The organism is Hymenobacter armeniacus (assembly GCF_014699055.1).
GTDB lineage: Bacteria > Bacteroidota > Bacteroidia > Cytophagales > Hymenobacteraceae > Hymenobacter > Hymenobacter armeniacus.
On the sequence record NZ_JACXAC010000009.1, the window covers coordinates 1 to 57671 of the forward strand.

Annotated in this window: 37 protein-coding genes (1 of these 37 running past the window's edge); 26 read left to right on the forward strand and 11 right to left on the reverse strand. The window is 64.2% G+C overall.

Annotation, left to right across the window (positions count from 1 at the left end; genetic code table 11):
• A partial coding sequence (locus IC234_RS21145; RefSeq protein ID WP_190928667.1) for a TonB-dependent receptor domain-containing protein occupies positions 1-2652 on the reverse strand: 2652 nt, incomplete at its 3' end.
• Between the two features lie 306 nt (positions 2653-2958).
• Here IC234_RS21145 and dxs point away from each other — a divergent pair.
• From dxs to IC234_RS21215, 14 genes are all read left to right on the forward strand, one after another.
• On the forward strand, positions 2959-4902 hold the full coding sequence (gene dxs / locus IC234_RS21150; protein WP_190928669.1) for a 1-deoxy-D-xylulose-5-phosphate synthase: 1944 nt from the start codon (positions 2959-2961) through the stop codon (positions 4900-4902).
• 90 nt (positions 4903-4992) lie between these two features.
• Entirely contained in the window at positions 4993-5430 is a 438-nt protein-coding gene (locus tag IC234_RS21155) for a hypothetical protein (protein WP_190928671.1), read from the forward strand.
• Between the two features lie 210 nt (positions 5431-5640).
• A complete protein-coding gene (locus tag IC234_RS21160; protein WP_190928673.1) occupies positions 5641-6507 on the forward strand; it encodes an aldo/keto reductase in 867 nt (288 codons plus the stop codon).
• A gap of 393 nt (positions 6508-6900) precedes the next feature.
• Positions 6901-9135: a T9SS type A sorting domain-containing protein gene (locus tag IC234_RS21165; RefSeq protein ID WP_190928675.1), complete on the forward strand. Its 2235-nt coding sequence runs from the start codon at positions 6901-6903 to the stop codon at positions 9133-9135.
• 433 nt (positions 9136-9568) lie between these two features.
• Positions 9569-12739, forward strand: coding sequence for a SusC/RagA family TonB-linked outer membrane protein (locus tag IC234_RS21170; protein WP_190928677.1), 3171 nt, complete (start codon positions 9569-9571; stop codon positions 12737-12739).
• Positions 12740-12804: 65 nt separating this feature from the next.
• Positions 12805-14340, forward strand: coding sequence for a RagB/SusD family nutrient uptake outer membrane protein (locus IC234_RS21175; RefSeq protein ID WP_190928679.1), 1536 nt, complete (start codon positions 12805-12807; stop codon positions 14338-14340).
• Positions 14341-14416: 76 nt separating this feature from the next.
• A complete protein-coding gene (locus IC234_RS21180; protein ID WP_223827834.1) occupies positions 14417-15493 on the forward strand; it encodes a glycoside hydrolase family 43 protein in 1077 nt (358 codons plus the stop codon).
• Between the two features lie 47 nt (positions 15494-15540).
• A complete protein-coding gene (locus IC234_RS21185) occupies positions 15541-17280 on the forward strand; it encodes a family 43 glycosylhydrolase (protein ID WP_190928681.1) in 1740 nt (579 codons plus the stop codon).
• A gap of 65 nt (positions 17281-17345) precedes the next feature.
• Positions 17346-18545 carry an aldose epimerase family protein gene (locus tag IC234_RS21190; RefSeq protein WP_190928683.1) on the forward strand — a complete coding sequence of 400 codons (1200 nt, stop codon included), beginning with the start codon at positions 17346-17348 and terminating at the stop codon, positions 18543-18545.
• A 113-nt stretch (positions 18546-18658) separates the two neighbouring features.
• A complete protein-coding gene (locus tag IC234_RS21195) occupies positions 18659-20383 on the forward strand; it encodes a ribulokinase (RefSeq protein WP_190928685.1) in 1725 nt (574 codons plus the stop codon).
• Positions 20380-21081, forward strand: a complete 702-nt coding sequence (locus IC234_RS21200) for an L-ribulose-5-phosphate 4-epimerase (protein WP_190928687.1) — start codon at positions 20380-20382, stop codon at positions 21079-21081. The genes IC234_RS21195 and IC234_RS21200 overlap by 4 nt, the downstream gene beginning before the upstream one ends.
• Positions 21082-21224: 143 nt before the next feature.
• Entirely contained in the window at positions 21225-22715 is a 1491-nt protein-coding gene (araA, locus tag IC234_RS21205; protein WP_190928689.1) for an L-arabinose isomerase, read from the forward strand.
• Positions 22716-22903: 188 nt separating this feature from the next.
• Positions 22904-24985, forward strand: a complete 2082-nt coding sequence (locus IC234_RS21210) for an alpha-L-arabinofuranosidase C-terminal domain-containing protein (protein ID WP_190928691.1) — start codon at positions 22904-22906, stop codon at positions 24983-24985.
• Positions 24986-25034: 49 nt separating this feature from the next.
• Entirely contained in the window at positions 25035-27074 is a 2040-nt protein-coding gene (locus IC234_RS21215) for a glycoside hydrolase family 127 protein (RefSeq protein ID WP_223827835.1), read from the forward strand.
• 4 nt (positions 27075-27078) lie between these two features.
• Here IC234_RS21215 and IC234_RS21220 read toward each other — a convergent pair whose 3' ends face one another.
• The 4 genes from IC234_RS21220 to IC234_RS21235 form a co-directional block, all read right to left on the reverse strand.
• The gene (locus IC234_RS21220) at positions 27079-28176 is read right to left on the reverse strand and encodes a cellulase family glycosylhydrolase (RefSeq protein ID WP_190928695.1); all 1098 of its coding nucleotides are present in this window, start codon (positions 28174-28176) and stop codon (positions 27079-27081) included.
• Between the two features lie 89 nt (positions 28177-28265).
• Complete coding sequence (locus tag IC234_RS21225; protein WP_223827836.1) at positions 28266-29261, reverse strand: glycoside hydrolase family 43 protein; 996 nt, start codon at positions 29259-29261, stop codon at positions 28266-28268.
• Positions 29262-29451: 190 nt separating this feature from the next.
• Positions 29452-32271, reverse strand: coding sequence for a bifunctional transaldolase/phosoglucose isomerase (locus IC234_RS21230; RefSeq protein WP_190928697.1), 2820 nt, complete (start codon positions 32269-32271; stop codon positions 29452-29454).
• 143 nt (positions 32272-32414) lie between these two features.
• Positions 32415-33446, reverse strand: a complete 1032-nt coding sequence (locus tag IC234_RS21235; RefSeq protein ID WP_190928699.1) for an arabinan endo-1,5-alpha-L-arabinosidase — start codon at positions 33444-33446, stop codon at positions 32415-32417.
• Positions 33447-33704: 258 nt separating this feature from the next.
• Here IC234_RS21235 and IC234_RS21240 point away from each other — a divergent pair, with 258 nt between their 5' ends.
• Positions 33705-34835: a LacI family DNA-binding transcriptional regulator gene (locus IC234_RS21240; RefSeq protein WP_190928701.1), complete on the forward strand. Its 1131-nt coding sequence runs from the start codon at positions 33705-33707 to the stop codon at positions 34833-34835.
• A gap of 105 nt (positions 34836-34940) precedes the next feature.
• Positions 34941-35702, forward strand: a complete 762-nt coding sequence (locus IC234_RS21245) for an alpha/beta fold hydrolase (RefSeq protein ID WP_190928703.1) — start codon at positions 34941-34943, stop codon at positions 35700-35702.
• 1 nt (position 35703) lies between these two features.
• Here the strand turns inward: IC234_RS21245 and IC234_RS21250 are convergent, their stop codons facing one another.
• From IC234_RS21250 to IC234_RS21270, 5 genes are all read right to left on the reverse strand, one after another.
• A complete protein-coding gene (locus IC234_RS21250) occupies positions 35704-36489 on the reverse strand; it encodes an energy transducer TonB (RefSeq protein ID WP_190928705.1) in 786 nt (261 codons plus the stop codon).
• Between the two features lie 57 nt (positions 36490-36546).
• Positions 36547-37764: a DUF1501 domain-containing protein gene (locus IC234_RS21255; RefSeq protein ID WP_190928707.1), complete on the reverse strand. Its 1218-nt coding sequence runs from the start codon at positions 37762-37764 to the stop codon at positions 36547-36549.
• 35 nt (positions 37765-37799) lie between these two features.
• Complete coding sequence (locus IC234_RS21260) at positions 37800-39371, reverse strand: DUF1800 domain-containing protein (RefSeq protein ID WP_190928710.1); 1572 nt, start codon at positions 39369-39371, stop codon at positions 37800-37802.
• Between the two features lie 69 nt (positions 39372-39440).
• Positions 39441-42047, reverse strand: coding sequence for a lamin tail domain-containing protein (locus tag IC234_RS21265; protein ID WP_190928712.1), 2607 nt, complete (start codon positions 42045-42047; stop codon positions 39441-39443).
• A gap of 228 nt (positions 42048-42275) precedes the next feature.
• Positions 42276-44117 (reverse strand): right-handed parallel beta-helix repeat-containing protein, encoded by a 1842-nt coding sequence (locus IC234_RS21270; RefSeq protein ID WP_190928714.1) that lies wholly within the window; start codon positions 44115-44117, stop codon positions 42276-42278.
• Positions 44118-44591: 474 nt separating this feature from the next.
• Between IC234_RS21270 and IC234_RS21275 the strand changes: the two genes are divergently transcribed.
• The 3 genes from IC234_RS21275 (at position 44592) to IC234_RS21285 (ending at position 48201) form a co-directional block, all read left to right on the forward strand.
• Complete coding sequence (locus IC234_RS21275; protein ID WP_190928716.1) at positions 44592-45593, forward strand: aspartate-semialdehyde dehydrogenase; 1002 nt, start codon at positions 44592-44594, stop codon at positions 45591-45593.
• An 80-nt stretch (positions 45594-45673) separates the two neighbouring features.
• Positions 45674-47584 carry a carboxypeptidase-like regulatory domain-containing protein gene (locus tag IC234_RS21280; RefSeq protein WP_190928718.1) on the forward strand — a complete coding sequence of 637 codons (1911 nt, stop codon included), beginning with the start codon at positions 45674-45676 and terminating at the stop codon, positions 47582-47584.
• Between the two features lie 5 nt (positions 47585-47589).
• Entirely contained in the window at positions 47590-48201 is a 612-nt protein-coding gene (locus IC234_RS21285) for a DNA-3-methyladenine glycosylase (protein WP_190928720.1), read from the forward strand.
• 26 nt (positions 48202-48227) lie between these two features.
• On the opposite strand, the gene IC234_RS21290 is transcribed toward IC234_RS21285, so the two are convergent.
• Positions 48228-50318, reverse strand: a complete 2091-nt coding sequence (locus IC234_RS21290) for a right-handed parallel beta-helix repeat-containing protein (RefSeq protein ID WP_190928722.1) — start codon at positions 50316-50318, stop codon at positions 48228-48230.
• Positions 50319-50685: 367 nt separating this feature from the next.
• On the opposite strand from IC234_RS21290, the gene IC234_RS21295 reads away from it, so the two are divergent.
• The 7 genes from IC234_RS21295 to IC234_RS21325 all read left to right on the forward strand — a co-directional run.
• The gene (locus IC234_RS21295) at positions 50686-51948 is read left to right on the forward strand and encodes an ABC transporter ATP-binding protein (protein ID WP_190928724.1); all 1263 of its coding nucleotides are present in this window, start codon (positions 50686-50688) and stop codon (positions 51946-51948) included.
• Positions 51949-51985: 37 nt separating this feature from the next.
• Positions 51986-52876 carry an FkbM family methyltransferase gene (locus IC234_RS21300; protein ID WP_190928726.1) on the forward strand — a complete coding sequence of 297 codons (891 nt, stop codon included), beginning with the start codon at positions 51986-51988 and terminating at the stop codon, positions 52874-52876.
• 10 nt (positions 52877-52886) lie between these two features.
• Complete coding sequence (locus IC234_RS21305; RefSeq protein WP_190928729.1) at positions 52887-53942, forward strand: glycosyltransferase family 2 protein; 1056 nt, start codon at positions 52887-52889, stop codon at positions 53940-53942.
• Positions 53939-54904, forward strand: coding sequence for a glycosyltransferase family 2 protein (locus IC234_RS21310; protein ID WP_190928731.1), 966 nt, complete (start codon positions 53939-53941; stop codon positions 54902-54904). Before IC234_RS21305 ends, IC234_RS21310 begins: the two co-directional genes overlap by 4 nt.
• A 252-nt stretch (positions 54905-55156) precedes the next feature.
• Positions 55157-56125: a glycosyltransferase family 2 protein gene (locus IC234_RS21315; protein ID WP_190928733.1), complete on the forward strand. Its 969-nt coding sequence runs from the start codon at positions 55157-55159 to the stop codon at positions 56123-56125.
• Between the two features lie 77 nt (positions 56126-56202).
• The gene (locus IC234_RS21320; protein WP_190928735.1) at positions 56203-57183 is read left to right on the forward strand and encodes a glycosyl transferase; all 981 of its coding nucleotides are present in this window, start codon (positions 56203-56205) and stop codon (positions 57181-57183) included.
• Between the two features lie 123 nt (positions 57184-57306).
• Positions 57307-57671, forward strand: the 5' portion of a protein-coding gene (locus IC234_RS21325) for a glycosyltransferase (RefSeq protein WP_190928737.1). It continues 706 nt past the right edge of the window; the window shows 365 of its 1071 coding nt (coding positions 1-365); it begins with the start codon at positions 57307-57309; its stop codon lies beyond the right edge, outside the window.

Below are 57671 nucleotides of genomic sequence, written 5' to 3' on the forward strand. Positions count from 1 at the left end.
CCCGGGAGCACCCGTCGCGCCGGGCGCTGCGCCGGCACCACCGGGGCGCTGGCCACCGGCCGGGCGGCCGCCGCCACCGCCGGGAGCACCGCCGCCAGCCCCACCGGCGCCGCCGGCATCAATGCCACCGCCACCGCCGCCTTCGCCTTCGCTCTTCAGGTCGTCGTTGTTGATGCTCTTCGAGCGGCGCGGGGGCGTGGCCGTGAGCTTGCCGATGCGGTAGCTGAAGTTGACGCGGAAGCCCAGAATATGCGAGGTGTTGGCGCTGGCCTGGTCGATGAGCGGCGACACCACCGTGTTGCGCACCGTGATGGTAGGGGTGAAAACGTTGTCAACGCCAAAGCCGATGCTGCCGCGCTTCTCGGCAAAGTCGCGCTTCACCCCCACGGTGTAGAAGCCCTGGCCCGACTGGTTGCCCTGCAGCTGCACCTGCCGGCCGCGGAAGCCGCCAAACGCCTGCACGCCCCAGACCGGGGTGATGTTGTAGGAGCCGCCCACCCGGCCGCCGATTACAAAGCCCTCGTTGGAGGAGGCGAAGTTGCGGTCGGGCACGTTGTTGGTGAGGGTGGTGTAGTAGAAGTCGGCGCCGCCGTTCAGGGTAAGCTTGCCGTTGTTGATGTTGGCGAAGATGCTGCCGCCGTAGGCATTCTGCTGGCCGATGTTGGCGTAGCTGGTCGACACCGTATCAATGCCGCGCACCGTGCGCAGGGCCTCAATGGAGCCGGTGGTGTTGCGCACAAACGTGCTGAAGTTCAGGTTCAGGCGCTTGTAGAAGGTGCTGTAGCCCAACTCGTAGTTGTTGGTGTATTCGGGCGAGAGGTAGGGGTTGCCCTGGCTCACGTTTTTGGGGTTCTGCGCGTTCACGTTGGGGTTCAGGAACTGCAGCGAGGGGCGCTGAATGCGGCGGTTGTACGCCAGCTTTAGCACGTTGCCGTTCGAGAGCTTGCGCGAGAGGTTCACGCTGGGCACCAGCACGCCGTAGTCGGGAATGTTGGCCGCTTCGGAGCGGGCAAAATTGGCCTGAATGGTGGTGTATTCGTAGCGCACACCGGGCTTCAGGGTGAAGCCTTTGGGCAGGCCCAGGGTGTAGGCCGCGTAGCCGGCCGTCACGTTCTGGCGGTAAGTAAACACGTTGCTGGCCGAGGTGAGGCCCACCGTCGGCAGCACTTCGCCCCCGGCGCCGTAGGACGTGGTGGCATAGTCCGAATTCACCCGCCGCAGAATGTTCTTGGCGCCCACTTCCAAAATCTGGGTCTTGCTGATGGGGTTCTGGTAATCAAACTGAACCGTGTATTCTTCGTTGTAGCTGGGGTTCTCGTTTTCGATGCGCGCCGGGCCGGGCTGCGTCGAGCCCAGAATGGTGTTCGTGAAGTTGTTGGTGCGGTCGTTGCGGCTGAACAGCGTCAGAATGCTGAACTCGTGCTGCGGCTTCTCGAAGCTGTGCGTATAGGTCAGGCTGGCGTCCACCGTGCCCGAGTTGTCTTTCGAGTAGGTGTCGCGCAGGTCGCTGCTGAGCGGCGTGCCGCCGGCCAGCGTGCCAGCGTAGGTGTTGCGCAGCAGCCCGTCCTGATAGTTGCTGCCGCTACGCGTGCCATACGAAATAGAGGCCTGCAGCGAGTTGAACTTGTTGATGTCGTAGTCCCAGCCCAGCTGGTAGCGGCCAAAAATGCCCTGGTTGCGGGTATCGGCACTTTGCACGGTGGTGGTGGCCGCGCCGGTGGCCAGGCTGCGCGTCACCTGCGTGTTGGTGAACTCGCCCGGGGTGTTGTATTGCGAGCGGCCGAAACCGCCCAGCGAAAAGCCCATTTTGCCGGTGCGCAGGCTGCCTTGCAGGCCCAGGTTGGTGCTGCGCAGGCCCGCGCTCAGGTTCACGCCGAGGGTGGCGCCGCGCAGGTCGTTGGTCTTGGTGACGATGTTGATGATGCCGCCGGAGCCTTCGGCGTCGTACTTGGCCGAAGGCGAGGTGATGACCTCCACGGTTTTAATCTGCTCGGCCGGAATCTGTTTCAGGGCGTCGGCAATGCTGCTGGCCGCAATGGTGGAGGGCTTGTTATTAATAAGCACCCGAATGCTGGAGCTGCCGCGCAGGCTCACGTTGCCGTCGAGGTCCACGCTCAGCATGGGTACGCGCTTGAGCACGTCGGTGGCGTCGCCGCCGCGGGTGGTCTGGTCGTTTTCGGCGTTGTACACCGTGCGGTCCACGCGCTCCTCAATTAGGGCTTTTTGGCCCGTCACCACCACTTCGCCCAGCTTTTGGGCCGACACGGCCAGCTTCACCGTGCCCAACTCGGTGGCATTGCCGGCCGTTACCACCACGCCCGGCCGCTCCTCGTTTTTGTAGCCCACAAAGCTCACCTGCACCGTGTAGGTGCCGGCCGGAATGCCGGGCAGCACAAACCGGCCGTCGTCGCCGCACACGCCCCCGTTCACCGGGTTGCCCGCGGCATCCAGCACCGCCACCGAGGCGTAGGAAACCGGTTTGCCGGTGGCGGCATCGGTCACGGTGCCGGACACGCGGCCCGCCGCCGCGCGGGGAGCGGCGGCAGCAGGAGCGGGGCGGGCCCCGCCAGGAGTTTGTTGGCCCGAGGCCAAGTGAGCGGTGCCCAGCAGGGCGGAAAGCAGAACGGCGGTGGCCGGTATAGTTCGTTTCATACAGTGCATAACGGCCAAAGTGCCGTCGCGGGGGCCGGAGGTTGCATCCAGCGTCTTTATTTTAGGGTTTATGGCAGCGTAACAGCGAAGCGGCCCAATCGGCTTGCCGATACGCAAAGGTCCGCTCGAAAGCCAGCCGGGCCGGCAAAAACTAGATTATCAACGCCCAAACCCCGACCAAGGCCCCGATTCTGCCGCTCCCGAACAACCGCTCTTCGTCCGCCGTCGTACCTTTGTGCCGGCCCCATAATCTTTTAGCGGGTCAGGCGGTTAACCCTCCGTCACCATCCCACCACGCCTGCCCCGATGATAGTTGAACCCGGCCCGCTGCTAGCGGCGATTGATTCGCCCGACGACCTCAAAAAGCTTGCTCCCGAACAGTTAGTCCAGCTCAGTACCGAGCTGCGCGAGTTCATCATCGACTCGGTGAGCATCTACGGCGGGCATTTCGGCGCCTCGCTGGGCGTGGTTGAGCTGAGCGTGGCCCTGCACTATGTCTTCAACACGCCCTACGACCAGCTGGTGTGGGACGTGGGCCACCAGGCTTACGGCCACAAAATCCTCACCGGCCGCCGCGACCGGTTCCCGACCAACCGCCGCTACCACGGCATGTCGGGCTTCCCCAAGCGCAGCGAAAGTGAGTACGACGCCTTTGGCGTGGGCCACAGCAGCACCAGCATCGGGGCGGCACTGGGCATGGCCGTGGCGTCGGACTACAAGGGCGAGAAGGACCGGCAGCACATCGCCGTAATCGGCGACGGCGCCATGACGGCCGGCATGGCCTTCGAGGCCCTCAACCACGCCGGCGTGGCCAATTCCAACCTGCTGGTTATCCTGAACGACAACTGCATGAGCATCGACCCCAACGTGGGCGCGCTCAAGGAATACCTCACCGACATCACCACCTCCCGCACCTACAACAAGGTGCGCGACGAACTCTGGAACGTACTGGGCAAGCTCTCGAAGTTTGGCCCCAACCCCCAGCAGATTGCCCGCAAAGTAGAGGCCGCCATGAAGGCTACTCTGCTCAAGCAGAGCAACCTGTTCGAGGCGCTGAAATTCCGCTACTTCGGCCCCGTGGATGGGCACGACGTGCAGCACCTCGTCACCATTCTCAACGACCTGAAAAGCATTCCCGGCCCCAAGCTGCTGCACTGCGTGACGGTGAAAGGCAAGGGCTACGCGCTGGCCGAAAAGGACCAGACGCTGTGGCACGCCCCGGGCTTGTTCGACAAAATCACGGGCGAGATTTACAAGAAAACACCCGAGAAGCCGCAGCCGCCTAAGTACCAAGACGTGTTCGGCCACACCATGGTGGAGTTGGCCGAGGCCAACGATAAGGTGATGGGCGTCACGCCGGCCATGCCGTCGGGCTCGTCGTTGAACATCATGATGGAAGCCATGCCCGACCGCGCCTTCGACGTGGGCATTGCCGAGCAGCACGCCGTCACGTTCTCGGCCGGCCTGGCCACGCAGGGCCTGATTCCGTTTTGCAACATCTACTCCTCGTTTATGCAGCGGGGCTATGACCAGGTGGTGCACGACGTGGCCCTGCAAAACCTGCACGTGGTGTTTTGCCTCGACCGCGCCGGTTTTGCCGGGGCCGACGGCCCCACCCACCACGGCTGCTACGACCTGGCCTACATGCGCTGCATCCCCAACATCGTGGTGTCGGCCCCGATGAACGAGCAGGAGTTGCGCAACCTGATGTACACCGCCACCCTGCCCGAAAACGCCGGCCCTTTCAGCATCCGCTACCCGCGCGGCGAGGGCGTGATGCCCGAATGGCGCACGCCGCTGCAGCGCGTGGCCATCGGCACGGGCCGCGTGGTGCGCGAGGGCGAAGAGGGCGGCGTGGCCATCCTCAGCATCGGCCACATCGGCAATTATGCCGTGAAAGCCACCGAAACGCTGCTGGCCGAAGGCCTCGACGCGGGCCACTACGACATGCGCTTCTGCAAGCCGCTGGACGAGGAAATGTTGCGCGACATTGCCCGCCGCTACCGCGCCATCGTAACCGTGGAAGACGGCTGCCTGCCCGGCGGCTTCGGCTCGGCCGTGCTGGAGTTCCTCACCGACCACGGCTTCCACCTGCCGGTGCGCCGCCTCGGCATCCCCGACCGCGTGGTGGAGCACGGCACCCAAGACGAGCTATACAAAGAGTGCGGTTTCGATGCGGCCGGCATCGCCGCCGCCGTGCGCGAGCTGAGCGCGAAGGTGAGGAATCAAGTGCTGCAAACGTTGGTTTAAACAGCGGCAGGGCTGTTCCGTTCTTTCGGGCCCTACCGTTGGCGTCATGCCTGCACTGCTGTAATCATCCTTCCGCAATTAGTTAGCTTTATGCGCATTATCACCCTTTTCGCCCCGGCGTTGCTGCTTGGCACCCTGGCCACCAGCTGCAGCGAAGACAAGCCGACGCCGACACCGAGCCCGGTAGAATCTTCCATCAAGGTGTCGGTTTCCGAAGCCGGGGCCCCGCCCTACGAACTCAAAGAAGCCCGCGTTATCAACGGTTCCTACCAAACCGGCGCACCGCATCTGAGCTTCTCCGGCAAGCTCACCAGCGGCAAAACCCTGACGCTGTTCTTCACGAAAGGCACGGCCACGGCCCCTAACACGACCAACGCCCTCGACAGCACTCTCGAAGGCGAATCTGGCACCAACGCCACCGGAACGACGACCTATGACACGAAAACCCGGATTGTCAATGGCCAATTCCGCACCACGTTCACCGGTGTGGGAGAAGTGACGGGCTCTTTCGCTGAGATTCAGCTGTAGCAATCCTTCGTCAAGACTCTGGCAAGCCGAAAGCGCCCCCTGTAGCTGTGGTTACAGGGGGCGCTTTCGGCTTGTGCGCGGCGAGCGACGGCCTGTTTTGAAAGTGCCCTTGCGATTAGTATAAAACATTTGCCAGCCCGGGCCGTCTTCCTACGGGCCTGCGGCGCGGGGCGTGCCCGGCCGCACCTCACTTGTAATGTTTTAACTCTTATGTCTGATACCAGCACCTCCACCTATAATCCCACTTTCGCCCTCGGCGGCGACCTCACCGTGAACCGCCTGGGCTACGGCGCCATGCGCATCACCGGCGACGGCATTTGGGGCCCGCCGCGCGACCACGCCGAGTCCATCCGCGTGCTGCGGCGCGCCGTGGAACTCGGCGTCAACTTCATCGACACGGCCGACAGCTACGGGCCCAATGTGTCGGAAGAGCTGATTGCCGAAGCCCTGCACCCCTACCCGGCCGGCCTCGTCATCGGCACCAAGGGTGGGCTGCTGCGCACCGGTCCCAACGAGTGGCCCATCGACGCCAGCCCCAAGCACCTGGAAGATGCCCTGCACGGCAGCCTCAAGCGCCTGCGCGTGGAGCAGATTGACTTGTACCAGCTGCACCGCGTCGACCCGAACGTGCCGTTTGAGCAAACGCTGGAATTTCTGCAAAAAGCCCAGCAGCAGGGAATCATCAAGCACATCGGGCTGTCGGAAGTCTCGGTGGAACAGATTAAAAAAGCCCAGGAATTTGTGAAAGTCGTGTCAGTGCAAAACATGTACAGCGTCGACAACCGCAAGTGGGAGGCCGAGCTTGCCTACACCCGCGAGCAAGGCATGGCTTTCATTCCGTGGTACCCGCTGGCCGGCGGCAATCAGCAGGCCCTGGCCGCCCTGGGCCAGCTGGCCGACAAGCACGGCGCCACGCCCCAGCAAATCGCCTTGAGCTGGCTGCTGCACCACTCGCCCAACATCCTGCTCATTCCGGGCACGTCGAAGGTGAAGCATCTCGAAGAGAACATGAAAACCGCCGACATCCGCCTCACGGCCGACGACTTGGCTGCGCTGGACGCCATCGGCGGGCGCTAAACCCTCGGTACAGTTTCCTTCTGAAGGACAAAAAGGCCCCGCAACACATGTTGCGGGGCCTTTTTCTTGTAGTGGTTACCCCGCGGCAGCGAGCCGCCAGCGGACAAACCTTACCAGCCGCACGCCAGCCTAAGGCAGCCGCTACCACGGGTTCAGCCATGAATTCACATGCTGATATACTTACGGTGTTAATATGAATAAATGCAGAAAATAATCAAATAATTTAACCGATTATTTAAATCGTTTTAACAAAATAGTTATACTAAATGCTATTATAATTGCCTTTATTCGGCCAGAAAAAGTAATGAAGTGCAATTATATACGCTTGGCTGTAATTTTGCGTTATCTTCGGGTTGATTGCATTAAACAGCTACCGTTTAAACAAACTTTATCATGAAAAAACTATTTACCCTGCTGGGCAGCTTAGCCCTGCTGCTGGCGTCTGTTCCGGGGTTTGCGCAGTGCTCGAACCAGATTGCCATTCGCTACTATGACAACGGCACGCTGGTGAACACCAGCGTGACCAACAAAGGCCAGAGCGGCTACACCGGCGCGGTGTGCCCCACGGCTGGTGCCCAATACTCGTTCAGCGGCAGCTCTACTTCGAGTTCGCTCATGACGTGGTCGCGGGTGATTGACCAGGGCGTGGTGAACGACCCCGCCGACGACGTGGTGGAAGACCTGTCCAGCGCCATTGTGCCAACCAGCTCGACCGCTACGCCCAACGAGCTTGCGCTGGCTACGTCGTTTACCACGGCCACCATTTTCCGTTTAAAATCGGACGCGGGCAAGGGCAGCGTGCCCGGCAACTCGTGCAATAACAACACCGTGTCGTACGTCTACCTCACGCTCACGCCCACGCTGTCGCTGGCCTCGTCGGGCACCAGCGCCGTGTCGGGCGTGTGCTCGGGCAGCAGCGTCACGCTCACAGCCTCGGGCCTACTGAGTGGCGCCTACACCTGGCGCGCCAACGGCGTGGTGATTCCGAACCAGAACGGCTCGACCCTGACCGTGGCCCCCACCGCCACCACCACCTACACGGTGGAAGCCACCACCTCCTGCGGCGTAAGCTCGCAGCAGGTCACCATTCCGGTGAAAGACGTGCTGGTGGCGCCCGCCGCCCCGGTGGTGTGCGCCAACCAGTCGACCACGCTCACGGCTACTTACAGCGGCACCAGCGCCACCTACCAGTGGTTTGAGAAAGGCCAGGGCACGGTGCTGGCCACCACCAGCGCCCTCACGGTGGCCCCGGCCGCTACCACCACCTACCAGGTGGTGGCCACCACTTCCGACTGCAGCACCATCACCAAAGAAGTGACGGTGAGCGTGGGCGTTTCGGCGGTGGCCGTGTCGCCGGCCGCCGCCACCATTTGTGCGGGCAGCCCCATTGCCCTCACGGCGCTGTCGGACAACCCCGGCGCTACCTACGCGTGGTCGCCGGCCACGGGCCTGAGCTCCACCAGCGGGGCCACTGTGACGGCCACGCCCACGGGCACCACCACCTACACGGTCACGGCCACTTCGCCCTGCGGCGCCGTGGCCACGCAGCAAATAGTGGTGAGCATTGCCGCCGCGCCCACGTATGCCGTCACGCCGAGTTCGGCCGCCGTGTGCGCCGGCGACGCGGCCACCCTCACCGCCAGCTCGGGCATCACCAACACCACCTACAAGTGGTACCGCACCACCGACCTGGGCAGCATTTTGTCGACGTCGGCCACCTTCGCGCCTACGCCCGCAGCCAATACCATCTACCGCGTCATCACGACCACGCCCTGCGGCACCAACAGCCAGGACGTGGGCGTGAGCGTGAGCGCCAAGCCCACCGTGACCGTGGCGCCCACTTCGACCACTGCCGACCCCGGCACGCCCACCACGCTCACCGCCACCGGTGGCAGCACGTATTCCTGGACAGCCACCGCCGGCGGCACGACCACCAACCTGGCCGATACCACGCCGACCATCACCGTGAGCCCGTCCGTCACGACGACTTACACCGTGACGGGGGCCAACGCCGCCGGCTGCTTCACCACTGCGCAAGCCACCATCTCGGTGACGCCGCTGCCGGTGGAGCTGGTGAGCTTCGCCGCGGCCTGGGCCGAGAAAACGCCCCGCCTGAGCTGGGTAACGGCTTCGGAGAAGCACAACGCCTACTTCGCCGTGGAGCGCAGCACCGACGGCCAGCGTTTTGCCGAAGTGGGCCAGCGCGAAGGCGCCGGCACGTCGGCGGCCCGCACCGAGTACGAGTTCCTGGACGTGAGCTTCCGGGCCTCGGCCAGCGGCCAGGTATACTACCGCCTGCGCCAGGTAGACACCAACGGCGAGCACAGCTACTCGCCCGTGCAAACCCTGCAAACCACCAAGGCCGCAGCCGTATTCGAGGCCACGGTGTTCCCCAACCCCTACGAGGGCGGCGAAGCCACCGTGGAGCTGACCACCCACCAAGACGCCCCCGTGACGTTCACGGTGCAGAACATGCTGGGCCAAACCGTGCTGACCGGCACGGTCCCGGCGCAGCCCGGCACGCAGCGCATTGCCCTGCCGCGGGCCGCGGCCCTGCCCGTGGGCGTGTACTACCTCAACGTGCGCCAGGGCAATGCCCGGCAAGTGCTGCGAATGAGCCGCCGCTAGGCCGTCAGCAGCGCCGAAACAAAAAAGACCAGGGCCCGGTGGCCCTGGTCTTTTTTGTTGTGGGTGAAAGCTGGCCCGGCACCGCACCCCGCGCCGGAAGAGAGGGAAAAGGAAAAGACGACACTGCCGGGAAAAAAAGTGGACCTCTTCAGAAAAAAACAATCGTTAAATTGAAAATATCAGGAAATTGCAGTAACATTGCCAACTTTCAAGCGACTCCAGCTGCGCCCTTTTGGGTGGTTGGTGCCGGCGTCGTAGAAGAAAAAAAGTTGTTTATAACGCTTAAATGCGGTTTTTGCCCGGGTTTAAGCTTTACAACTTTCTCTGCTCTCCTGCCTCGGACATTACATTGTGTTTTCGGAAACAGTCGATTTTTGACAGTCCATTACACAATCGATTGTGTTTGTTCTCACCAATTCCCACCACAGTTCTTATGAAAAAGTCAGTACCGAAGATTCCCGGTTTTGCGGTGCCCGTCCTGCTAGGGGGCATGCTAAGCCTGCCCGGCCTGCACCCGGCAATGGCCGCGCCCGCGGCGCGGCTGTTCAGCGTGCAGCAGGCCGCCGATACGCCCGTGACGGGGCGCATCACGGATGAGAATGGCGCCGGCCTGCCGGGCGTGACCGTGCTGGTGAAAGGCACCAGCACCGGCACCCAAACCGACGCCGACGGCCGCTACAGCCTGGTGGCGCCCGCCGGGGCCACGCTGGTGTTTTCCTTCGTGGGCTACAAAACCCAGGAAGTGGCCGTGGGCGGCCGCACCGCCGTGGATGCCCGCCTCGCGACCGACACGCAAGGCCTGAGCGAAGTGGTGGTGGTGGGCTATCTGGCCCAGGACCGCCAGAACGTGACCAGCGCCGTGAGCAGCCTCGACGTGAAAGAAGCCAACAAAGCGCCCGTGGCCACCGCCACGCAGGCCTTGCAGGGCCGCCTGCCGGGGGTGACCGTGCAGGGCTCGGGTGGGCCCGGCGATGCGCCGGTGGTGTCCATCCGGGGCATTGGCACGCTGGGCAACGCGGGCAGCGGCCCGCTGTATGTGATTGACGGCTTGTGGACGGGCAACATCCGGGATTTGAACCCCAACGACATCGAGTCGCTGACGGTGCTGAAGGACGCCAGCTCCACGGCCGTGTACGGCTCGAGCGGCGCCAACGGCGTGGTGCTCATCACCACCAAAAAAGGCAAGGCCGGTCAGCCCTCCATTGCGTTCAACGGCTACCGCGGCATCGACCAGATTTACAAGCGCTACAACCTGACCAACGCCAGCGACTGGGCCGACCGCGCCGTGCAGGCCTACGCCAACGCCGGCCTGAACCCCCTGAACAACGGCCAAAACGGCCTGGCCGGCGCCGTGAAAGGGCCCGGCGGCGCCTTCAACCCCAACATCGACACCGACTGGCAGAAGGAATTCTTTCAGACGGGCACGCTGGAAGACTACAACCTGTCGTTTTCGGGTGGCAGCGTGGGCGACAAAACCGCCAGCAACTTCCTGATTTCGGGCGAATACTTCCACCAGGAGGGCATTGTGAAAGGGCCGGACTTTCAGCGCCTGAGCTTGCGCCTGAACTCGGGCCTGACGCGGGGCCGCTTCAAATTCCAGGAAAATGCGCAGCTGACCCACCTCGACGTGACGCTGCTGAACGGGGCGCCGTTCATCGACGTGCTGGCCATGCTGCCGAGCATTCCGGTGTACGACGCCCGCAACGAAGGCGGCTACGGCACCGGTTCGCCCATTCTCAACACCTTCGCCACCAACCCCATCGGGGCACAGGAGCTGCTGCGGCGCAAGCAGGCCGACAACCGCCTGGCCGGCAACTTCAGCATGGACGTGAGCCTTTTCGATTTTCTCACCTACCGCCTGAACGCGGCCATCGACGGGCACACCTACAGCAACTCCGACGCCCAGAAGTCGGGCATTCTGCGCCAGAACACGCGCATCAATACGTCCTCGCTCAATGAGTTTCTGGGCTACGACGTGTTTTTATTGGCCGAAAACACCCTGAATTTCAACAAGGCCTTCGGCGACAACCACATCAACGTGCTGGGCGGCTACTCGGAGCAGCGCTACCGGCAGCACAATGTGCAAGCGGGCTCGCAAGTCTTTTCGAGCTTGCCGCAGTACTATTTCGAGCTGAGCGCGGGCACCACAAAGGGCGCCGTGCTGGGCACGTCGACGGAAAATGCCAAACGCTCGTTTTTCACCCAAGCCACCTACGACTACAAAAACCGCTACCTCATTTCGGGCAGCTTCCGGCGCGACGGCTCGTCCAAGTTTGCGCCCCAGAACCGTTGGGCCAATTTTGGCGCGGCCTCGCTGGGCTGGCGCCTGAGCGAAGAAACGTTCTTTAAGGACGCGCTGCCGCAAGTGAACAACCTGAAGCTGCGCGCCAGCTACGGCGGCAACGGCAACGACGCGCTGTTTGGCTCCTACGGCGGCAACTACCTTACCACGCCCATCATTGGGCAGAACGTGAACTACGTGCTGGGCACCGGCCAAACCATTGTGAACGGCCAAACGCAGCTGGCGCTGGCCAGCCCGGACCTGCAGTGGGAAGAACGGTTTACCAAAAACATCGGCCTGGACCTGGCCGTGCTGGACAGCCGCCTGACCCTCTCGACCGACTATTACATTGCCGAAACCCGCAAGGCGCTGGCGCCCGTGCAGGTGCCCACCTACCTTGGCCATTTTGGCGACGTGTTATACCAGAACGCTGGCAACATCGAGAACCGGGGCTTTGAGCTGGCTCTGGGCTACCACGAAAACCGCAAGGCCTTCGTGTACGGCGCCGATTTCACGCTCACCACCATCAGCAACAAAATCACGGCTTTGCCCGTGAAGGGGCAGGCCTTTGAGGGCGGCGAAGGCTTCACGCGCTCGGAGCTGGGCTCGTCGCTGGGCGAGTTCTACCTGATTCAGTTCGACGGTATTTTCCAGTCGCGCGAGGAGGCGCAGAACTACAAGAGCTCCAACGGCACCATCATTCAGCCCTATGCCACGGCCGGCGATGTGCGCTACAAGGACGCGAACGACGACGGCAAGATTGACAACCTCGACCGCGTGTTTTCGGGCAAGTCGATTCCGACCCTGCAATACGGATTGAACCTGAACGCGGCTTTTAAGGGCTTCGACTTGTCGCTGTTCTGGCAGGGCGTTTCGGGCAACAAGATTTTCAATTCGGCCCGCATTGCCTTGGAGAGCTACAGCGGCCCCAACAACTACAACGCCGACGTGACGCCCTGGTCGCCGAGCAACCCATCCACCACCACGCCGCGCCTGCTGCAGGGCGGCGGCGCCACCCCTGACCTCATCAAGTCGGCGGCCGAAAACGGCCGCGCCAACACCACGCGCTGGCTGGAAGACGGCGCCTACCTGCGCCTGAAAAACGTGCAGCTGGGCTATACCTTCCCCAAAACCCTCACGAGCTTCATGCCCAGCCTGGGCAGCGTGCGGGTGTACGTGACGGGCCGCAACGTGGTGACGTTTACGAAGTACACGGGCTTCGACCCGGAAATCACGGGCACGGGCTTCTACAGCCGCGGCGTCGACAACAGCGCTTATCCCAACGTGCGCAGCTTCACGGGCGGGCTGCAAGTCAATTTCTAACTCACCGGCGCGGGCCGGTAGAGAACCCGCGGTTTTCCCGGCTGCCGCGCGCACCACGTCATCCCATGAAATTCCCGAAAATTCCCGCTTTGTTGCTCGCCGCCAGCCTGGTGCTGGCCACGGGCTGCGAAAAAGACCTGTTGGACAAAACCAACCCCAACGCGCCCTCCACGGCCACGTTCTGGAAAACCGCCGACGACGCCAACAAGGGCGTGCTGGCCTGCTACTCGGGCCTGCAGCAGTTTGCCTGCTACTACCGCAGCTGGCACTTCATGGCGCACCGCTCCGACGAGTCGTACAGCCAGAGCCCCTTTGTGGAGCTGGCCAACTTCACGCGGTTTGTGACGCCGGACAACAACTTCTTCATCTCTTCCTTCGCCTGGAACGACTACTACCGGACCATTTTCCGGACCAACCAGGTAATCACCCGCGTGCCGGCCATTGAAATGGAGGCCGGGTTGAAGCAGCGCCTCATCGCCGAAGCCAAGTTCGTGCGCGCCCTGTCGTACTTCGATTTGGTATACTTCTTCGGCCGCGTGCCGCTGATTTTGGTGGAGCCCACGGTGACCACCCGCGTGCCCCAGGCCACGGCGGCCGAAACCGAAGCCCAAATCATCAAGGACCTGACGGAAGCCATTCCGGATTTGCCGGCCACTTACCCCGACCCCGAGCGCGGCCGGGCCACAAAAGGCGCCGCCCAGGCCCTGCTGGCCAAGGTGTACATGCAGCAGAAGCGCTGGGCCGACGCTTCGGCCTTGTTCAGCACCATCATCGGCACCAACCAGTACGACCTGGTGGATAACTACCTGGACAACTTCACCGACACCAATGAAAACAACAAGGAGTCGCTGTTTGAGGTGCAGTTTACGGGGGCGGTGCTGGAAGTAGGGCAGGGGCAGGACAACTCGGCCTCGTCGGAAAGCCACGACCGGCCCAACTTCTTCGGCCCTCCCGGCCCCACGTTTGCCGACGTGCAGCCCCGCCGCTGGCTGCTGGACGAGTACCGCGACTCGACGGTGACGCTGCTGGCGCCCGGCAGCACCCGCAAGCACCTGATTGACCCGCGCCGCGACATCTGCATCATTCACGCCGGCAACCCGGGCGTGTTCTACGGCAAGACCTTTTCGGGGTGGGGCTGGAACCCCAACCAGCAGTACTGGCGCAAGTACCTGAACGACCGCACCCGCACCGACGAAAACTTCTCGTCGGGCATCAACCACCGCGTCATCCGCTACGCCGACGTGCTGCTGATGCAGGCCGAAGCCCTCACCGAGCTCAACCAGACGAGCGCCGCCCTGCCCCTCATCAACCGCGTGCGCCAGCGCCCTTCGGTGAACCTGGCCCCCCTCACGGGCTCGTTCTCGCAGAGCGCCCTGCGCCTGCTCATCCGCAGCGAGCGGGCCAAGGAGCTGGCCGGCGAAGGCACCCGCTGGTTCGACATCCTGCGCTGGGGCCTGATGGACAACCAGGCCGGCATCGACGAGCTGCGCGGCCGCGACCCTGATTTTGCCAACTTCCGCCTGGGCATTTCGAAGCTGCTGCCCATTCCGCAGCGCGACATCGACATCGACCCGGGCGTGACCCAGAACCCCGGCTACTAAGGGGTGGTGGTGAGAGGGCCGTCCCGGGCTGCAACCCGGGGCGGCCGTATCGCCCACTGCTTCACGGCCCCTCGCCATGCGCACCTTTCCCTTCGCTTCGACCCTGCGGCGCTGGCCGCTGCTGTGCCTGCTGGCCCTGGCGGGCTGCAACAGCAGCCGCACTGCCCCGGCGGCCCCCGCCGTGGTGCCGCCCACCGCCGCCAACACCTTCACCAACCCGCTGCTGGCCTCCGGGCCCGACCCGTGGGTGGTGCAGAAGGACGGCTTCTACTACTACATGCACACCACGGGCAGCAACCTGCGCATCTGGAAAACGGCCCGCATGTCGGACCTGGGCACCACCCCCAGCGTGGTGGCTTGGACGCCGCCGCCCACCGGCCCGGCCTCGGGCAACCTGTGGGCCCCGGAGCTGTACTTCCTCGACGGCAAGTGGTACATCTACTACTCGGCCGGGCCCAACGGCACCAACCTGGGCCTGCAGCGGACCTGGGTGCTGGAAAACCCCAGCCCCGACCCCACCAACGGCACCTGGGTCGACAAAGGCCGCCTCTACAACGCCGCGGCCGACTTCTGGGCCATCGACGGCACCGTGCTGGAACAGAACGGCAACCGCTACTTCATCTGGTCGGGCCACAACGGCGTCGACGCCGTGCAGCGCCTCTACATCTCTCAGATGGCCAACCCCTGGACCCTCACCGGGCCCCGGGTAGAGCTTTCGCACCCCGAGTTTGCCTGGGAAAACGTGGGTCCGCCCTACGTGAACGAAGGCCCGGAAATCATCAAGCACGCCGGCAAAACGTTTCTGATTTACTCGGCCAGCTTCTGCGGCACCGACCAGTACGCCCTGGGCCAGCTCACGGCCAGCGCCACCGCCGACCCCATGCTGCCCGCGTCCTGGACGAAATCGAACCAGCCGGTTTTCTCCCAGAACCCGGCCAACCGCGCCTACGCCACCGGCCACAATTCCTTCTTTCAGTCGAAAGACGGCCAGGAGGACTGGATTATTTACCACGCCAACTCCAACCCCGCCGAGGGCTGCGTGGACAAGCGCAACCCGCGCATGCAAAAATTTACCTGGAACGCCGACGGCTCGCCCAATTTCGGCGTGCCCGTGGCTATCAACCAACCGCTGGCCAAACCCAGCGGGGAATAGCCCCGACCGACTTCAATTCCTTCCACGCCTTCAAATTCCCACCGCCAATGCTTTCTACTAGTCCGGTTGCCGCGCCCCGTGGCGCGAACCCTGCCCGCCGCCACTGCCTGCGCCTGCTGCTCTTGTTGCTGTGGTGCGGGGCTGCGCCGCGCGCCCACGCCCTGCAAGGGCTAACCGGGGTGCACGACCCGTCTACCATCGTGAAGCAGGGCAATACGTATTGGGTGTTTGCCACCGGCCAGGGCATTTACAGCCTGTATTCGACCGACCTGGTGAACTGGACGCCGGGCCCGCGGGCCGTGTTTGTGAACAACGCCTACCCCGGCTGGATAAACACCAAAGTGCCCGGCTTCGCCGGCAATTTCTGGGCGCCGGAGTGCGTGTTTCAGAACGGCAAGTACTACCTCTACTATTCCTGCTCCACGTTTGGCTCCAAGGTGTCGGCCATTGGCCTGGCCACCAACGTCACGCTGGACCCCGCCAGCCCCAGCTACAACTGGGTAGACGAGGGCGAGGTGATTTCGACCAACGCCAACAGCCCCGTGAACGCCATCGACCCGGCCGTTTACCGCGACGCCAGCAACAACCTGTGGATGACCTACGGGTCCTACTTCGGCGGCATCCGCACCGTGCAGCTCGACGCCGCTACCGGCAAGCCCCTGGCCGGCGCCACCCAGAATGCCGTGGCCAACGGCGACGTGGAAGCCGCCTACGTGGCCCGGCGCGGCGCCTTTTATTACCTGTTCATCAACCGGGGCACCTGCTGCCAGGGCATCAGCAGCACCTACCGCATTCTGGTGGGCCGCTCGGCCTCGCCCGCCGGCCCGTTTCTGGACCAGAACGGGGTCGACCTGAATGCCAACGGCGGCACCCTGCTGCTCAGCGGCGCGGGCCGCTACCGCGGGCCGGGGCACACCGGCATTTTTGAGGAAAACGGCGCCACCTACTTCTCGCACCATTACTACGACTCCTACGACAATGGCGCGCCCAAGCTCGGGCTGGCCCAGCTGACCTGGAGCGCCGCCGGCTGGCCCGTGGTGAGCCGCGACTGGCTGGGACCGGCCAGCGGCACGGGGGCGGCGGGGCGCTTCACCATTGCCGCGGGCCCGGCGGCCAGCAACCTGGTGTGGCAGTCGCAGGGCTGCACCGGCGCCGCGGGCCAGGCCATTGTGCAGGCCACGCCCGCCGCGGGCACCTGCCAGCAGTGGGATTTCACGGCGCTGGGCAACGGCGACTACAAAATCACGAGCGCGCTCGGCGGGCTGGCCGCCGGCACGGCCAACTGCTCCGATGCCAACTTTGCGCTGCTGCAGCTCGGCACCTACACCGGGCAGGACTGCCAGCAGTTCCACCTCGACCGGGCCAGCGACGGCAGCCTGGTGCTGGCCGCGCTCAGCAGCAACCGCGTGGTGGAAGTGCCGTTTGCCTCCACCGCACCCGGCGCGCAGCTGGGCATTTTCGACTACAACGGCTGCGCCTGCCAGCACTGGTTTGTGACGCCGGTGGGCACCACTACCGCCACGGCCGGCAGCGCCCGGCTGGCGGGCGTGAGCCTCTACCCCGTGCCGGCCGAGCGGGGCGCCTTCACCGTGGACCTGGGCCCGCTGCCAAACGCCGAGGCCACCACCGTGACGGTGACCGACCTGCTGGGAAAAGTGGTTTATTGCCGCCGCTACGGCCCGCAGCAGCGCCAGCTGGCCGTGGCCGCCGGCCTGGCGCCCGGCATCTACCAGGTGCGGGTGCAGCGCGGGGCGGCCTCCCTTACTCAAAAACAGACCGTGCAGTAGGGTACAGTAAGGTTTACCTTGCGGCGGCAGCTAGTTTCACGCCTTCATTTCATTCCTCGTATTCCATGATTTCACTTCGTCGTTCTGGGTTGCTGGCCGTAACATTGCCCGGCCTGCTGTTGCTGGCCGCTTGCGGGTCGAACAACTCCGCTGAGCACACCACCACCGCGGCGTCGGCCCCGGCCGATTCTGCCCAAACGAAAACCACCGCCATGCCCACCTCCGCCTCCTTCGGCAAAACCACCGACGGCACCGAAGTCCAGCTTTTCACCCTCGCCAACGCCAGCGGCGTGAAGGCCACCATCACCAACTACGGCGGCATCCTGACCAGCCTGCTGGTGCCCGACAAGGACGGCAAGCTCGGCGACGTCATCCTTGGCTTCGACAACGTGAGCGGCTACCAGAGCCCCGAATACCAGAAAGCCGGCCCTTACTTCGGCGCCCTGATTGGCCGCTACGGCAACCGCATCAAGGGCGGCAAATTCACGCTGGACGGCAAGGAGTACACCCTCGCCAAAAACAACGGGCCGAACAGCCTGCACGGCGGCCTGAAAGGCTTTGACAAGGTGATTTGGCAGGCCGAGCCGGCGTCCTCGGCCGACGGCCAGAGCCTGAAATTGAGCTACGTGAGCAAGGACGGCGAGGAAGGCTACCCCGGCAACCTCAACGTAACGGTGGTGTACACCCTCACCAACGACAACGCCCTGCGCATCGACTACACGGCCACCACCGACAAGGCCACTCCGATTAACCTCACCAACCACGCCTACTTCAACCTGAACCACGGCGCCGGCAAAGACATTCTGGGCCACGAAGTGACGCTGCCCGCCGACCGCTACACCGTGGTGGACGCCACCCTTATTCCGACCGGCGAGCTGCGCCCCGTGAAAGGCACGCCCTTCGACTTCACCACGCCCCACGCCATCGGCGAGCGCATCGCGCAGGTGCCCGGCGGCTACGACCACAACTGGGTGCTGAACACGGCCACCGGCAGCCACGCCGCGGCCACCGTGTACGAGCCCACCACCGGCCGCACCCTGGAGGTGACCACCGACGAGCCCGGCATCCAGTTCTACACCGGCAACTTCCTCGACGGCACCCTGAAGGGCAAAGGCGGCACCGTGTACGGCAAGCACGCCGGCTTCTGCCTCGAAACCCAGCACTTCCCCGACTCGCCCAACCAGCCCAAGTTCCCCAACACGATTTTGAAGCCGGGCGAGACCTACCACACCGTGAGCACCTACAAGTTCGGGGTGCGGAAATAAAAAATCAGTTTTCAGTTGATGGTGAACAGTCGTCGATAGAGGAATTTGTCGGCGCCAAATACTCTCACCTAAAACTGATAGCTGCTCACTGTTAACTGATAACTGACACTCCCGTGGAACAAACCCTTCCTGCCTACGTCATCGGCGTCGACTACGGCACCGACTCCGTGCGCGCCGTGCTCGTGGATGCCCGCACCGGGGCCGAAAAAGCCCAGGCCGTGCACCACTACACGCGCTGGAAAACCCTGCAGTACTGCAACCCCGCCAAAAACCAGTTCCGCCAGCACCCGCTCGACTACATTGAAGGGCTGGAGGCCGTGGTGCGCCGCGTGGCCCAGCAAGTGCCCGCCGACCAGGTTAAAGGCCTGGCCGTGGACACCACCGGCAGCACGCCCGGCCCGGTGAATGCCGATGGCGTGGCCCTGGGCCTGCTGCCCGAGTTTGCCGACAACCCCAATGCTCAGTTCGTGCTCTGGAAAGACCACACCGCGCTGGATGAGGCCGCCGAAATCAACCACAAAGCCCGCACCTGGGGCGGCGAGGACTACACCAAGTTCGAAGGCGGCATTTATTCTTCGGAATGGTTTTGGGCCAAAATTGCCCACGTGGTGCGCGAGGACGCCGCCGTGGCCAGCGCCGCCCACTCCTGGATGGAGCACTGCGACTGGATTACGCTGCTGCTCACGGGCGGCGAGCTGGCCAGCTTCAAGCGCAGCCGCTGCGCCGCCGGGCACAAGGCCATGTGGCACGAGAGCTGGGGCGGCCTGCCCGCCGAGGAGTTTCTCACCCACCTCGAACCTAAGCTGGCCGGTTTACGCAATCGATTATTCACCGAAACCTACACCGCCGACCAAGTAGCCGGCCACCTCTCCGAAGAGTGGGCCCAGCGCCTGGGCCTGAGCCCCGCCACGGTGGTGGCCGTGGGCTCCTTCGACGCCCACGCGGGCGCCGTGGCGGGCGAAATCGAAGCCTATTCGATGGTGAAGGTGATGGGCACCAGCACCTGCGACATCGTGGTGGCGCCGACCAGCGAAGTGGGCGACCACCTCGTGGCCGGCATCTGCGGGCAGGTCGATGGCTCCGTGATTCCGGGCATGCTGGGGCTCGAAGCCGGGCAGTCGGCCTTTGGCGACCTGCTGGCCTGGTTCCGGCAGATGCTGGAGTGGCCCCTGCAACATGTGCTGAGCACCTCCAAGGTGCTGACGCCCGAGCTGCAAGCCGCCCTGCGCGAAGAAATGAGCAACACGCTGCTGGTGCAACTCAGCGAAGCAGCCGCCGCCGTAGACCCCGCCGAGTCGCAGGTGCTGGCCCTGGATTGGGTGAACGGCCGCCGCACGCCCGACGCCAACCAAGCCCTGAAAGGCGCCCTGATGAACCTGACCATGGGCACGAGCGCGCCCCAGGTATTCCGGGCCTTGGTAGAGGCCATCTGCTACGGTTCGAAGCAGATTGTGGAGCGGTTTGAAGAGGAAGGCATTGCCATCAAGCAGGTCATCGGCATCGGCGGCGTGGCCAAGAAGTCGCAGTTTGTGATGCAGACGCTGGCCGACGTGCTCGACCGGCCCATCAAAATAGCCGTGTCGGAGCAGGCACCGGCGCTGGGCGCGGCCATGTACGCGGCCGTGGCCGCCGGCATTCACCCCGACGTGCTGACGGCCCAGAAGGCCATGGGCAGCGGCTTTGCCGAAACCTACGAGCCCAACCCCGCCCGCGTGGCCGACTACCAGGCCCGCTACGCGCAGTACCAGGCCTTCGGCCGGTTTGTGGAGACGGCGACCGTAGGTCAGTCCGAGGAGCCCGTTATGGAAACCGAAACGCCCGCCATCACCACCGCATGAGCCAATACCAGGACCTGAAACAGGCGTGCTACGACGCCAACATGCAGCTGCCCAAGCTCGGGCTGGTGCTTTTCACCTTTGGCAACGCCAGCGTGGTCGACCGCGACAAGCAGGTGTTTGCCATCAAGCCCAGCGGCGTGCCGTATGAGCTGCTCAAGCCCGAAGACATCGTCATCCTCGACTTCGCCAACAATGTGCTGGAAGGTGAGAAGCGGCCGTCGTCGGACACCAAAACCCACGCCGTGCTCTACAGCCATTGGGAGCACATCGGCGGCATTGTGCACACGCACAGCACCTACGCCACGGCCTGGGCCCAGGCCCAGCGCGACATTCCCATCCTCGGCACCACCCACGCCGACCACCTCACCGTCGACATTCCCTGCGCGCCGCCCATGGACGACGCCATGATTGCCGGCGACTACGAGCACCAGACCGGCTGGCAAATCCTCAACGAATTCCAGCGCCGCGGCCTCTCGCCCAGCGAGGTGGAAATGGTGCTGCTGGCCAACCACGCCCCCTTCAGCTGGGGCAAAACCGTAGACAAAGCCGTGTACAACAGCGCCGTGCTGGAGGAAGTGGCCCGCATGGCCTACCTCAGCTGCACGCTGCGGCCGGAGGTGCCGCGCCTCAAGGACGCCCTCATTCGCAAGCACTACGAGCGCAAGCACGGCGTGCATTCCTACTACGGACAGTCGTAACTCCTTTACACAACCAAAACCTCCGGCCGAGCGTCGCGAAGCACCCCGCGTGCTGCTTCCTTGCCAACACAATCGATTGATTACCTGCGCAGGCGAAATGCTTCTCGGCGCTCGGCCTGACCGCCTCATTCCCCTTCCACCCCATGATTGACATTTCCCACTACGAAGCCTGGTTCATCACCGGCACCCAGCACCTTTACGGCCCCGAAACCCTGGAAGAAGTGGCCCGCCACTCGCAGCAGATTGCCGAGGAGCTGGGCAGCAAATTGCCCATCAACATCGTCTACAAGCCCATTCTGAAAACGCCGCAGGAGATTTACAAGCTCATGCAGGAAGCCAACCAGGCGGAGAATTGCGTGGGTTTGATTGCGTGGATGCACACGTTTTCCCCCGCCAAAATGTGGATAAACGGGTTGAAAATCCTGCAAAAGCCGCTGGCGCACCTGCACACGCAGTTCAACCGCGACATTCCGTGGGCCGACATCGACATGGACTTCATGAACACCAACCAATCGGCGCACGGCGACCGGGAGTTTGGCTTCATCGGGACGCGCATGCGGCTGAACCGCAAAGTGGTGATGGGCCACTGGCAGAGCGCCGCCGTGCAGGAAAGCCTGGGCGTGTGGGCGCGCGTGGCCTGCGCCTGGGCCGACTGGCAGGGCGCCCGCTTCGTGCGATTCGGCGACAACATGCGCTACGTGGCCGTGACCGAAGGCGACAAGGTGGAAGCCGAAATCAAGTTCGGCTACGAGGTGAACACCTATGGCATCGGCGATTTGGTGGCCGTGGTGAACGAAGTGAGCGACAGCCAGATTGACGAGCTGCTGGCTACTTATGAAAAGGAATACGAGCTGGCCGACGACCTGAAAGCCGGCGGCGCCCAGCGCGAGAGCCTGCGCGAAGCCGCCCGCATCGAGGCCGGCCTGCGCAAGTTTTTGCAAGACAAAGGCGCCAAAGGCTTCACCGACACGTTTGAGGACCTGCACGGTATGGCCCAGCTGCCCGGCATCGCCACGCAGCGGCTCATGGCCGAGGGCTACGGCTTTGGCGGCGAGGGCGACTGGAAAACCTCGGCCCTGGTGCGCGCCATGAAGGTGATGGGCGCCGGCCTGCCCGGCGGCAACTCCTTCATGGAAGACTACACCTATCATTTTGAGCCCGGCAACGAGCAGGTGCTCGGCTCGCACATGCTCGAAATTTGCCCGAGCATTGCCGAAGGCAAGGTGAAGGTGGAAGTGCACCCGCTGGGCATCGGCGGCAAGGCCGACCCGGCCCGCTTGGTGTTCAACTGCCCCGCCGGCCCGGCCCTGAATGCCACCATCGTGGACCTGGGCAACCGCTTCCGCATGATTGTGAACGAGGTGGAAGCCGTGCTGCCCGCCGCCGACCTGCCCAAGCTGCCGGTGGCCCGCGTGCTTTGGAAAGTGCAGCCCAGCCTGGCCGTCGGAGCCGCCGCTTGGATACTGGCCGGCGGCGCCCACCACACCGGCTACAGCCAGAACCTGACAGCCGAACACCTGGAAGACTTCGCTGAGATGGCCGGCATCGAGTTCGTGCTCATCGACGCCGACACCAAGCTGCGCACCTTCAAAAACGAGCTGCGCTACAACGAAGTGGCCTTCGGCGGGCGCTAATTCCTGCCGCGCCGGCGTGGCGCCTCACCCCTGACCCCCTCTCCGCAAGGAGAGGGGAACCGGATGGGCTTCCTTCGATTACGTCTGGTGCCCCCTTCCGCCGGAGAGGGGCCGGGGCCGACGCGCCCGTTTGCGCCGCTCAATTGGCTTTCCGCTTTCGCTCAGTGAAACAAAAAATCCCACCAACCATGACCTACTCTCGTTCCCGTTTCCTGCTCGGCGCCGCGGGCCTGGCCCTGGCCGGTTTGCTGCCGGGCCCGGCGGCCCGTGCCCAAAGCGCGGCCCCGGCCACCATCACCGTGCAAGTGAGCCAGCCGGCCGCGCCGGTTTCGAAAAACATGTACGGCTTGTTTTTCGAGGACATCAACTTCGCGGCCGACGGCGGCCTGTACCCCGAATTGGTGAAGAACAAGTCCTTCGAAACCGACGACCACCTCCTCGGCTGGCGCGCCATCCGGGGCGCGGCGGGGCTGGAAAGCTACCTCGTGTCGACGGACCGGCCCATCAGCAACGCCAACAACCATTTCCTGCGACTGAGCGCCAAAACCGCGGGCCCGGATGCGGGCTTCGTGAACGAGGGCTTCCGCGGCATGGGCGTGAAGCAGGGGGCCGAGTACACGTTTTCGATTTACGCCCGCAAGGGCCCCGGCAGCGCGAGCGGCCTCAGCGTGACGCTGGAGGAGCCCGGCCGCAATGGCCCGGGCCCCGAAACGCCGGGTTCTGGCCAGGGGCTGGTGCAGGCCCAAATCACGGGCCTCACCACCGAGTGGAAGAAGTACTCCGTGGTGCTGAAACCGTCGGCCACCGCCGCGCGGGCCCGCCTCAAGCTGACGCTGGAAGGCGCCGGCACCGTGGACCTCGACGTGGTGTCGCTTTTCCCGAAAGACACCTGGATGAAGCGCGAAAACGGCCTGCGGCCCGACCTCGTGCAGCTGCTCAAGGACATGAAACCGGGCTTCTTGCGTTTCCCCGGCGGCTGCATCGTGGAGGGCATTACGCTCGACAACCGCTACCAGTGGAAGGAAACCATCGGCGACGTGGCTTCGCGCAAGCCCATGATAAACCGCTGGAACAAGGAGTTCAAGCACCGCTACACGCCCGACTATTACCAGTCGTTCGGCCTGGGCTTTTTTGAGTATTTCCAGCTGTCGGAAGACATTGGGGCCGAGCCGCTGCCCATCCTGAACGTGGGCATGGCCTGCCAGTTCAACTCGGCCGAGCTGGCGCCCATCAGCGCGGCCAAGGGCCCCAACGCGGCCGGCCAGGGCGACGAGCCCACGCTGGACACTTTCATCCAGGACGCCCTCGATTTGATTGAATTCGCCAACGGCCCCGCCAGCAGCCCCTGGGGCGCCAAGCGCGCGGCCATGGGCCACCCCGCGCCCTTCAACCTGAAGATGATTGGCATCGGCAACGAGCAATGGGGCCCCCAGTACCTGGAGCGCTACGAGCCCTTTGCCAAGGCCGTGAAGGCCAAGTACCCGGCCATGCAGATTGTGAGCAGCGCCGGCCCCGCGCCGGAAGGCGACTTATTCGACAAAGCCACGCTGAAGCTGCGCGAGCTGAAGGCCGAGTACATCGACGAGCACTACTACGCCAAGCCGGAGTGGTTTCGCCAGAACGTGGGCCGCTACGACAACTACCCCCGCACCGGCCCCAAAATCTTCGCCGGCGAGTACGCCGCCCAGAGCGTGGCCATTGCCAGCCCCGACAACAAGAACAACTGGGACTGCGCCATCTCGGAAGCGGCCTTCATGACCGGCCTGGAACGCAACGCCGGCGTGGTGGCCATGGCTTCCTACGCGCCCATGCTGGCCCACGTAGACGCCTGGCAGTGGACGCCGAACCTGATTTGGTTCGACAACCTGACCGCCTACGGCACGGTGAACTACTACGTGCAGACGCTGTTTGCCCAAAACAAAGGCACCGCCGTGCTGCCCGTGCAACTGCCCGGCAATGCCAAAAACGGCACCGACAACCTCTTCGCCAGCGCCGTGGCCGACGCCCCCACCGGCGACGTCATCGTGAAGCTGGTGAACTACGCCGCCACGCCCCGCGCCGTGAAGGTGAACCTGGCCGGCGCCAAAAAAGTGGGCAAAACCGGCCGCGCCCTGGTGATGGCCAGCGACGACCTCAACGCCCAGAACACCATTCGGGAGCCCAAAAAGCTGACGCCGAAAGAAGAAAAAGTTGCCGTGTCGGGCTCGACGGTGAGCTACACGCTGGCGCCCAATTCCTTCACCGTGCTGCGCATTCCGGGCAAGAAGTAACCCCCGGCCCGGGTTTTCCACCTCATTTGCCTCTGCCATGACTTCGCCAATGCCTTTTCTGCTCGCCGTGGGCCTGGCGCTGGGCGCCTTGCCGGCCCCGGCCCAGCAGCGCGCCGACTACCCCATTCAGGCCGTGCCCTTCACCAAGGTGAAGCTGACCGATGCCTTCTGGCAGCCGCGCCTCAAAACCAACACCACCATCACCATTCCGGCGTCGTTTCAGCGCTGCGAGGCCACTAATCGGGTGAAGAACTTTGAGATGGCGGCGGCCAAATCGGGCAAGTTTGCCACCACGTTTCCCTTCGACGACACCGACATTTACAAGACGCTGGAAGGGGCCTCGTACTCGCTCAGCCTGTACCCGGACAAGGAGCTGGCGGCGTACCTGGACGTGCTGATTGACAAGGTGGCCAAGGCCCAGGAGCCCGACGGCTACCTCTACACGGCCCGCACCATCGACCCGGCCCACCCGCACCCCTGGGCGGGCGCGCAGCGCTGGGAAAAGGAGCGCGAGCTCAGCCACGAGCTTTACAACGCCGGCCACCTCTACGAAGCCGCCGTGGCCCACTACCAGGCCACCGGCAAGAAAACCCTGCTCAACATCGCCCTCAAAAACGCCGACCTGGTGTGCTCCGTGTTCGGGCCGGGCAAGCGGGTGGTGGCGCCCGGCCACGAAATCGTGGAAATGGCCCTGGTGAAGCTCTACCGCGTGACCGGCAAGCCGGAATACCTCCAAACCGCGAAGTTTTTCCTCGAGGCGCGCGGCCAATACAAGGGCTACGACCCCAAGAGCCCGGACGTGTGGCGCAACGGCCAGTACTGGCAGGACGACAAGCCCGTGGTGGCCCAGAAGGAAGCCGAAGGCCACGCCGTGCGCGCCGAATACCTGTACTCGGCCATGGCCGACGTGGCCGCCCTCACCGGCGACCGGCAGCTGCTGGCCGCCGTGGACACCATCTGGCAGAACATGGTGAGCAAGAAGTTCTACGTGACCGGCGGCACCGGCGCGGTGCCCGGCGGCGAGCGGTTTGGGCAGAACTACGAGCTGCCGAACGCCACGGCCTACAACGAAACCTGCGCCTCGGTGGCCCACATCTATTGGAACCAGCGCATGTTCCAGCTGCACGGCGACTCGAAGTACGCCGACATCATGGAGAAAGTGCTCTACAACGGCCTGCTCTCCGGCGTGGGCCTCGATGGCAAGTCCTTCTTCTACTCCAACGCCATGCAGATTAAAAACTCGGCCAGCTTCCCGCAGACTGAGCCGGCGCGGGTGGGCTGGTTTGAGTGCTCCTGCTGCCCCACCAACCTGGCGCGGCTGTTTCCGTCGCTGCCGGGCTACGTGTACGGGCAGAACGGCAAAGACATTTATGTGAACCTGTTCGTGAGCGGCAGCGCCGACCTGGCCGTGAACAACAAGGCCGTGCGCCTCACCCAAACCAACAATTACCCCTGGAGCGGCGACCTGAAGTTCACCGTCGAGCATGCTGCCACGTCGGATTTCAACCTGCTGGTGCGCATTCCCGGCTGGGCGCGCGGCCAGGCCATGCCTTCTGATTTGTACACGTTTGCCACGCCTTCGGCGGCGAAGGTGACCATCAAAGTGAACGGCAAGCCGGTGAGCTACGCCCTTCAACACGGCTACGCCGTGCTGGCCCGCAAGTGGAAAAAGAACGACGTGGTAGAGGTGAGCCTGCCCATGGAAGTGCGCACCGTGCAGGCCCACCCCAATGTGCCCGACAACGTGGGCAAAGTGGCCCTGCAGCGCGGCCCGGTGGTGTATTGCGCCGAGTGGACCGACAACGAGGGCAAGGCCAGCAACATCATCGTGCCGGTCGGCACGGCCTTCACCGCCGTCGAAAAGCCCGAGGTGCTGAACGGCATCACCCAGCTCACCGCCTCCGTGCCCGTGGTGAAAGTGGACCCGGCCACCAACACCATCAGCACCGTGCGCCAGACCCTGACGGCCATTCCATACTACGCCTGGGCCAACCGCGGCAAGGGCGAAATGACCGTCTGGTTTCCGCAGCAGGTGACCGACGTAGACCTGGTGACGCGGCGGGCCGTGGAGGCTACGCACGCGAAGTAGGCCGCTATTTGCCGTTCATTTTGCGGATGACCTGCACCTCGTCGAGGCGGTAGGGCGTGCCGTCTTGGCGGAACACCTCGTGGAACCACTCCAGGGGCTCGCTGCCGTCGGCCAGGGGCGTGTCCCAGGCGTATTTGGTGTTGGTTTTGCCTTCTACCAGGCCCCAGTTGATAGCGCCCACGTTCTCTTTTTTCAGCAAGGGCATGATGTTGGCGAAGCGGCTGTTGCGGCTGCGGGCCATGTATTCGGTGCAGATGAGCGGGCGGCCGTTGGTTTTCAGCAGCTCTATCACGCGCTGGTGCCAGTTGGGCTCCTCGTAGTCGTGGTAGGTGGTCACGTCGGAGTTGCGTACCTGGAAGGCGTTGAGCGCTTGCAGGTTCCAGGCCCAGATGCCGGACGTGAGGGGCTGGTCGGGGTTCACGGCGCGGGCCCAGGCAAACACGTTGCGCAGCAGCGGCAGCGAGGTGTCCTTCTTGTCGGAGTTGCCCGGCTCGTTGTACAGGTCCCACATCAGCACGCGCTTGTCGTGCGCGAAGCGCGTCAGCACGTCGCTCACGTAGGGTTTCAAGGCCATGAAGGCGGCCGAGTCGCGCGAGGTGGGCTCGCCGGGGTCCTGCACCCAGCCCGAGTTGTGGATGCCGGTTTTGGGCGCGGGCTGGGGCCCGGGGCTGGCCTGCTTGTTCCAGCAGTCGTCGAAAAACACGAAAATCGTCTGGATGCGGTGCTTGTCGGCCAGGGCCAGGTACGCGTCCAGGCGCTGCTTGAAGCCGGCCGGGTCCTGCTGCCAGGCCAGGTGGTGCAGAAACACTCGCATGGTGTTGAAGCCGATGCCTTCGGCCCAGCCCAGCTCCCGGTCAATGGTAGCCGGGTCGAAAGTGGCGGCCTGCCACATTTCCAGCTGGTTGATGGCCGTGCTGGGAATGAAGTTGGCCCCCGATATCCACTTGTGCTGGGCGTACCAGGCGTTGGCTTTTGCCACCGGCCAGAGCTGCCCGGCGGCCGTGCTGGTTTGCGGGGCGCGGCCTTTGCGGGATTGGGCCTGCGCCGCCGGGGCAAGACACAGCAGCACCAACAGCAGGGCAAGGAGTTTTTTGGGAGTCATGAGCGGGTGGGAGTTGAAGATGACGGAAAGCAAAGAAGAAATGAGCGCAGTGGAAAAGCCTCGGCAGGGCTCGCGCCGAAGGCCGCGAATTATTCGGCCGGTTTCACGCCTTCGGTCGTCATCACCACGCGCTTCAGGGTGCCGTCTTTGTTGTAGTAGAGGTAATCGATGCACACCGAGCGGCGGAAGCTGCCGCCGTCGGTGTTGAGGCCGCCGTTGTGGTAGATGAAGTACGACTGGCCTTTGAAGTCGATGATGGACTGGTGGTTGGTGTTGGAATTGCCCGCCACCTCGTTCAGAATGCCCTTGTATTCCCACGGCCCGTCGAGGCTGCGGCTCATGGCGTACACTATTTTTTCGGGAAACTGCGAGGCGTAGCTCAGGTAGTACCAGCCGTTGTGCTCGTGCACCCACGGCGCCTCCGTAAACTGCGGCAGCTTAATGGCCTTGATGGGGCCGTCCAGCTCCGTCATGTTGGGCTTGAGCCTGGCGTAGTAGCACGTCGTATTGCCCCAGAACAGGTACGCCTGCCCCTTGCCGTCGATAAAGACCGTCGGGTCAATGTCGGCCCAGCCAATCTTGTCCTCCGGCGTCATGTCGCTGCTGATGAGCGCCGTGCCGCGGGCGTCCTTGAACGGCCCGGTGGGGTTGTCGGCCACCGCCACCCCAATGCCCTTGCCCGGAATGGTGCCGTGCTCCACCGCCGCGTACCAGTAAAACTTGCCGTTGCGCGCCACCACCTGCGACGCCCACGCATCGCCCTTGGCCCAGGCAAAATCCGTCACCTTCAGCGGCACCGGGTGCTCGGTCCAGTGCACCATGTCGGTCGAGGAAAAGCAGAGCCACTCGTTCATCACGTAGCGCTCCTGGCGGGCGGGCGCCTCGTCGTGGCCGGTGTAGAGGTACACCGTGCCTTTTTGCACCATGGCGGCCGGGTCGGCGGTGTACTTGCTTTTGATGATGGGGTTGCCGCCCACCGTGGCGCCCAGCGTGGGCGGGCCGGCCGGCACGCTCTGGGCCAGCGCGGCCGAAGAGAGGCTGAAAAAGGCCATTACACCGCACAATCGATTGTGTAAAGAAGGCATAAAAATGGGTGCTGAAGGGTGGGAATTCGAGTGGGTTGTAACTGGATGAAGCTCGTCAAAATAAAAACGTCATGCTGAGCGCGGCCGAAGCAGCTCTCCCGCTCAACTACTCAATGCTCTTGCAGCGAAGCGGGAAAGCTGCTTCGGCCGCGCTCAGCATGACGTTTTAAGGTTTCCGTTCAACTGCCGGCTACAGCTCCAGCGCCGCCAGCACGGCCTTCAGGCCCGCTTCCGCGTTGTGGCCGAGGTGCACGCGCAGGGTGCGGCGGTCGTTGTCGAGCAGCGCCTGCAAGTCGCCCAGCGCCTGGGCGTTCTTGAAGGTGCCGAACGTGTAGGAGCGGCCGGGCAGCGGCAGGTCCTGCGGGTTGTCGTCGGTGAACTGCACAAACAAGCCCGTGTTGGGGCCGCCCTTGTGGTACTGGCCGGTGCTGTGCAGGAAGCGCGGCCCGTAGCCCGAGGTGGTGGCGATGTGCAGCGCCTGCTGCACGCGCTGGCGCAGCTCTTGCAGGCTGGCGGTCACGGCGGGCGTCTCGGTCAGGTAGGCCTGCAGGCACATGAAATCGCCGGGCTTGGCCTGGGCAAAAAACGCCTTCAGCACGCCGGCGGCGCCGTTGCCCTGCACGGCGGAGTAGTAGTCCACGCCGTTTTCGCTGGCGGCGGGCTGTTCGCCTTCGGGCAGGTGGCCCTGCTCCTGCACGGCTTTCATCAGCTTGTCGGTGGCCGTTTTGGCCGACTGCACGTTGGGCTGGTCGAAGGGGTTGATGCCGAACACAGCGCTGGCCACGGCCGTGGCCACTTCCCAGCGGTAAAACTCCTGGCCCAAATCGAAGGCGTCCTTCATCCGGATGCTGATGACGGGGTGGCCGGCCTGCGCCAGCGCCTGCAGCTTGCCTGCGTTGGCTTCGTCGGCCTGGCCCTCGTAGACCACGTACACGAATACCCGGTCGTTGCCGTAGATGCTCGGGTCGCCCAGCGGCTCACCGGCCACGGGCAGGATGCCTTTGCCTTCCTTGCCGGTGCTTTCGGCCAGCAACTGCTCCAGCCACAGGCCCAGGTCGTGCAGGCTGTCGGGCACCACCAGCGTGAGCTTGTCGCGGCCCTGCTCGGCCAGCACGCCCAGCGCGGCGCCCAGCTTCAGGCCGGGGTTGTCGTTCACGGGGCCGTAGGCGCCGCAGGCGCGCATCATCAGAATGGCGCGCTCCAGAATCTCGCCCACGGGCAGGCCGTAGAGCGCCGCCGGCACCAGCCCGAAGTAGGTGAGGGCCGAGAAGCGCCCGCCCACTTCCGGGAAGTTGAGGAAGATGCGGCGGTACTTGGCGTTCGTAGCGTCGGTCACGAACTTGGAGCCGGGGTCGGTGATGGCCACGAAGTTGTCGCCGGCCTTGTCGCCCTTCAGCTCTTTCAGCTTGGCGTAGAAATAGTCGCCGAAGGCCAGCGGCTCGGCCGTGGTGCCCGACTTGCTGGCCACGATGAACAGCGTGTCGGCCAGCGGCACCGATTCTTCAATCTCGCGCACGGTGCCGGGGTCGGTGGTGTCGAGCACCGACATGGGCAGGCCGCCTTCGCCCATCGGAAACGACGCCTTGAACACAATCGGGGCCATGGTGCTGCCGCCCATGCCCATCACCACCACGTGCTTGAAGCCGGCGGCTTTCACCTCGTTCACGAAGGTTTCGATTTCGGGCACGGCGCCCACCATCGTCTCGGCCACGCGCAGCCAGCCCATGAAGCTGCGGATGCTGTGCTGCCCGGCTTCGTCCTGCACCCAGAGGTCGGCCTTCTTGTCCCAGAAGCCGGCGGTGAAGTTCTGCTGGTTGAATTTTTCCACCTGGGCGTCCACCGCGGCCTGGAACTGGCCCAGCTGCATCGTGGCCTCGTCCACGGTGGTGGCCACGGCCAGCGCGCGCTTCTTGTCGATGGATTCCAGCAGCTTGGCGAAAGGCTCCTTGAATTTCTTGGCACCGTCTTCTTCCAGGAAGTTGGTGCGCTCCTCGAGGTCGATGCCCAGCTCGGGCAGGCGGCGCAGCACTTCCGCGGCCTTGTCGAGGCCGTCTTCGAGGCGCACGGCGGGCTGGCCCTTCTCGCGGAAAATGTCCAGCGTTTCCACCGGCACCGTGTTCACCGTTTTCGGACCGATGAGGTTTTCGACGTACTTCAGGTCGTCGTATTTGGGGTTTTTGTTGCCGGTGCTGGCCCACAGCAGTCGCTGCGTTTCGGCGCCCTGGGCCTTGAGGGCTTCCCAGCGCGGGCCGGCAAAAATCTGCTTGTACATCTGGTAGGCCTGCTTGGCGCTGGCCAGGGCCACTTCGCCCACCAGGCTTTGGGCCAGCGCGCCCTTCTCGCCGCCTTCGGCCGCAATTTTCTCCAGCACGGGGTCAATCAGCACGTCGATGCGCGAGAGAAAAAAGCTGGCCACCGAGTCGATGCGGGCCAGCGGCAGGCCGGCCTTGGCGCGGTCTTCGAGGCCCGCGAGGAAGGCCTCGGTCACGAGGCGGTAGCGCTCCAGTCCAAAAATCAGGGTCACGTTCACGTTCACGCCCTCCGCAATGAGGCGGCGAATGGCGGGCAGGCCTTCCAGCGTGGCCGGCACTTTAATCATCACGTTGGGGCGGTTCACGGTGCGCCACAGCTCCAGGCCTTCGGCGATGGTGCCCTCGGTGTCGTTCACGAGCAGCGGTGATACTTCGAGGCTCACGTAGCCGTCGCTGGCGTTGTCGGCGCTGTCGTAGAGGGGCCGGAACAGGTCGCAGGCGGCCTGCACGTCGGCCACGGCCAGGCTGGTGTAAATTTCGTCGGTGGTTTTGCCTTGCAGGGCCAGCGCCTTGATGGCCGAGTCGTAGTCGGCCGAGTCGCCGATGGACTTGGCAAAAATGGCCGGGTTCGACGTCACGCCGCGCAGGGCTTCGTCCTGGATGCGGCGCTGTAGCTTGCCGTTAATCAGAATGGGGCGGCTGATAAAATCCAGCCAGAGGCTCTGGTCAAACGCGCGAATGGCAACGAGAGGGTTCATAGAAAGTGCGGTTAGTAAGTGCGCCAAAGGTCCGGAATGAATGGCGTTGTTTTCAAGCTATACGCGGATAATTCGGAAAGGCCGCGGTGAAAAGAAGGGCCCGTCGACCGCGGCGGGTCCCCGCGGCGCCTGCCCGGGCGGGCCTATGGCGCCGCCACCACCGGCCAGCCGTCCTTGTCCCAGGCCAGCTTTTCGATGCGCAGCTTGGGCCGGCCCCGGTCGGCGGCGTCGTAGCCGTGAAAAACCAGGTAGTCCTCGTTGTCGAACGTGCACACGGCGTTGTGGCCCACCCCAAACCAGTTTTTGTCGCCGGCCAGCACCGGCGTGCCGCCGCCCTGGTCCAGGGCCACGCCCGCGCGGTCGGCGTAGGGCCCGGTGAGGGCAGTGGCGCGGCCCACCACCATTTTGTAGGTGCTTTCGGGGCCGCGGCAGCAGTAGTCGAACGAGGTGAAGAGGTAGTAGAAGCGGCCTTTTTTGAAAATAAACGGGGCCTCAATGGCGCCGTCGCCGGGCAGCGAGTCGTTCAGCCTCGGGTCGCGCGGGCGCCGGGCCACGGTGCGCCACTGCTCCGGCTGGGCCGGGGCGGTGAGGTCGGGCGTGAGCTTCACCAGCTTCATGCCGCCCCAAAAGGAGCCGAACACCAGCCACGGCGCGCCGGCCGCGTCGCGGGCCAGGTTGGGGTCGATGGCGTTCCACAGGTCGCGCCCCGGCACCGACTGAATGACCCGGCCGTGGTCGACCCACTTGAAATTTTTAGCGGCCGGGTCCAGCGTCTGGTTGGTGGCCAGGCCAATGGCCGACGTGTTTTTGCCAAACGCCGAGACCGAGTAAAACAGGCTGTACTGCCCGTTGGCGTAGGAAATGTCCGGCGCCCAAACGTGGCCTTTGAAGCCCGGAATGGCCGCCACCGCCCAGGCCGGCGGCGCGGCAAACACGGGCTTTTCGGGCGTCCAGGTCTTCCGGTCTTTCGACGACCACACCGCAATGCCCATGCCGGTGCAGAACAGGTAGTACGTGCCGTTCTGCCGAATCAGGACCGGGTCGTGGGCCGGCACGGCGCCCAGCGGCAGCGGCCCGCTGGGCAGGGGCGGCCGCCCGGCCGGCGGCGCGGCCTGGGCCAACGCCCCCAGGCAGTGAAGCAGGAAAGCAGCCACCACGAGCTTCTGAATCCCCATTTTTCTTACATTAACGATTGTGTGAGCAGCCACTGAAAAGTTGTTGGGGTATGCCGCGGGCAAATGTATAAGGTTTCACAATCGTTTGTGTAAATTATTTTAACTTGCTAGCGCTTTTGTCGACAGCAGCGTCGAATCTTGCGCCCGAGGCGGGGACTTGGGTGGCCGGAAAATGCCGCTGCGCGTCTGCATTCGCCGCGTTTACTCTTCAGACGCAGTAGCTTTACGCCTTATTTCCCGTCTTTTCGCTTTTGTAAAATGGCCGCACGCCGCCACGCCAAGAATGCTCCCAGCGAGGCTGTTCGCCCCGTTTCCATGGCCGACCTGGCCCGGGAACTGGGCGTGTCCATGACCACCATCTCGCGGGCCCTGAGCGACCACCACAGCATCGGGCCGGCCACCAAGCAGGCCGTGCTCAAGCTGGCCAAGAAGCTCAATTACCAGCCCAACCACCTGGCCGCGGCCCTGCGCAAAGGCAAGAGCAAGCTGCTGGGCGTGATGGTGCCATACATCGAAGGGCGCTTTTTTGCCTCGGTGGTGCACGGCATCGAAACGGCGGCCAGCAAGGCGGGCTACAGCGTCATCATGTGCCAGTCGAACGAGGACGTGGTGCAGGAGCGCAAGAACCTCGACAATCTGCTGCGGGCGCAGGTGGCCGGCATTCTGGTGTCGGTGTCGCGCTCCACCACCGACTTCCACCACTTCGAAAAAGTGCGCAAGCACCACGTGCCGCTGGTGTTTTTCGACCGCATTCTGGAAGGCAACGACGTGAACGCCGTGGTGCTCAACGACCGCGCGGGCGCCTACCAAACCACCAAGCACCTGCTGGCGCAGGGCTGCCGCCGGGTGGCGCACCTGGGCGGGCCGCTGCACATGAACATCTACAAATACCGGCGCCAGGGCTACCTCGATGCCCTGCAGGACCACGGCATCGCGCCCGACGAGAGCCTCATGCTCTATAGCAACCTCACCGTGGAAACCGGCCGCGAGGGCATGGCCCAGCTCCTGGACCTGCCCGAGCCGCCCGACGCCGTGTTTTCGGCCGGCGACTCGGCCGTGCTGGGCGCTTTGCAGCTGCTGAAAAGCCGCGGCCTGCGCGTGCCCGAAGACGTGGCCCTGGCCGGCTTCAGCAACGAGGCCCTCACCACCGTCACCGAGCCCCAGCTCACTTCCGTGGACCAGCGCTGCGAAGAGATGGGCCAGGCCACCTTCCGGCTGTTCACCGAACTGGTGGAGGCCGAGGGCGCGGCGTTTTCGAACCGGCAGGTGGTGCTGCAGCCGCAGCTGTTCGTGCGGGCGTCGTCGCTGCGCAGCGGGGTCGACGACTCGCCGGAAATCAGCCCCCAGGAGCGTGAACTGCAGAAGCACCGCGTGCTGCGCCGCAACTAAGGCCCGAACGACGGGCGCCGCGCTGGAATCGGCGTGAGTAGTTTTGGGGAAACCAACCTGCCCAGGCCGTCGCGCGGCCTGCGGCACCCACAGGCCGTCCCACCCATGAGCACCACCCTGCCCACCATCGTCTTCCTCCACGGTTTTGCCGAAAGCCGCGAGGTCTGGACCGATTTCACCCGCTCCTTCCCCGACGGCTACCGGTTGCTGATGCCCAACCTGCCCGGCCACGGCACCAACCTAGCGCCCGTGCCCGACTTTTCGATGGAGGCCCAGGCCCGCTACGTCATCGATTACCTCAACCAGAAAGACTGCCCCCACCCGGTGCTGCTGGTGTGCCACAGCATGGGCGGCTACGTGGCCCTGGCCCTGGCCGAACGCTGGCCCCAGCGCGTGGCCGGCCTGGCGCTCGTCAACTCCACGGCCCTGGCCGACACCGACGAGAAGCGCCAGAACCGCGAAAAGAACATCGGCTTCGTGGAAAAGCACGGCGTGGCCAAGTTCATGGAGTCCTTCGTGCGCCCGCTCTTCGCGCCGACTAACCGCGACAAGCTCACCGACGCCCGCGGCCTGCTCGAAGAAATCGGCAAAGCCACGCCCGTGAGCACCATCACCGGCGCCTTGCGCGGCATGGCCGCTCGCCCCGAGCGCACCCAGGTGCTCGCCACCGCCAAATTCCCGGTGCTGATGGTGGCCGGCAAGCACGACGTGGCCGTGCATTTCGACGATGCCGTGCGCCAGGCCGCCCTGCCCGCCGAGGCCCACGCCCTGTTTCTGGAAGGCAGCGGCCACTTGGCTTACCTGGAGCAGCCCGAGCCCACCCGCCGCGCCGTGCTGGCGCTGGCCGAGGCGGTATTTGGGGGGTAGGCTATTGGATGATAAACGTGATGGGCAGCACGTAATACACCCGCACCGGCCGTCCTTGCACCAGGGCGGGTACCGTAGCTGCTGGAAGGGTGCTTATGGCCCGAAGAATTTCTGTGTCCAAACTCTCGCTAATAGAGCCCACAATGGCGGGACGCTCAACGGTGCCGTTCTCGGCTATCTCAACATACACGTAGGCTACCCCCTGCTGGCCTTGGCGCAAAGCCAGTGGCGGGTATTTTACTTCTTTTTGGATGTACGTAATCAGACTTTTGGCCGAGTAGTCGAGCGACACCGGGTGCTTCTTTTTCTTTTGGACTTTTGCTAGGGCCGCTTCGTTTGGAGCCGAGGGATTCTGGTCGGCGTAGGCATAAGGTTGGGCTACGGAGGGGGCGTTATAGTCGAGCAGCAGGCGCAGCTTAGGGGCGGCACTCGGCAATTTCGGGTCCGGGGCGCCGGCTTGCCAGGCAAGCATATGGGCCTGCAGGTACTCAGTGGCCGCGGCTGCTGCTTGCAGCAAAGCCGGATTGGGCGGCCCCGGCGGTGGCACCAACTCAAAATGGCTGGGTTGTATGCCATCTGTCAACTCGAACTTGAGCACGATGCGGCCTGCCGGGCGCGGCGACGCCAGTCGCACGCTGCGGAACACCAGAGCGCGCAGCGAATCAGGCCCGCCAGGGTAGCGGGGCCCGGTGTAAGCCGGCCCGGCGGGGTCCGTTTGGGCTTGGCCAAGGACCGGCGCGAAGACTAAACTGGCCACAAAGCCGGCGACGCGAAAAAAACGATTCATGGGCAGATAAAACGATGAGCGCGCAAGCTACAACCCACTAACCCACCAATCCGCCTCCTACACCAGCCCGCTCATGCGCTCGAAGCCCGTGCCGAGAATGGCCGTATCGTCGGCCCCCAGCCAGTCTTTCAGGATGTTGGCGTAGATGCTGCGGAAATCGACCTGGTGGCGCAGGTCGCCCTGGTCGAGGTTGAGCAGGTCGGGGGCGTCGTTCACCACGCCCTTCTTCTGCAGGGCGCCGCCGGCCAGAAACACGTTGTTGGCGGTGCCGTGGTCGGTGCCGTTGCTGGCGTTCTGGCCCACGCGGCGGCCAAACTCGCTGAACACCAGCACCAGCGTGTTGTCCCACTGGTTGTTCTTCTGCAGGTCGGCGGCCAGCGCGGCCAGGCCGTCGCCGAGGTCGGTGAAGAGGCGCTGCTGCTGCTCGTGCTGCCGCACGTGGGTGTCGAAGCCCGACAAGGCCAGGTAATACACCCGCGACTCCACGCCGGAATTAATCAGCTCGGCCGTGGTTTTCAGGTTTTTGCCAAAATCCGAGTTCGGGTACGCCACCGTCGACTGGTAGATTTTGGACTTGTCGTACAGGTAATCGGCCGAGGACGCGGTTTCGGCCAGCGTCTTGTAGAGGTAGTCGACCTGGCTGTGGTGCTCGGTGGTGGCTTCCTTGCTCACCTTGGCCAGCAGGCGGTTCTGGCTGATTTGGTGGAATTTGCTGGGGCTTTTCAGGGCCAGGCCCTTGCGCTGGCTGCCTTTCAGGGCCAGGCTCAGCGTGTCGTCCACTTCCAGGGCGTTGTAGGGGCGCTGGCAGTCGGGGCAGTTCGAATCGAGGTAGCGGCCCAGCCAGCCCGTGCTCACCACCTGCTCCGAGCCCGAGCCCGACTGCCAGATGTCCATCGAGCGGAAGTGCGAGCGGTCGGGGTTGGGGTAGCCCACCGAGTTCAGCACCGCTAGGTGGCCCTGGTCGTACAGGCCTTTCAGGCCTTTCAGGGCCGGATGCAGGCCCAAGTCCTTCTCCAGCGCCAAAATGCCGTCGGCTTCTTTAATGCCCAGCGTAGGCCGGGCCTTGTAATACAAGTCGTTGCGGAACGGAATGACGGTGTTCAGGCCATCATTGCCGCCGCTGAGCTGCACCACTATCAGGCGCCGGGCGCCCGTGGCGTCGCTCAGGCGGGCCAGGCCGGGGCCCCGGTCCAGGGCGTGCAAAAACTTGGGCACCAGCAGCAAGGTGCTGGCCAGGGCCGAATTGCGGAGGAAGTCGCGGCGGGTGGTAGCCATGAGTTTGTTTTAGAAAGGAGGAAAGGATGGGTGAACTACGCCAGCTGATACTCCGGCAGGCTCAGCAGGCTCACCAGCGTGGCCCGCAGGGCTTCGGCCGGCTCTTTTTGCTGGGCGGCTTGCTGCACCAGTTGCAGGTTTTCGGGCCGAATGGGCGTTTGCAGCAGGAACTGGCTGAGCTTTTCGGGCTGCTGGGGCACGGGCGTAGCGCCCAGCAGCTGTTGCAGCGGGGCCAGCGGCAGGTGGGCGCCGGCGCCGGGCCGCACGGTGCGCTCGGCCTTGGTGAGGTTGGGCGCGATGTCGTTTTCGTCTTGCTTGAGCGCCACGGCAAACTCCGCGTTTTTGAACAGGATGGCCGGCAGCTGCAGGCGCAGCAGCAGCGACGACGAGTCTATCCAGTTGCGGCCGCCGGGCCAGCCGGCCACGTTCGGCGGCTGAAACAGCGTTTGGCCCAGCGCCCGCTGGTAGCCCAGCAGCGGCTGCTCGTTGTCAATCTTCACGTTGAGCGTGCGCCGAATGCCCGCCAGCAGCTCCACCGGGCTCTTGATGTGGGTGCCCACGTTGGCCGGCTCGTAAAACCAATCGGCCGAAAACAGGCGCTCCATCAGGTCGGCAATGTCGTAGCCGCTTCGGCGAAAGTCCCGCGCCAGCGGCTCGATGTGGGCCGGGTTGGGCACGTCGTTCACGAAGAAGCGGTAGACTTTCGTGACCAGAAACGTGGCCGCGGCCGGCTGCGTCAGAATGTGCGTCAGCACGTCTTCGCCGGTGAGGTTGCCGGTTTTGCCCAGGAAGGTTTTGGGGCCGGCGTCGTGCTCCTTTTCCCGAAACTTAAACCGACCCTGGTAGTCGTAGCCCCAGCCCGTGAAGGCGCGGGCGGCCTCTTTCACGTCGGTTTCGGTGTAGTTGCCGCGGCCCAGCGTGAAGAGCTCCATCACCTCGCGGGCGAAGTTTTCGTTGGGGTGCTCTTTGCGGTTTTGCTGGTTGTTGAGGAACTGCAGCATGGCCGGCTCCTGGCTCACGGCCAGCAGCAGGTCCGGAAACTTGCCCAGCGCGTGCTGGCGCATGGCGTTGTGCAGGCTCAGGGCGGCGTCGGGCTGGCGCACGCGGCAGGCAAAGTGCCCATGCCAGAACAGCACCATCTTCTCGCGTAGCTGCGCCGAGGACGTAGCCATGCGGTCCATCCAGGCCGTGCTCATGTTGTTGAAGGCGTCGCGGATGCCCTCGTTCTGCATCTTGCGCTGCTGCGGCGTGAGCTCGGCGCGGCGCAGGCGCGGCACGCCCGCCGCAATGGTGCCGCCCTTGAACGCCGCCCGCGGGCGCAGGGGCGCCACGGGGGCAGCGGGCGCGCCGGGAGGCGCGGGCTGGTCGGGCGTGGTCACCATGCCGTTGGGCACGGGGTTGGTTTTAGTCGACGCCGGGTCCGTCATCACCATCCCTTGCGGGTCGGTGTAGTTCAGGCCCGGGCCCACCAGGGGCTCGTAGCGGGCGGAGTCGTGCAGCAGTTGCCGCAGGGCTTTGCGCGGGCTGAGGCCGGTGGCCACGTCTTGCGGGCGCGGGCCGAAGCCGGCGCGCCAGTACAGGTGCTGAAGTTGCTGGGCGCTGTTCATGTCGGGTAAGACGCGAACCAGAGCACTTCGTTTAATGAGGGAGGACAGGCTTATTAAATTAAGCAGAGCTTAAAACCGCGCGCCCAGCACCACCGTCTTCTTATACTCGCGCTTCTCGCCGCTGCTGGGCCGAAACAGCTCCACCAGCAAAATGTAGTAGCCCACGGCGGCTTTGCGGCCGCGGTCGTCCACGCCGTCCCACTGCACAAAGCCGGTGGTGGGCAGGGTTTCGTTGCGCACCAGGCGGCGCGTGAGGCGGCCCAGGGCGTCGTACACCGTCACGGTGGCGGCGTAGCCGGGCTGGTCGAGCTGGTAGTTGAGGGTGGCAAAGTCCTGCTGGCCGTCGTCGTCGGGCGTGAAAACTTCGGGCGTCACGGTCAGCTCCTGGTTGCCGCCGGGCGTGTCCTGGGCCTGCGAGTTGGGCCGGCCGGGCGTGGCATAGCCCACCGCGCTGGCCGCCGAGTGGAAATTGCTGCCGTTGCTGAGCCCGTTGGCGCGAATGCGTTCCAACGACACGCCTTCCTGCGAGGATAGCAGGCTCAGGTGCAGGTTTTTGCTGTACGCCAATTGGTCTATTTCAATGCCCACCGAGTTGAAGAGCAAGGCCGTGCTCTCGTCCGGAAACGTGGGGAAGCTGCTCAGCTGCACCAGATTGGCCGCGTCGCTCGACGCCGGGTAATAAGCCAGCAAGTTGCTGCTGCTCGTGCTAAAGGCCAGCAATTGGCCCGGCGTCAGCACCAGCGGCCCGGGGCTCAGCACGTCGGCGTCCACGCTGCCGTCGGGCTTTTGGTTGCCGATTTGCCAGCCCTGCAGGTTGATGAATTTGCTGCTTCGGTTCAACACCTCCACAAAGCGCACGCCGCCGGTGCGCGGGTTAAACAGCAGCTCGTTAATCACCACGTCGCCGCTCACCGCCGCTTCGGGCAGGGCCAGCGCGGCCGATTGCAGGGGCCCGCTGGCGTTGCCCACGCAGTCGGTGGCGGTTTGCACCGTCAGGGTAGTGGGGCGGCTGGGCTGCAGGGCCGTGCCCAGGGTCAGGTCGACCTGCCGGAAATCGGGGCCAATGGGGGCGGCGCGCACCACGGCCGGGCCGGGCGCCGCCAGCGCGTAGCGGCCAGCAATGGCGGCCGAAACGCTGTCCAGCTTTTCCGAGAAGTACGCCCGCACGGTGGTGGCATTCAGGGCCACGGCGCGCAGCAGGGTGGGGGCGGTGGCGTCGGCCAGGGTGGCCCGCACCGCGTTGGCTTTGCCCGGCGTGCCGCCCAGCGGGTCGGTGCTGGCGGTCCAGTTCTCGGCGCCGCCGCAGAAACTGTTGGCGTCTATCATTTCCAGGCTCCAGCCGCCGTCCTTCTTCTTGGGGTCGCGGTACCAGGTGTCGGAGTAAGTGACTTCGAAAAGCGTGCGGCCGTCGCGGGCGCGCAGCACCAGCTGGTCGCCGCCGTTGCTGAGCGAGGGGAAGTTGGTAGGGCCGTACACCTTCACGCCGGGCTGCGTGAACTGGCTGATGCGCGTGCTGCCGCACACCACCGCGTACTGGCCGGGCAGCAGCTTGGCGGTATCGGCAAAAACGGCGAAGGCCGTGGTGCTGGTGGGCTTGCCCAGCTTCACGCCGCTCAGGCTGATGACCTTGGTGGTGCTGCGGTTGTAAATCTCCACGTATTCCGACAGCGGCAAACCCACCTGGGGCGTCTCGTCGGCAAAAATCTCGCTGATAATCAAGTCGCCCACCTGCGGCGCGGCGGGCGGCCCGGCAAAGGCGGCCGTGAGCGGCCCGGCCGCCACGTTGCCGTAGAGGTCGGCCACGTTGCGCGCTTCCAGCACGTTTTGGGTGGCAAAGTCGGCCCCGAACGTGAGCCGCACGGCCATGGCATTGGCGGCCGAAAAAAAGCGCGCGGCCGTGGGCACGGCGCCGCTTTGCAGGCGGTAGTTGGCCGGGTTGGTGGCCGTGGCCGCGTCCATGGCTTCGTTGAACACCACGTCCAATTGCCGCGAGTCGACGGCAATGGCGCGGGCCAGGAGCGGCGGGGTGGCGTCGCTCACCACGAAGTCGTCGAAGGCGAAAGCGCGGTTGTTGGCCGACGAGTACAGCAGCGACACGCCGAAGTAAGCGCTGCGCTGGTAAGTGCCGTCGATGGGCTGGGCCGCTTCGGCCACAAAGGTGCGGCCGCCGGTGAGGTCGCGCTCCAGGGTCCAGCGGTTGGCGGTGGTGCGGGTCACGCGCACGCGCACCAGGTTGTTGGTGGTGCTTGCCAGCGTGCCGTCCACGCCGTCGATGACCAGCACGGCCGCCCGGGTCGAGTCTTTGCGAAACAGGCTCACCTCGTCGGCAGTGCCGCCCAGGCGCACGAAATAGCCGGTGTTGTTCGTGTTTTTAAGGTCGGCTTGGGTGGCCATCAGCCACACGTCGGCCAGGTTGCCCGAGCTGGTGGCCAGCTTCAGATTGGCCCAAAACTCCCACACCGTGCCGGTGCTGGCTTGGCAGGGCGTGCTCAGGGCAATTTGGGTGCCCGTTGCGGCCGGCCCGTTGCTCTGCAGCTGCTGCGTGGCCACCTGAAAGCTGGCAGCATCGCCCGTCCAGGCGGGATTGGCCGTGAAGTTGCCGTCGGCGAAGTCGTCGCGCAGCTGCGCCGACGCCCACAATGGAAAGAAGCAGAGTAACAGTAAAATTGCCTTCATCGAATGGCGAATGAGTTTTAACCGTGACTAATGTAAGGCGTTCTGTTGCAAGCCACCATAGGGGTAAGAAGCAGTGGGCCGGGCGAATGAATGCATAACTAGCCAAAATCCCCTGGGCAATATATTGAAGTTCAATATATTGCCCAGGGGATTTTGTGAGCTGCTCGAAATAAATTCTGGTCGATGAACGCCCTGGTCCCGTACTATTTAAGCGAACGGAGGTAAGACTTACTCATTGCCAACCAGCACCGTCTGGTGCTGCGTTTGCGTGCCGCTTTGCACGCGCAGCACGTAGCGGCCGGCGGCCAAGCCATCCACCGACAGCGTCAGGCCCGTGGCCGACAACTGGTTGCCGGGGCGGCTCCAGGTACGGGCCGAGCGGCCCAGCACGTCCACGAGCTGAATTTCCACGGGCTGAGCCGAGGCCTTCTCCGCCACCACGTGAATTTCGCTGCTTGCCACGGTGGGGTACACCTGGCACCAAGTGGCATCGTTGGTCTTGTCGGCGCCGGAGCGGGTGGCCAGCGCCAGGCGGGCTTCGGAAGCACCAATGTTGCCCCGGCTGCCGGCGCCGGGCGTGTTTGCGCCGTAGAAGTCCCGCGTGCCGGGGTTGATGTTGAATTCGGTGGCCAGGTTCAGGCCGCTGCCCAGCAGGGGCGAAGAAGAGCCCAGGGTAAAGTTTGGCAAGCGGCTGCCGGTGGAAAGGGCCACGCCCGGCGTGGCGCTGGCAAAGCACGGGCTGGCGCAAACGCCGGTGAGGCGGGTGCCGTTGGCCAGCGTTTCCTGGGTGGTGGCGGTGCGCCAATCGGTCAGGTTGTTGAACGAGGCGCCGTTCCAGCTCAGGGTGAGGGCGCCGGTGGGCGACCAGTAGGCGTTGCCTTCAAAGCGCAAGCCGCTGGCGGTGAAAGTGCGCACCACGGGCAGACCGGTGGCGGTTTGCAGGATGTTGTTGCGCAGGTTGGTGCCCGCGATGTCGCCGCTCATGATATAAACCGCGCTGGGGGTCGAGCCGTTGGCGGGGCGGTCCAGGTACACGGTGTTGTTGTAAATGTTGACGTTCACGATGCCGCCGGCCCAGCCCGACGAATACATCATGATGGCGCCTTGGTCGTCTTTGCGGGCGTCGTTCTGGCTCACGTTGTAGCGCACCACCAGGTCGTGCATGGCCGTGGCCCAGTCGAACTGGCACAGCAGGTAGCCGGGGCCGTCGTTGTCGTGCGAGTAGTTGTACTGCATCACCGAGTTGGTGCAGCCGCCGTCGAGGTCGAACCCGCCGCCGTCGCGGGCCGCGCCGGCTTCGTTGTGGTGCGACTCGCAGTACTGGATGGTCAGGTTGTTGCACTCCCAGCCCCAAATGCCCACGGGCCCGCCGCCGCGGCTGCCGTTGAGCCAGCCGTTGTGGTAGGCCGTGCAGTTTTCAACCATGGCTCCGTCGATGCCCGAGAGCACGATGCCGTTGCCGCTGTGGGTGTTGGTGATTTCGGGGCGGCCCGAGTTGTCGTAGGCTTTGCAGTTGCCCACGTACCAGTTGCGGTGGCCCAGCAGGGGGAAGTACGAGTAAGACGACAGGCCGGCTTCGCCGTTGGCGTGAAACTGGCTGTTGGTGATGCGCACGTTGTCGTAGCCGCTGGTGCCGTTCCAGCTGGCAATGGTGAGGCCCACGCCGCGGTAGCCGCTTATGTCGAGGCTGTCGATGCGCAGGTACTGCAGGTGGGCGTTGGTCGAGTCATTATAAAACCGCACCCCGGAATGCTTAGTGACGAGGCGGCCGGCCCCCACAAACGTGAGGTTGCGCAACTCAAATCCGGCGTTGTTGTACGCGTAGAAGCCGGCGGCGGTGTCGCTGGCAATCACGGCCGGGCCGCCGATGCCGTAAGAGCGAAACACGATGGGCTGGGCCGCCGTGCCGTGGCTGGCGGGGCGCACCCGCAGGCTTCCGCTGAAGGTTTGGCCGCCGGCAAACAAGACCCGGTCGCCGGGGTGAAAGGTGGCGGCGCTCACGCGGGCCGGAGTGCGCCATGCTTGCGCTGGAGAAGTACCCGAGTTGGCGTCGTTGCCCGAATTGCTCATGTAATACGTCGTGGCCCGAGCGTTACTTGCGATGAAGAAAAGTATAAATTGGAAAAGTATAATTCTATGCATCGTTTCTGGGTGATGTTGTGTAAGTCCTCGCAAAGCTAATGGAACTGTGCGTATTAAAAAATCACAGATTAACCATTAAAATTTGGCTTTAAAAAGGATTTATTCCGTCAAAATACAAATTCGGTTATTCGTGCCGGGTTTGTTCGACGATGCAATTTTTAAATAAGAGTGCAAAAACCTATATTTTTTAGACGAAATGCTAATATTTCCCCCCGATTGGCGCAATTGCCCGGCTGTGAGTCACGGCATCACCTTTCGACTGTCCTTGGGCAGAGCGGCTTGCCGGCCAGGTTCATTAGCGTATGGCTTGGCCAATATGCCAGCAGGATGATAATATGCCCGGCGCGTGGCGACCTTTGCGGCCGGCGGCCACGAACCGGCCGCTGCTGAAGTTCTGACCCCATGAAAATTGCTGTAGTGGGTGCCACCGGGCTGGTGGGCACCGAGATGCTGAAAGTGCTGGCAGAGCGCCAGTTTCCCCTCACCGAGTTGCTGCCCGTGGCTTCGGCCAAATCGGTGGGTCAGTTTATTGAATTTCAAGGCAAACAGTACCCGGTGGTGAGCATGGACGACGCCATTGCCGCCCGGCCCGACATTGCCATTTTCTCGGCCGGCGGCTCGGTAAGCAAGGAGCACGCGCCGCGCTTTGCCGCCGTGGGCACCACCGTCATCGACAACTCTTCGGCCTGGCGCATGGACCCCACCAAGAAGCTGGTGGTACCCGAGCTGAACGCCAACACCCTGACGCCGGAAGATAAAATTATTGCCAACCCCAACTGCTCCACCATTCAAATGGTGGTGGCGCTCAATGAGCTGCACAAAGCCTACAAGGTGCAGCGCATTGTGGTGAGCACCTACCAGAGCGTGACCGGCACCGGCAAAAAAGCCGTGGACCAACTGCTGGAAGAGCGCGCCGGCCAGGCCGCCAGCAACCCCGCCTACCCGCACCCCATCGACCTGAACGTGCTGCCGCACATCGACGTGTTCGAGCCCAACGGCTACACCAAGGAGGAGCTGAAGATGGTGAACGAGACCAAGAAAATCATGGGCGACGACAGCATCCGCGTGACGGCCACCTGCGTGCGGATTCCGGTGATGGGCGGGCACTCCGAGTCCCTCAACGTGGAGTTTGAGCGCGAATTTGACCTGGCCGAAGTGCGCGACATCTTGGCCCGCACTCCCGGCGTGGAACTCGTGGACGACCCCTCAGCCAACCAATACCCCATGCCTAAAGACAGCCACGGCAAAGACGCTGTGCTGGTGGGCCGCCTGCGCCGCGACGAAACCCAACCCCGCACCCTCAACCTGTGGGTGGTGGCCGACAACCTGCGCAAGGGCGCCGCCACCAACGCCGTGCAGATTGCCGAATACCTGGTGGGCAAGCTGGCGCCGACGCACAACTAATCCAAGCCAGCAGCGTTGAGGCTCTGATAATTCACCGCCCTACGATGCGCTGTCTTCTACTGCTTTTGATAATGTTGAAAATGGGCTCCGCGCTTGCGCAGGGGCCCATTTTGCTGCGCGGCCAAGTGCTGGACGCCGAAACCCACCAGCCCATTCCGAATGCGCAGGTAGGCGTGGCTGGCAACCGCATCGGCACGAGTACTAACGACGACGGGCGCTTTGCCTTGACCATTCCAGCGGCGCTGCTGGGCGAGCGGCTGGAAGTGGCTCTGCTGGGCTACCGCAAGTACACCCGCGCCCTGCCGCCGCTGCCGGGGCCGGAGCTGCGCATCGAGCTGCGCATCAGCCCGGCCGCGCTGGGCGAGGTGCAGGTGACGGGCTCGGTGCTGGGCATTGTGAAAGAAGCCATCGCCCGCATTCCGCGCAACTATCCCACGCGGCCCACCCAGCTCACGGGTTTCTACCGCGAGTCGGACAACGACCCGGCCGGACAGCCGCGCTACCTGGCCGAGGGGCTGGTGCTGGCCTTCAAGGAGTCGTACAGGAAGCGCACTGCGGAGGGCGAAATTCAGATAAAGCAGTCGCGCAAAGTTGATTTGCGGCGCGACCGTACGCCCATCCGCATCGACTGGGCGGGTGGGCCGTTCATCGCGCACATGGGCGATTTTGTGCATCGCCGCTCGGATTTTATCGACCCTGCCCATTTCAAAGATTACGACTACCGCCTGGCGCCCGGCAGCACGTTTCAGGACCGGCCGGTGTACGTCATCACCTTTGGGCCGAAAGCCGGCAACCGCCGCGCTGCTTTTGCGGGGCGCATGTACATCGAGCAGGACAGCTACGCTTTCCTCGGAGCCGAATGGCACTACACGCCCGCGGGCCTCCAGCGCGGGGTGCGCGACGTGGCCGACGCGCGCGCCCTGCGCGTGGCTTACCAGTTCTACGCCGGGCGCTGGCACTTGAAAACCGTGTGGTGGCAAACCAAAGCCAAACTGCCCGTCGGGCCACCGCTGAACTACTTCGGCGAATTCCTGACCACGGCCATCGATACGGCCCAGACGCCCCGGCCCGGCTATACGGAGCGGGCGCAGTACAACGACGTCTTTCTGCGCAATACCGTGGCCTACGACTCGGCCTTCTGGCAGGGCCACACCACGCTGCTGCCTCCGGCGGCGCTGCAAAAAAGCTTGTTCGACCAGCAGCGCCAGCAGCAGGCCGATTCCCTGTTCCGGCCCTCGGCGGCTGCCACCGACCCGCAGGAGAAAAAGCTAAGCGCCTTCGACCGCTTTTTGAAGCGCTTCAGCTACGGCACCCAGGTGGGTGCTTGGCCACTGGCCGTGCCCGCGGCTGGCGTGGCGGTGGCCTATGCGCCGGCCGGCTACAGCCTGCAAATGCAGCGCACGGCCCAGGTGCGCGCCCAAGATTTTACTGTTTTTACGCAGTTCGAATACCAATACGCCCTGACACGGGAATTGGCTGTGCGCTTGGCCACCCAGCGTTTACACCGGCAGTTTCAGGGCGATGGGTGGGAAGCCGGGCTGGCGTATGAGCACAACTTTAACCCCGGCCACCGGCCGCTTTACGGGCGCGCCGGCCTGGGTTATATTCGCCAAACGGTGGCCCTGCCGCTGGGCACCTTCGACAACCCCGATAGCGGCCTGCGCGTGGCCGGCACCCACCTCGGCGCCGACGAGCTGAGCGCCCGCATCCAGACGGTAACCGACGCCTTGCGCCCCAGCCTGGGCCTGGGGGTGGAGTTGAGCCACAAGTTTGAACTGGTGGCCGATGCCAGCTACCTGGTGCCGCTACGCACCAAAACGCAGCTGCAGTTGGACGAGGAAAGCGGCTTTTTTCTGTTCCGTAGCAGCGCCACTGTCGATTTGCCGGCTTCCGACGTAGACCTGCGCGTGAACGACCAGCCCACCACGCGCCCGCCGTGGCAACAGCAGCACTGGCTGCTGAGCATCGGGCTGCGCTACCGCGTCCGCTAAAGCCCATGCCGCATTCCAAGCTGCCCGCCGCCTTCTTTCAGCGCCCCGATGTGTTGACCATTGCCTGCGACCTGCTCGGCAAGCACCTATATACTTGTATCGACGGCGTGGTCACGGCCGGGCGGGTGGTCGAAACGGAGGCTTACCGGCACGAAGGCGATGACTCGCTCACGATGCACCTGCAGCGCAAGCGCCACCAGGCGCAGGGCCTGCACGTGCCCGGTGGCACGGCCTACATCTACACCGTCTACAACCGCTACGCGCTGTTCAACATCGCCACTCACGACGCCGCGCACCCCGACGCCGTGCTCATCCGGGCCATCGAGCCCACCGTGGGCATTGAGGAGATGCTGCGCCGCCGTGGCCTTGCTGAGGCAAAGCGCGCCCTCACCGCCGGGCCGGGCGTAATGAGCCAGGCGCTGGGCATCACGCCGGCCCTCACCGGCTTGCCCGTGACGGGCGAGGTGCTCTGGTTTGAAGACCACGGCGAGGAAGTGGTGCCGGCAGAAATAGTGGCCAGCGCCCGCGTCGGGCTGGAGTACGCCGGGGCCGAGGCCGCAGGCTTGCCGTGGCGCTTTCGCCTGCGCGACAGCAAGTGGACGAGCCCGGCCAAGTAGGGGACTTGTGTGCTGCGCGCCTCGTTTTATTCCAGGTTGAGGCGGATGGCGGCGGCGCCTGCGCGCACCATGTACACCCCGGCGGCCAGCCCGCGCGGCAGCACCAGTGCGGCGGTGCCGCCGGCAGTGGCGGTGGTGGTGAGCACCGGCCGGCCCACGGCATCAAACACGGTGACCACCGCGCCGGGCTGCACGCCAACGAGGGACGCCGCGCCCGTGGTCGGGTTTGGGAAAAGGGCCAGGCCGGCCGTGCCACCAGCCGCCACCGCGCGCAGCGGCGAGTAGTGGAAGGTGCCGTCGCGGTCTACTTGCCGCAGGCGGTACACTACCTGGCTGGTGCCATGGCGCGCAATGTTGGGGTCCACGAACTGGTAGTCGTGCGCTTGGGTGCTGCTGCCGTGGCCGGGCACTTGGCCCACGCGGCGGAAGGTGCGGCCGTCGGCGCTGGCTTCAATTTCAAACCGGTCGTTGTTCTTTTCCGAGGCCGTGGCCCAGCGCAGCAGCGCGTCGGCGCCCTGCGGTGCGGCCGTGAAGCGGGTCAATTCCACGGGCAGCGGGGTGCTGATGTCCAGGCGAGCCTCCGACGCACCGATGTTGCCCGGCGCGGCGGCCGCCGGCGTGGGCAGGCCGTAAAAATCGCGCGGGCCGGGGCTGAGGCCAAACTCCGTCAGCAGGTTGAGGCCCTGGCCCAGCAGCGGCGACGTCGCATCGAGCAGAAACGCCTGCGCACCGGTGCCGGTGCTCACAAAGCCCGGGGCGACGCTCATGCCCGTGGCGCGGGAACCACCAGCCAGCGTTTCCTGCGCCGAGGCATTGCGCCAGGCGCTCAGCGTGCTGTATTGTGCGGTGTTCCAGTCAAATTTCATGACGCCGGTGGGCGACCAGTAGTCGTTGCCTTCGAAGCGTACCCCCGTGGTGGTAAAAGTTCGGACGAGGCACAAGCCCGGGTCGGCCTGCAGGATGTTGTTGCGCACCGTAAAGCCCGAAATGTTACCGCTCAGCAGGTACACGGCGCTGGGCGACGAGCCGTTGGCGGGGCGGTCCAGGATGATGGTGTTGTTGTAAATATCCGCGTTTACGATGCCGCCCAGCCATGGCTCCGAGTACACCAGAATGCCACCTTGGTCTTGCTGACGGGCGTCGTTTTTGCTGATGTTGTAGCGCACCACTAGGTCGTGCATGGGCCGGGCGTAGTCGAACTGCACCAACAGGTAGCCGGGACCGTCGTTGTCGTGCGAGTAGTTGTACTGCAGCACCGAATTGGTGCAGCCGCCGTCGAGGTCGAACCCGCCGCCGTCGCGGCGGCCGCCGGCTTCGTTGTGGTGCGACTCGCAGTACTGGATGGTCAGGTTGTTGCAATCCCAGCCCCAGATGCCGGCCGGGCCGCCCCCGCGGGCGTTGAGCCAGCCGTTGTGGTAGGCCGTGCAGTGCTCCACTATCACCCCATCAATACCCGACACCACAATGCCGTTGCCGGTGGCTGAGTTGGGCAGCTCCTGGCGGCCGGGGTTGTCGTAGGCGTTGCAGTTGCCCACGTACCAGTCGCTATGGCCCAGCTCGGGGAAATAGGCATAGGAAGACAAGCCGCTCTCGCCATTGGCGTGAAACTGGCTGTTGGTGATGCGCACGTTGTCGTAGCCGCTGGTGCCGTTCCAGCTGCCCACTTCGAGGCCCACGCGCTGATAGCCGCTTATGTCCAGGCTGTCGAAGCGCAGGTGCTGCAGGTGGGCGTTGGTTGAGTCATTATAAAACTGCACCCCTGAGGCCTGGCTGGCCGCAATGCCCGCGCCCCGAAACGTGAGGTTGCGCAATTCCAGGCCGCCAGCGTTGTGAGCGTAGAAGCCCACTTCGGCGCCGCTGGCAATCACGGCCGGGCCGGCGGTGCCGTAGGAGCGAAACACGATGGGCTGCGCCGCCGTGCCTTGGTTGCTGCGCATGCGCAAGCTGCCGCTGAAGGTTTGGCCGCCTTCGAACAGGACCCGGTCGCCGGGCTGCAGGGTGGCGGCGTTTACGCGGGCCGGGGTGCGCCACGCCTGCGCCGCCGAGGTGCCCACGTTAGAGTCGTAGCCCGAACTGCTCACGTAATACGTCGTGGCCCGGGCACTGAGTGTACCCAAGAGAAGCAGGAATTGAACGAGCGTAATTGTAATTCTCATATAAAATTTATTCATCGCCGTGATATACAAAGCTAACAGATGCCGAAGCATTAAAAGCACAGCAAATCAATTTGTTTGTTGGAAAGCAAAAACGTCTCTGTTGCCAGAACATACGCTGGCTATCATTTCCGATGGCTCTCGCAAAGACCTTGCATTCACCTTCGCCATCGCCCGGTGTGCGCGGGCGCTACACCGGGGCAGCTAATGCCGGAAGTGCCGGGCCGGCTTGGTTTGCCCGTATCTTCGTCGCCCGCAACCGGACTTTTTTATTGCTTTGCCAAGATGGTGTAGCATCGGACGCAGTGGCCATTTCTCCTCCGACTTTCTCATGAGCATTCCGGCCGCCTTACAAGTTGAGCACCTGGGCAAGTTGTACCGCTTGGGCGAGGTGGGCACCGGCACGCTCAGCCAGGACCTGAACCGGGCCTGGGCCCGCCTGCGCAAGCGCGAAGACCCCTACGCAAAAATCGGCGAAGCCAACGACCGCAGCCAGAAGGGCGACAGCGACTTCGTGTGGTCGTTGCGGGACGTGAGCTTTGCCGTGCCGCAGGGCGAGGTGCTGGGCATCATCGGGCCAAACGGCTCGGGCAAATCGACGCTGCTCAAAATCCTGAGCAAAGTCACGGCGCCCACCACGGGGCGCGTGAAGCTGCGGGGCCGGGTGGCCTCGCTGCTGGAAGTGGGCACGGGCTTCCACCCGGAGCTGACGGGCCGCGAAAACGTGTTTCTCAACGGCGCCATCCTGGGCATGAGCAAGGCCGAGATACGCGCCAAATTCGACGAAATCGTGGATTTCTCGGGCGTGGAACGCTACATCGACACGCCCGTGAAGCGTTACAGCAGCGGCATGTACGTGCGCCTGGCGTTTGCCGTGGCGGCGTTTCTGGAGCCCGAAATCATGATAGTGGACGAGGTACTGGCCGTGGGCGACGCCGAGTTTCAGCGCAAGTGCCTGGGCCGCCTGCAGGAGGTGAGCCGCAACGACGGCAAAACGGTGCTCTTCGTGAGCCACGACATGAACGCCGTGCAGAACCTCTGCACCCAGGCGCTGCTGTTGGAGCAGGGCCGGGTGGCCCACCTGGGGCCCACCGCCCACACCATTGCCCACTACGCCCACGCCCGCAAGCTGCAGGCCGGCGAGCAGTGGCACCGCCCCAACGCCCCCGCCAAGGCCCTGAAGCTGACCGATGCGGTGCTGACGGACCTGGCGCAGGATGAGAAGAACTGTTGCTTCACCCTGGCCCTCACGTATTGCCACAACGCGCCGCACCCGGCCGCGTTCATTGCCATTGATGTGGCCGATAGCGCGGGCAGCCCGCTCATGCAAGCGCTGCCCACGCTCGACAAGTTTTTGGTGTATAACCCCAATGGCTCCACCGCCCTGCGTGTGCGGGTGGAGCTGCCGCCGCTGGTGCCCGGCGAGTACTACCTGAGCTTCTGGGCCGGCAGTCACAACACCGACACCCTCGATTTTGAAGAGCAAATCGTGCGCTTCGACATCGTTGCCTCGCCCACCAAGGGCCGGACTTTTCCGCACACGCGCGACCACGGAGCCATTGTTCCGTATGCGGAGGTGCTGGGCCAGCAGTAAGCTGCCGACCGCCTTTGCTGTAACGCCTGCGTCCGCCATGACCCTCCCGACCACCATCCGCAACACCTTTAATAAGTGGACCTTTGCAGAAGCACTGCGGCTGGTCAAGGCCACGGCGTGGCACCGGCTCACCGGCCGCCACGACAAGATTCTGGATGAGAACGTGCTGGTCAATGAGCTGAAGGCGTGCGGTTACCTCGTCGCGAGTGAAGACGACTGTTTTGTGCTCGAAAACCCGTCGCTGGGCATCAAGGTGTGGTGCCGCAAGTTTTCCAGCGACCTGCACGTGCTCTGGCAGCTGTACCTGCGCCACGAGCTGAGCCCGCTCATCGACCTCATCAACGCCCGGCAGCTGCCCGTGCGCACCGTGTTCGACATCGGGAGCAACATCGGGCTGGCGGCCATCCGGCTGAGCCACGCCTTTCCGCAGGCCCGAATTGTTGCCGTGGAGCCCGCCCCCGACAACGTTCGCATCCTGCAGAAAAACATTGCCGCCAATGGGGTGCCGGCCGTGGTGCTGCCCACTGGCGTGTGGCACAAGGCGGCCCGGCTCTATTTCGACCGCTCTTTTCGCGACGGCCAGGACTGGTCCATTGCCCTGACGGAGACGCCCAGCGGCAACCTCGCGGAATACGTGGATGCCGTGAGCCTCAACGACATTGCAGCGCAGCACGGCGTGACGTCCATCGACCTGCTGAAGATTGACATCGAAGGCGGCGAGCGGTACATTTTCAACGAGGCCCGCGAGGGGCTGGAGTTTCTGGCCATCACCCGGGTTGTGGCCATTGAGGTGCACGAGGAATTTGGGGTAGAAGACCGAATCAAGGCCATTTTGCAGGAGGCTGGCTTCCGCATCAGCCAAAGCGGCGAATACCTGGTGGGCATGCGCGAGGGAGCGTCGCTGCCCCTGCACGCCCTTCACCCTTAACTGCTGACCCATGCCTGCTGCTAGTGCGCCGTTGGTGAGTGTGGTGATGCCGGTGTATAACAGTGCGCCCTACGTGGCAGAGGCCGTGGCGAGCATTCTGAACCAGACGTTTACCGATTTCGAGCTGCTGATTTTCAACGACGGCTCCACGGACGGCAGCGGCATGCTGCTGCGCGGCTTCACCGACGCGCGCATTCGCCTGTTCGACTACGCCGACAACGTGGGCTACGTGGCCCACCTCAACCACGCCCTGGAGCTGGCCCGCGGCCCCTACCTGGCCCGCATGGACGCCGACGACGTGGCCGACCCCGACCGCCTGGCCCGGCAGGTGGCCCTGCTCGAAGCCCATCCCGAAATTGGGCTGTGCGGCACGGCCTACCGCGAGTTTGGCAGCCGGCAGGGCTTAGTGCCGGTGCCCGAAACCGATGCCGAAATCCGGCGCTGGCTGCTGCGCAGCAGCCCCTTTGGCCACCCCACTGTGCTGCTGCGCACGGACATCGTGCGCCAACACCGCCTGCGCTATGACGCCGCCGCCATGCCCGCCGAAGACTACCGCCTGTGGTACGAGCTGAGCCGGGTGACGCAGCTGGCCAACCTGCCCGAGCCTTTACTGGCCTACCGCGTGCACCCCACCCAAACCAGCCAGGTGCTCACCGCCAAGCGCCTGGCCAGCGTGAACGAAACGCGCCGCCGCCAGCTGCTCGACAAAGGCTTTGAGCTCACGCCCGCCGAGTGGGAGGGCTACCTGCGCATTCTGGACCGCGCCACTCGCCCGCGCACCGCCCACGACCTGCAGCTGCTGCTGGCCACCATGCGCACCGTAGCCAGCCAGAACGCCCGGCTGCAGGCCTACCCGGCTGCGTGGTTTGAGGAGCTGTTTGCCGCGGCCTGGCAAGAGGCCGTCATTGCCATTGAGCGCCACGGCTGGGCTTACGCGCGGCCGGTGCTACTGGCCCCCAAGCCCTTTCCGGACCCGCTGGGCCCAATGGCCCGCCTAAAGCTGCTGGCCAAGTGCGCCGTGGGCTGGCGCGTGCCAAGTCCTTCACCTTCAGCGCCCGCCGCATGAGTCTGGTAAGCATCATTGTGCCGTGCCGCAACTACGGCGCCCTGCTGCCCGAAGCCTTGGCCTCGGTGCTGGCCCAAACCCACGCCGAATGGGAGTGCCTGGTGGTAGACGACGGCTCGACTGACTCGACCCCCGCCGTAGCGGCCCACTACGCGGCCCGCGACCCGCGCATCCGCTACCTGGGCCGGCCCCACGCGGGGGCCTCGGCGGCGCGCAACCACGGCCTGCGCGAGGCACGCGGCCAATTCGTTCAGTTTCTGGACGCCGACGACCTGCTGCCGCCGCGCAAGCTGGAGGCGCAGCTGGCCTACCTGGCCGCGCACCCCACCGTGGACGTGGTGTATGGCGACGTGCGCTACTTCCGCCACGGCGAGCCCGCCGTGCTCAGCCGCTCGTTCGACATGCAGGACACCACCGCGTGGTTTGTGCCGCTGCACGGCACGGGGGCGGCGGTGCTGCGCCCGCTGCTGGTCGAAAACCGGGTGGTCATTCACGCGCCCTTGTTGCGGCGGTCGGTGTTCGAGGCCGTGGGGGCGTTTTCGGAGCGGCTGGGGGCCGTCGAAGACTGGGAGTTCTGGCTGCGGTGCGCGGCTGGCGGGCAGGTGTTTGACTACCAGGACCTGCCCGGCACCCAGACGTTGGTGCGCGTGCACTCGCGCAGCACCAGCCAAGACCGCGCCCGCGTGGTGGCCAACGTGGAGCGGCTGCGCGTGCACCTCAAACCCTTGCTCGCTGCTTTCGGCGATGCCGGCCTGCTGGCCCTGAACCAAACCTTGCTCAACGATATCCGGTTGGAGAATGCGGCCTACTACATGCAGCACGGTGAGGTAGGGCGTGGCCTGCTGGGATTTACGCGCTTAGCCCTCGACACGGGGCAGTTTATAGCCGGCGTGCGAAATGTGGCATACTGGCTGCGGTATTCCCTGCGAAAAGCAATAAAAAAAAATAATAAATCACTATAATTCGTCCTTGCGTCGGGCATTGTCGTATTTTTGGCATCGCGTAGCCGCTTAGTAGGTCTTCCGCTCCGGCACGGCACTGCACCGCTGCAGCTTTTGTGCTGCCCGGTACCATGTCCCAACCTGCTGGTGCTGCTACCGGGCGGTTCGTGTGTCGACCTACCATCCCTGCCTGTCGCTGCGCCGGCTGTTGCCCTCTGCATGAACAATATTGATACGGAGCGTTATCCACAAACGCCACCCGCTATAGCGCCCTTGCCTGATTTGCCCGGCCGGCCCCGTTGGTCGGTGATGATTCCGGCCTACAACTGCGCGGCCTTCCTGCCCGATGCGCTGAAAAGCGTGCTGGCCCAGGCCCCCGGTCCGGAACTGATGCAGATAGAGGTGGTGGACGATGCCAGCACCGATGCCGACGTGCAGGCGCTGGTAGAAGCCCACGGCCACGGCCGGGTGGGCTACTTCCGGCAGCCGCGCAACGTGGGCAGCATTCGCAACTTCGAAACCTGCATCAATCGCGCGCGGGGCCATATCGTCCACATCTTGCACGGCGACGACCGCCTGATGCCCGTGGCGCCCGGGGCCACCGGGTTTTACCAGAAAATGGGCGAGCTGCTGGACCGCTACCCCGAAGCGGGCGCGGCGGCCTGCCACTACGCCTACATCAACGAGGCCGGGCGGCTGAACGGGATTCCGGCCCGCTTGGCTGAAGAGGACGGCTTGCTGGAAGACTGGCTGTTGCGGCTGGCCAAGCAGCAGCAGTTGCAGTATGCCTGCACCGTGGTCAGGCGCCGGGTGTACGAGGAGCTGGGCAGCTTTTATGGCAACAGCTACGGCGAGGACTGGGAAATGTGGGTGCGCATTGCCCGGCACTACCCCGTCGCCTACACCCCCGACACGCTGGCCCAATACCGGGGCCACGGCCAGTCCATCTCGTGGACTAAACTCATGTCGGGCGAGCTGGTGACCGACATGGTGCAGGTAATCGGGCGCATTCAGGAACACGTGCCGGCGGCGCAGCGCAAGGCGGTGGCCGATTTTTCGGGCAAGTTCTATGCGCACTTCGTCATTACCACGGCCTACGAACTGGCCGAGCGCAGCCAGGACTGGGGCATGGTGTACCGGCTGGTTAAAAAGTCATTGGAACTGCACCGCGATGCTGCCATGTACCAAAAAGTGTTGCGGGCTTGGTTTAAGTACCAGCGCACCAAACTCCTGGCTCGCTGAGGCCCACCCCCGTTGGTGCGCAATCTGCGCCGGCGGTTCCTTCCATTTCTCTGCTTCTCTGCTCAGCTGCTCCGGCCATGAAAGTTGCCTTCACCATTTGCTCGAACAATTACTTAGGCTCGGCCGGGGTGTTGGTTGATTCCTTTAAGCGCCATCACCCCGATTTTGAGGTGTACATCGGGCTCGTCGACTTGCTTTCTGACCAAGTGGACTACCCGTCCCTGGGCTGCACGGTGCTGCCCGTCACCGACATCGCCATGCCCGACCCGCGGGAACTGAGCCAGAAATTCGACATCATCGAACTCAGCACCACGGCCAAACCCTATTATTTCCAGCACTTCTTTTTCAAGCTGGGCGCTACCCAGGCCATCTACCTCGACCCCGACATTGAGGTGTTTGCGCCCCTGGCCGCCGTGCAGCAGGGCCTGGAGCAGGCCATGGTGACGCTCACGCCCCACATGCTCACGCCTGTGGACGACGAGTTCTGGCCCAACGACGTACACATTCTGCCCACCGGCGTGTTCAACCTGGGGTTTGTGGCGCTGGCCCGGCACCCGCAGCTGGCCTTCTTTCTGGACTGGTGGGCCGACCGCTGCCTGCAGTACGGCTTTCGCAATGCCAAAGAAGGGCTGTTTTACGACCAGATTTGGATGAACTACGTTCCCACGTTCTTCGAGTCGTACTACATCATCCGCGACCCCGGCTACAACGTGGCCAACTGGAACCTGCACGAGCGCACGATAAGCCGCGACGCCGCCGGCAAGTGGTGGGTGAACGGCAACGCCGAGCTGGCCTTCTTCCATTTCAGCCACTACAACATCAAGGCGCCCGACGTCATCAGCTCCTACCACAACCGTTTCACCTTCGGCAACCGGCCCGACCTGCTGCCGCTATTCACGGAATACCGCCAACAGGTTCTCAACCGCCGCGGCGAATTTTTGAAAACCCTGAAGCCCTACTATGGCGAGCTGCACCGCCAGGCCGTGAAGCCCAACTATCGTAGCTATACCGACCTCAAGCGCAGGATGCTGCGGCGCTTGCAGGCTCTGCTTGACTAAGCCTTTTCTTAGGCGGCCGCGTATCCACTAGAGGTAAATCTACCCTCGCCCCGCTGCCATTCTTAGCAAACAACTCGCATTTGTTTGCAATTTATGGAATGTATTTAAGTTATTATTGCAATTATGCTGGAGGATAAGCTGGGGGTATCTTTTCTACTGTGCACCTACAATGGGGCGCCGCGGCTAGCTGAAACGCTGGCCTGCTTGGCTGCGCAGGAAAACCCAGCTGGCATTGCGTGGGAAATCATTTTTGTGGACAATGCCAGCACCGACGGCAGCGCCCGGCTGGCGCGCGACGCCTGGGAGGCGCTGGGCGCCCCCGCGCCGCTGCGGCAGTTGCACGAGCCCCGGCCGGGTTACAAAGTGGCCATGCAACGCGCCATCGACCACGTGTCGTACCGCTACGCCTGCATCGTCGACGACGACAACCGCCTCGACCGCAATTACCTGCGCACCGGCGTGGAGCTGTTGGAGGCCCATCCGCAAAT

Excerpts from the sequence above, each read along its gene's own strand:
- dxs (WP_190928669.1), top strand. The coding sequence starts at position 2,959 with ATGATAGTTGAACCCGGCCCGCTGCTAGCGGCGATTGATTCGCCCGAC.
- IC234_RS21155 (WP_190928671.1), top strand. The coding sequence starts at position 4,993 with ATGCGCATTATCACCCTTTTCGCCCCGGCGTTGCTGCTTGGCACCCTG.
- IC234_RS21160 (WP_190928673.1), top strand. The coding sequence starts at position 5,641 with ATGTCTGATACCAGCACCTCCACCTATAATCCCACTTTCGCCCTCGGC.
- IC234_RS21165 (WP_190928675.1), top strand. The coding sequence starts at position 6,901 with ATGAAAAAACTATTTACCCTGCTGGGCAGCTTAGCCCTGCTGCTGGCG.
- IC234_RS21170 (WP_190928677.1), top strand. The coding sequence starts at position 9,569 with ATGAAAAAGTCAGTACCGAAGATTCCCGGTTTTGCGGTGCCCGTCCTG.
- IC234_RS21175 (WP_190928679.1), top strand. The coding sequence starts at position 12,805 with ATGAAATTCCCGAAAATTCCCGCTTTGTTGCTCGCCGCCAGCCTGGTG.
- IC234_RS21180 (WP_223827834.1), top strand. The coding sequence starts at position 14,417 with ATGCGCACCTTTCCCTTCGCTTCGACCCTGCGGCGCTGGCCGCTGCTG.
- IC234_RS21185 (WP_190928681.1), top strand. The coding sequence starts at position 15,541 with ATGCTTTCTACTAGTCCGGTTGCCGCGCCCCGTGGCGCGAACCCTGCC.
- IC234_RS21190 (WP_190928683.1), top strand. The coding sequence starts at position 17,346 with ATGATTTCACTTCGTCGTTCTGGGTTGCTGGCCGTAACATTGCCCGGC.
- IC234_RS21200 (WP_190928687.1), top strand. The coding sequence starts at position 20,380 with ATGAGCCAATACCAGGACCTGAAACAGGCGTGCTACGACGCCAACATG.
- araA (WP_190928689.1), top strand. The coding sequence starts at position 21,225 with ATGATTGACATTTCCCACTACGAAGCCTGGTTCATCACCGGCACCCAG.
- IC234_RS21210 (WP_190928691.1), top strand. The coding sequence starts at position 22,904 with ATGACCTACTCTCGTTCCCGTTTCCTGCTCGGCGCCGCGGGCCTGGCC.
- IC234_RS21215 (WP_223827835.1), top strand. The coding sequence starts at position 25,035 with ATGCCTTTTCTGCTCGCCGTGGGCCTGGCGCTGGGCGCCTTGCCGGCC.
- IC234_RS21220 (WP_190928695.1), bottom strand. The coding sequence starts at position 28,176 with ATGACTCCCAAAAAACTCCTTGCCCTGCTGTTGGTGCTGCTGTGTCTT.
- IC234_RS21225 (WP_223827836.1), bottom strand. The coding sequence starts at position 29,261 with ATGCCTTCTTTACACAATCGATTGTGCGGTGTAATGGCCTTTTTCAGC.
- IC234_RS21230 (WP_190928697.1), bottom strand. The coding sequence starts at position 32,271 with ATGAACCCTCTCGTTGCCATTCGCGCGTTTGACCAGAGCCTCTGGCTG.
- IC234_RS21235 (WP_190928699.1), bottom strand. The coding sequence starts at position 33,446 with ATGGGGATTCAGAAGCTCGTGGTGGCTGCTTTCCTGCTTCACTGCCTG.
- IC234_RS21240 (WP_190928701.1), top strand. The coding sequence starts at position 33,705 with ATGGCCGCACGCCGCCACGCCAAGAATGCTCCCAGCGAGGCTGTTCGC.
- IC234_RS21245 (WP_190928703.1), top strand. The coding sequence starts at position 34,941 with ATGAGCACCACCCTGCCCACCATCGTCTTCCTCCACGGTTTTGCCGAA.
- IC234_RS21250 (WP_190928705.1), bottom strand. The coding sequence starts at position 36,489 with ATGAATCGTTTTTTTCGCGTCGCCGGCTTTGTGGCCAGTTTAGTCTTC.
- IC234_RS21255 (WP_190928707.1), bottom strand. The coding sequence starts at position 37,764 with ATGGCTACCACCCGCCGCGACTTCCTCCGCAATTCGGCCCTGGCCAGC.
- IC234_RS21260 (WP_190928710.1), bottom strand. The coding sequence starts at position 39,371 with ATGAACAGCGCCCAGCAACTTCAGCACCTGTACTGGCGCGCCGGCTTC.
- IC234_RS21265 (WP_190928712.1), bottom strand. The coding sequence starts at position 42,047 with ATGAAGGCAATTTTACTGTTACTCTGCTTCTTTCCATTGTGGGCGTCG.
- IC234_RS21270 (WP_190928714.1), bottom strand. The coding sequence starts at position 44,117 with ATGAGCAATTCGGGCAACGACGCCAACTCGGGTACTTCTCCAGCGCAA.
- IC234_RS21275 (WP_190928716.1), top strand. The coding sequence starts at position 44,592 with ATGAAAATTGCTGTAGTGGGTGCCACCGGGCTGGTGGGCACCGAGATG.
- IC234_RS21280 (WP_190928718.1), top strand. The coding sequence starts at position 45,674 with ATGGGCTCCGCGCTTGCGCAGGGGCCCATTTTGCTGCGCGGCCAAGTG.
- IC234_RS21285 (WP_190928720.1), top strand. The coding sequence starts at position 47,590 with ATGCCGCATTCCAAGCTGCCCGCCGCCTTCTTTCAGCGCCCCGATGTG.
- IC234_RS21295 (WP_190928724.1), top strand. The coding sequence starts at position 50,686 with ATGAGCATTCCGGCCGCCTTACAAGTTGAGCACCTGGGCAAGTTGTAC.
- IC234_RS21300 (WP_190928726.1), top strand. The coding sequence starts at position 51,986 with ATGACCCTCCCGACCACCATCCGCAACACCTTTAATAAGTGGACCTTT.
- IC234_RS21305 (WP_190928729.1), top strand. The coding sequence starts at position 52,887 with ATGCCTGCTGCTAGTGCGCCGTTGGTGAGTGTGGTGATGCCGGTGTAT.
- IC234_RS21310 (WP_190928731.1), top strand. The coding sequence starts at position 53,939 with ATGAGTCTGGTAAGCATCATTGTGCCGTGCCGCAACTACGGCGCCCTG.
- IC234_RS21320 (WP_190928735.1), top strand. The coding sequence starts at position 56,203 with ATGAAAGTTGCCTTCACCATTTGCTCGAACAATTACTTAGGCTCGGCC.